The sequence below is a fragment of the Pseudonocardia sp. P-1 genome (genome assembly GCF_058111925.1).
On sequence record NZ_CM176614.1, the window covers coordinates 2943923 to 2998512 of the forward strand.

General features: G+C 72.9%; 56 protein-coding genes and 2 tRNA genes (2 of these 58 running past the window's edge). 26 read left to right on the plus strand and 32 right to left on the minus strand.

The annotated features are described in order from the left end of the window. Positions 1-214 carry the 3' portion of a TDT family transporter gene (locus AC0GKK_RS14385; RefSeq protein WP_405420355.1) on the plus strand. The gene continues 956 nt to the left of window position 1, outside the view, so only the last 214 of its 1170 coding nucleotides appear in the window; its start codon lies beyond the left edge, outside the window; it ends in the stop codon at positions 212-214. 127 nt (positions 215-341) lie between these two features. Here AC0GKK_RS14385 and AC0GKK_RS14390 read toward each other — a convergent pair whose 3' ends face one another. The 4 genes from AC0GKK_RS14390 to AC0GKK_RS14405 are packed head-to-tail and all read right to left on the minus strand — an operon-like array spanning position 342 to position 2354. After that, positions 342-677 carry a TSUP family transporter gene (locus AC0GKK_RS14390; protein WP_489881834.1) on the minus strand — a complete coding sequence of 112 codons (336 nt, stop codon included), beginning with the start codon at positions 675-677 and terminating at the stop codon, positions 342-344. Further along, positions 614-1210 carry a TSUP family transporter gene (locus AC0GKK_RS14395; RefSeq protein WP_489881835.1) on the minus strand — a complete coding sequence of 199 codons (597 nt, stop codon included), beginning with the start codon at positions 1208-1210 and terminating at the stop codon, positions 614-616. The genes AC0GKK_RS14390 and AC0GKK_RS14395 overlap by 64 nt, the downstream gene beginning before the upstream one ends. Continuing rightward, a complete protein-coding gene (locus tag AC0GKK_RS14400; RefSeq protein ID WP_489881836.1) occupies positions 1207-1548 on the minus strand; it encodes a rhodanese-like domain-containing protein in 342 nt (113 codons plus the stop codon). Before AC0GKK_RS14400 ends, AC0GKK_RS14395 begins: the two co-directional genes overlap by 4 nt. Continuing rightward, positions 1545-2354 (minus strand): GntR family transcriptional regulator, encoded by an 810-nt coding sequence (locus tag AC0GKK_RS14405; RefSeq protein ID WP_405420361.1) that lies wholly within the window; start codon positions 2352-2354, stop codon positions 1545-1547. The genes AC0GKK_RS14400 and AC0GKK_RS14405 overlap by 4 nt, the downstream gene beginning before the upstream one ends. Before the next feature lie 691 nt (positions 2355-3045). On the opposite strand from AC0GKK_RS14405, the gene AC0GKK_RS14410 reads away from it, so the two are divergent. Next, complete coding sequence (locus tag AC0GKK_RS14410) at positions 3046-4476, plus strand: MBL fold metallo-hydrolase (RefSeq protein ID WP_345650340.1); 1431 nt, start codon at positions 3046-3048, stop codon at positions 4474-4476. A gap of 61 nt (positions 4477-4537) precedes the next feature. On the opposite strand, the gene AC0GKK_RS14415 is transcribed toward AC0GKK_RS14410, so the two are convergent. Further along, positions 4538-5734, minus strand: a complete 1197-nt coding sequence (locus tag AC0GKK_RS14415; protein ID WP_405420364.1) for an NAD(P)/FAD-dependent oxidoreductase — start codon at positions 5732-5734, stop codon at positions 4538-4540. A gap of 194 nt (positions 5735-5928) precedes the next feature. Between AC0GKK_RS14415 and AC0GKK_RS14420 the strand changes: the two genes are divergently transcribed. Next, positions 5929-7299 (plus strand): MBL fold metallo-hydrolase, encoded by a 1371-nt coding sequence (locus AC0GKK_RS14420; protein WP_405420367.1) that lies wholly within the window; start codon positions 5929-5931, stop codon positions 7297-7299. Between the two features lie 9 nt (positions 7300-7308). Then, on the plus strand, positions 7309-7926 hold the full coding sequence (locus AC0GKK_RS14425; protein WP_405420369.1) for a class I SAM-dependent methyltransferase: 618 nt from the start codon (positions 7309-7311) through the stop codon (positions 7924-7926). Between the two features lie 6 nt (positions 7927-7932). Here AC0GKK_RS14425 and AC0GKK_RS14430 read toward each other — a convergent pair whose 3' ends face one another. Further along, positions 7933-9081 carry a cysteine--tRNA ligase gene (locus AC0GKK_RS14430; protein WP_405420371.1) on the minus strand — a complete coding sequence of 383 codons (1149 nt, stop codon included), beginning with the start codon at positions 9079-9081 and terminating at the stop codon, positions 7933-7935. A gap of 127 nt (positions 9082-9208) precedes the next feature. On the opposite strand from AC0GKK_RS14430, the gene AC0GKK_RS14435 reads away from it, so the two are divergent. After that, positions 9209-10270, plus strand: a complete 1062-nt coding sequence (locus tag AC0GKK_RS14435) for a YeiH family protein (protein ID WP_405420373.1) — start codon at positions 9209-9211, stop codon at positions 10268-10270. 6 nt (positions 10271-10276) lie between these two features. On the opposite strand, the gene AC0GKK_RS14440 is transcribed toward AC0GKK_RS14435, so the two are convergent. After that, positions 10277-10705 (minus strand): Rv1352/Rv1906c domain-containing protein, encoded by a 429-nt coding sequence (locus AC0GKK_RS14440; RefSeq protein ID WP_405420375.1) that lies wholly within the window; start codon positions 10703-10705, stop codon positions 10277-10279. Positions 10706-10812: 107 nt separating this feature from the next. Between AC0GKK_RS14440 and AC0GKK_RS14445 the strand changes: the two genes are divergently transcribed. The 7 genes from AC0GKK_RS14445 to AC0GKK_RS14475 all read left to right on the plus strand — a co-directional run bounded on the left by AC0GKK_RS14445 (position 10813) and on the right by AC0GKK_RS14475 (position 16356). After that, entirely contained in the window at positions 10813-11079 is a 267-nt protein-coding gene (locus AC0GKK_RS14445; RefSeq protein ID WP_062399401.1) for a metal-sensitive transcriptional regulator, read from the plus strand. 29 nt (positions 11080-11108) lie between these two features. After that, entirely contained in the window at positions 11109-11708 is a 600-nt protein-coding gene (locus tag AC0GKK_RS14450) for a rhodanese-like domain-containing protein (protein WP_489881837.1), read from the plus strand. A 72-nt stretch (positions 11709-11780) separates the two neighbouring features. Further along, positions 11781-12122 (plus strand): hypothetical protein, encoded by a 342-nt coding sequence (locus AC0GKK_RS14455; protein WP_482636294.1) that lies wholly within the window; start codon positions 11781-11783, stop codon positions 12120-12122. A gap of 190 nt (positions 12123-12312) precedes the next feature. Further along, on the plus strand, positions 12313-12936 hold the full coding sequence (locus tag AC0GKK_RS14460; protein WP_405420383.1) for a TetR/AcrR family transcriptional regulator: 624 nt from the start codon (positions 12313-12315) through the stop codon (positions 12934-12936). Positions 12937-13014: 78 nt separating this feature from the next. Further along, the gene (locus tag AC0GKK_RS14465; protein ID WP_489881838.1) at positions 13015-13854 is read left to right on the plus strand and encodes an SDR family NAD(P)-dependent oxidoreductase; all 840 of its coding nucleotides are present in this window, start codon (positions 13015-13017) and stop codon (positions 13852-13854) included. Positions 13855-13924: 70 nt separating this feature from the next. Beyond that, complete coding sequence (locus AC0GKK_RS14470) at positions 13925-15586, plus strand: flavin monoamine oxidase family protein (protein WP_489881839.1); 1662 nt, start codon at positions 13925-13927, stop codon at positions 15584-15586. Then, positions 15586-16356: a carbon-nitrogen hydrolase family protein gene (locus AC0GKK_RS14475; protein ID WP_482636291.1), complete on the plus strand. Its 771-nt coding sequence runs from the start codon at positions 15586-15588 to the stop codon at positions 16354-16356. The genes AC0GKK_RS14470 and AC0GKK_RS14475 overlap by 1 nt, the downstream gene beginning before the upstream one ends. Here the strand turns inward: AC0GKK_RS14475 and AC0GKK_RS14480 are convergent. Next, the gene (locus tag AC0GKK_RS14480; RefSeq protein WP_346102483.1) at positions 16347-16718 is read right to left on the minus strand and encodes a cupin domain-containing protein; all 372 of its coding nucleotides are present in this window, start codon (positions 16716-16718) and stop codon (positions 16347-16349) included. The two genes, AC0GKK_RS14475 and AC0GKK_RS14480, sit on opposite strands and share 10 nt — an antisense overlap. Positions 16719-16820: 102 nt before the next feature. Between AC0GKK_RS14480 and AC0GKK_RS14485 the strand changes: the two genes are divergently transcribed. After that, a complete protein-coding gene (locus AC0GKK_RS14485; protein ID WP_489881840.1) occupies positions 16821-17783 on the plus strand; it encodes a sugar-binding transcriptional regulator in 963 nt (320 codons plus the stop codon). 22 nt (positions 17784-17805) lie between these two features. Here the strand turns inward: AC0GKK_RS14485 and AC0GKK_RS14490 are convergent, their stop codons facing one another. Then, positions 17806-18252: a winged helix-turn-helix transcriptional regulator gene (locus tag AC0GKK_RS14490; protein ID WP_405420393.1), complete on the minus strand. Its 447-nt coding sequence runs from the start codon at positions 18250-18252 to the stop codon at positions 17806-17808. 102 nt (positions 18253-18354) lie between these two features. Between AC0GKK_RS14490 and AC0GKK_RS14495 the strand changes: the two genes are divergently transcribed. Further along, positions 18355-18747, plus strand: coding sequence for a tautomerase family protein (locus AC0GKK_RS14495; protein WP_251783185.1), 393 nt, complete (start codon positions 18355-18357; stop codon positions 18745-18747). A gap of 48 nt (positions 18748-18795) precedes the next feature. Here the strand turns inward: AC0GKK_RS14495 and AC0GKK_RS14500 are convergent, their stop codons facing one another. The 4 genes from AC0GKK_RS14500 to AC0GKK_RS14515 form a co-directional block, all read right to left on the minus strand. Next, positions 18796-20055 carry an acyl-CoA dehydrogenase family protein gene (locus AC0GKK_RS14500; protein ID WP_489881841.1) on the minus strand — a complete coding sequence of 420 codons (1260 nt, stop codon included), beginning with the start codon at positions 20053-20055 and terminating at the stop codon, positions 18796-18798. A 41-nt stretch (positions 20056-20096) separates the two neighbouring features. Continuing rightward, positions 20097-21170, minus strand: a complete 1074-nt coding sequence (locus AC0GKK_RS14505) for an AraC-like ligand-binding domain-containing protein (protein WP_489881842.1) — start codon at positions 21168-21170, stop codon at positions 20097-20099. A gap of 186 nt (positions 21171-21356) precedes the next feature. After that, the gene (locus tag AC0GKK_RS14510) at positions 21357-22781 is read right to left on the minus strand and encodes a serine/threonine-protein kinase (protein ID WP_489881843.1); all 1425 of its coding nucleotides are present in this window, start codon (positions 22779-22781) and stop codon (positions 21357-21359) included. 65 nt (positions 22782-22846) lie between these two features. Continuing rightward, on the minus strand, positions 22847-23707 hold the full coding sequence (locus tag AC0GKK_RS14515) for an endonuclease/exonuclease/phosphatase family protein (protein WP_405420403.1): 861 nt from the start codon (positions 23705-23707) through the stop codon (positions 22847-22849). A 144-nt stretch (positions 23708-23851) separates the two neighbouring features. Here AC0GKK_RS14515 and AC0GKK_RS14520 point away from each other — a divergent pair, with 144 nt between their 5' ends. The 6 genes from AC0GKK_RS14520 to AC0GKK_RS14545 all read left to right on the plus strand — a co-directional run bounded on the left by AC0GKK_RS14520 (position 23852) and on the right by AC0GKK_RS14545 (position 28062). Continuing rightward, complete coding sequence (locus AC0GKK_RS14520; RefSeq protein WP_062404020.1) at positions 23852-24028, plus strand: CsbD family protein; 177 nt, start codon at positions 23852-23854, stop codon at positions 24026-24028. 408 nt (positions 24029-24436) lie between these two features. Next, entirely contained in the window at positions 24437-24817 is a 381-nt protein-coding gene (locus AC0GKK_RS14525) for a hypothetical protein (RefSeq protein WP_489881844.1), read from the plus strand. Beyond that, positions 24814-25185 (plus strand): DUF6907 domain-containing protein, encoded by a 372-nt coding sequence (locus AC0GKK_RS14530; RefSeq protein ID WP_489881845.1) that lies wholly within the window; start codon positions 24814-24816, stop codon positions 25183-25185. Before AC0GKK_RS14525 ends, AC0GKK_RS14530 begins: the two co-directional genes overlap by 4 nt. After that, positions 25185-25355 carry a hypothetical protein gene (locus AC0GKK_RS14535; protein WP_489881846.1) on the plus strand — a complete coding sequence of 57 codons (171 nt, stop codon included), beginning with the start codon at positions 25185-25187 and terminating at the stop codon, positions 25353-25355. The genes AC0GKK_RS14530 and AC0GKK_RS14535 overlap by 1 nt, the downstream gene beginning before the upstream one ends. After that, positions 25352-25954, plus strand: coding sequence for a hypothetical protein (locus AC0GKK_RS14540; protein ID WP_489881847.1), 603 nt, complete (start codon positions 25352-25354; stop codon positions 25952-25954). Before AC0GKK_RS14535 ends, AC0GKK_RS14540 begins: the two co-directional genes overlap by 4 nt. Continuing rightward, positions 25951-28062, plus strand: a complete 2112-nt coding sequence (locus AC0GKK_RS14545) for a cell division protein FtsK (RefSeq protein WP_489881848.1) — start codon at positions 25951-25953, stop codon at positions 28060-28062. The genes AC0GKK_RS14540 and AC0GKK_RS14545 overlap by 4 nt, the downstream gene beginning before the upstream one ends. 455 nt (positions 28063-28517) lie before the next feature. On the opposite strand, the gene AC0GKK_RS14550 is transcribed toward AC0GKK_RS14545, so the two are convergent. From AC0GKK_RS14550 to AC0GKK_RS14590, 9 genes are all read right to left on the minus strand, one after another. Then, on the minus strand, positions 28518-28712 hold the full coding sequence (locus tag AC0GKK_RS14550) for a hypothetical protein (protein ID WP_489881849.1): 195 nt from the start codon (positions 28710-28712) through the stop codon (positions 28518-28520). Between the two features lie 541 nt (positions 28713-29253). Next, positions 29254-33750 (minus strand): hypothetical protein, encoded by a 4497-nt coding sequence (locus tag AC0GKK_RS14555; RefSeq protein WP_489881850.1) that lies wholly within the window; start codon positions 33748-33750, stop codon positions 29254-29256. Positions 33751-33978: 228 nt separating this feature from the next. Then, positions 33979-35172 carry a phage major capsid protein gene (locus AC0GKK_RS14560; RefSeq protein ID WP_489881851.1) on the minus strand — a complete coding sequence of 398 codons (1194 nt, stop codon included), beginning with the start codon at positions 35170-35172 and terminating at the stop codon, positions 33979-33981. Between the two features lie 234 nt (positions 35173-35406). Then, a complete protein-coding gene (locus AC0GKK_RS14565) occupies positions 35407-35676 on the minus strand; it encodes a hypothetical protein (RefSeq protein ID WP_489881852.1) in 270 nt (89 codons plus the stop codon). Continuing rightward, a complete protein-coding gene (locus AC0GKK_RS14570) occupies positions 35673-35957 on the minus strand; it encodes a hypothetical protein (RefSeq protein WP_489881853.1) in 285 nt (94 codons plus the stop codon). The genes AC0GKK_RS14565 and AC0GKK_RS14570 overlap by 4 nt, the downstream gene beginning before the upstream one ends. An 88-nt stretch (positions 35958-36045) precedes the next feature. Continuing rightward, positions 36046-37161 (minus strand): AAA family ATPase, encoded by a 1116-nt coding sequence (locus AC0GKK_RS14575; RefSeq protein ID WP_489881854.1) that lies wholly within the window; start codon positions 37159-37161, stop codon positions 36046-36048. Further along, positions 37158-37514: a hypothetical protein gene (locus AC0GKK_RS14580; protein WP_489881855.1), complete on the minus strand. Its 357-nt coding sequence runs from the start codon at positions 37512-37514 to the stop codon at positions 37158-37160. Before AC0GKK_RS14580 ends, AC0GKK_RS14575 begins: the two co-directional genes overlap by 4 nt. 310 nt (positions 37515-37824) lie before the next feature. Then, positions 37825-38298 (minus strand): HNH endonuclease, encoded by a 474-nt coding sequence (locus AC0GKK_RS14585; RefSeq protein ID WP_489881856.1) that lies wholly within the window; start codon positions 38296-38298, stop codon positions 37825-37827. Then, positions 38295-38531, minus strand: coding sequence for a helix-turn-helix domain-containing protein (locus tag AC0GKK_RS14590; RefSeq protein ID WP_489881857.1), 237 nt, complete (start codon positions 38529-38531; stop codon positions 38295-38297). Before AC0GKK_RS14590 ends, AC0GKK_RS14585 begins: the two co-directional genes overlap by 4 nt. A 110-nt stretch (positions 38532-38641) precedes the next feature. Between AC0GKK_RS14590 and AC0GKK_RS14595 the strand changes: the two genes are divergently transcribed. Next, positions 38642-39151 (plus strand): helix-turn-helix transcriptional regulator, encoded by a 510-nt coding sequence (locus AC0GKK_RS14595; RefSeq protein WP_489881858.1) that lies wholly within the window; start codon positions 38642-38644, stop codon positions 39149-39151. A 128-nt stretch (positions 39152-39279) separates the two neighbouring features. Further along, positions 39280-40428 (plus strand): tyrosine-type recombinase/integrase, encoded by a 1149-nt coding sequence (locus AC0GKK_RS14600; protein WP_489881859.1) that lies wholly within the window; start codon positions 39280-39282, stop codon positions 40426-40428. Positions 40429-40453: 25 nt separating this feature from the next. On the opposite strand, the gene AC0GKK_RS14605 is transcribed toward AC0GKK_RS14600, so the two are convergent. From AC0GKK_RS14605 to AC0GKK_RS14620, 4 genes are all read right to left on the minus strand, one after another. Next, positions 40454-40529 (minus strand) — tRNA-Arg (locus AC0GKK_RS14605). A 69-nt stretch (positions 40530-40598) separates the two neighbouring features. Then, positions 40599-40688: transfer RNA gene (locus tag AC0GKK_RS14610), tRNA-Ser, on the minus strand. Between the two features lie 99 nt (positions 40689-40787). Further along, positions 40788-42794 (minus strand): acetoacetate--CoA ligase, encoded by a 2007-nt coding sequence (locus AC0GKK_RS14615; RefSeq protein WP_489881860.1) that lies wholly within the window; start codon positions 42792-42794, stop codon positions 40788-40790. A 91-nt stretch (positions 42795-42885) separates the two neighbouring features. Then, positions 42886-43932 (minus strand): aldo/keto reductase, encoded by a 1047-nt coding sequence (locus tag AC0GKK_RS14620; RefSeq protein ID WP_489881861.1) that lies wholly within the window; start codon positions 43930-43932, stop codon positions 42886-42888. 89 nt (positions 43933-44021) lie between these two features. Here AC0GKK_RS14620 and AC0GKK_RS14625 point away from each other — a divergent pair, with 89 nt between their 5' ends. Beyond that, entirely contained in the window at positions 44022-44639 is a 618-nt protein-coding gene (locus tag AC0GKK_RS14625) for a TetR/AcrR family transcriptional regulator (protein WP_405420408.1), read from the plus strand. Here AC0GKK_RS14625 and AC0GKK_RS14630 read toward each other — a convergent pair. Beyond that, complete coding sequence (locus AC0GKK_RS14630; protein ID WP_208818646.1) at positions 44611-45312, minus strand: dienelactone hydrolase family protein; 702 nt, start codon at positions 45310-45312, stop codon at positions 44611-44613. The two genes, AC0GKK_RS14625 and AC0GKK_RS14630, sit on opposite strands and share 29 nt — an antisense overlap. Before the next feature lie 59 nt (positions 45313-45371). Between AC0GKK_RS14630 and hisC the strand changes: the two genes are divergently transcribed. Further along, positions 45372-46424: a histidinol-phosphate transaminase gene (hisC, locus tag AC0GKK_RS14635; RefSeq protein WP_482636267.1), complete on the plus strand. Its 1053-nt coding sequence runs from the start codon at positions 45372-45374 to the stop codon at positions 46422-46424. Positions 46425-46433: 9 nt separating this feature from the next. On the opposite strand, the gene AC0GKK_RS14640 is transcribed toward hisC, so the two are convergent. Beyond that, positions 46434-47108, minus strand: coding sequence for a response regulator transcription factor (locus tag AC0GKK_RS14640; RefSeq protein WP_218899298.1), 675 nt, complete (start codon positions 47106-47108; stop codon positions 46434-46436). Positions 47109-47652: 544 nt separating this feature from the next. Here AC0GKK_RS14640 and AC0GKK_RS14645 point away from each other — a divergent pair. Further along, the gene (locus AC0GKK_RS14645) at positions 47653-49230 is read left to right on the plus strand and encodes a glycoside hydrolase family 16 protein (protein WP_489881862.1); all 1578 of its coding nucleotides are present in this window, start codon (positions 47653-47655) and stop codon (positions 49228-49230) included. 68 nt (positions 49231-49298) lie between these two features. Here the strand turns inward: AC0GKK_RS14645 and AC0GKK_RS14650 are convergent, their stop codons facing one another. From AC0GKK_RS14650 to AC0GKK_RS14665, 4 genes are read right to left on the minus strand one after another with little or no spacing between them, the layout of a single operon-like run. Then, on the minus strand, positions 49299-51329 hold the full coding sequence (locus tag AC0GKK_RS14650) for a M3 family metallopeptidase (protein WP_489881863.1): 2031 nt from the start codon (positions 51327-51329) through the stop codon (positions 49299-49301). Positions 51330-51355: 26 nt separating this feature from the next. Continuing rightward, on the minus strand, positions 51356-51964 hold the full coding sequence (locus AC0GKK_RS14655) for a GNAT family N-acetyltransferase (RefSeq protein WP_489881864.1): 609 nt from the start codon (positions 51962-51964) through the stop codon (positions 51356-51358). Further along, the gene (locus AC0GKK_RS14660) at positions 51961-52440 is read right to left on the minus strand and encodes an SRPBCC family protein (RefSeq protein WP_251783200.1); all 480 of its coding nucleotides are present in this window, start codon (positions 52438-52440) and stop codon (positions 51961-51963) included. The genes AC0GKK_RS14655 and AC0GKK_RS14660 overlap by 4 nt, the downstream gene beginning before the upstream one ends. Next, positions 52433-53935: a GMC family oxidoreductase gene (locus tag AC0GKK_RS14665; RefSeq protein WP_489881865.1), complete on the minus strand. Its 1503-nt coding sequence runs from the start codon at positions 53933-53935 to the stop codon at positions 52433-52435. Before AC0GKK_RS14665 ends, AC0GKK_RS14660 begins: the two co-directional genes overlap by 8 nt. 10 nt (positions 53936-53945) lie before the next feature. Here AC0GKK_RS14665 and AC0GKK_RS14670 point away from each other — a divergent pair, with 10 nt between their 5' ends. Beyond that, positions 53946-54590: the 5' portion of a M18 family aminopeptidase gene (locus tag AC0GKK_RS14670; protein ID WP_224403906.1), read on the plus strand. The gene runs 621 nt beyond the window's last position; the window shows 645 of its 1266 coding nt (coding positions 1-645); its start codon is at positions 53946-53948; its stop codon lies off the right edge, out of view.

Genomic DNA, 54590 nt, shown 5'->3' on the forward strand with positions numbered 1-54590 from the left:
GTTGCCGTTCGCGCTGACCTGGTGGAGCTTCACCTTCCCGCTCGGCACCTGCGTGACCGGGACGAACCTGCTCGCGGCCCGGCTGGGGACACCGGCGTTCGCCGTGGTGGCGGTGGCGCTCTACGGACTGCTCGTCGTGGCGTGGGCCGTGGTCGCGGCCCGGACGGCGCACGGTGCACTGGTCCGCGGGCACCTGCTCGCCCCCGCGTCCTGACCAGAGCCACCCTTCCCGCCCCGCCCCGGCTGCTCCCAGGGGAACCCTCGGGGCTTCTAGGGCAACGAGAGTTCCCCTGGGAGCACCCGGAGGGCCGGAGAGCCGCAACGGCGCGGTCCCGGGGCGGTCAGAGGGCGAGCAGGCTCTGCACCCCGACGAACAGCCCGACGACGACGAGCAGCCCGGCGAACGTCCGGTTGAGCGCCGCGCCCGACATCCGGTCGGCGACGAGCTTGCCGCCGAGCGCGCCGAGCACCGCGACCGCGGCGAACGGCCCGATGACCGCCCAGTCCAGGTCGAGGTGCCCGATCCGGGCACCCATCGAGCTGATCGAGTTGAAGGTGAGCACGAGCAGCGAGGTGCCGATCGCCGCGGGCATCGACAGGCCCATGAGCATGGTCAGGGCCGGGACGACGAGGAACCCGCCGCCGACCCCGAGGAACCCGGCCAGGAACCCGACCACCGAGCCGGCCGCGACAATCCTGCCGATGCGGCGGGCCACCGACCGGCGCGCGGGGGCCGCGAGGACGGCGGTCGCGCCGACCGTCCCCGGGCCCCGGCGGTGCGGGGTGCCGGCTCCGCCCCGGCCGCGGCGCCGGTCTCCGCGACCGCCGCACCGTCGGCCTGCTGCCCCGACGACCCGCCCTTGACCAGCATCAGCACGGCGATGGCGAGGGTGAGGGCCGCGAAGGACAGCAGCAGGACGGGCTGGGGCACAGCACGGTTGAGCAGCGACCCCGCCCAGGCGGTGGGCACGCCGACGATCCCGAACCCGACACCGGTCCGCCAGTCGATGGTGCGACCGCGCAGCCGGGCCAGGACGCCGGCGGCGGAGATGATGCCGACGATGACGATGCTGCCGGTGGTCGCCGTGCGGGCGTCCTGGCCGAGCGCGTAGACCAGCGCGGGCACGGCGAGCACGCCACCGCCCCCACCGAGGGTCCCGATGACGAGTCCGACCACCAGACCCAGCGCTCCGGCCAGGACGCCGGTCATGCGACGGTCCCGGGTCCGCCGTCGTCGTCGACGAACGGGAGGCCGGCCTCGGACCAGGCCGTCATGCCACCGGCCATGTTCCGGACGTCGATCCCGGCGTCGGCCAGCGCCGCCGCGGCCCGGCCGGACCGGTTCCCGGAACGGCAGACGGCCACGACCATCCGGTCCTGGTCGAACGTCATCGGGTCCAGCTCCCCGAGCGGGGTGTGCACGGCGCCCTCGATGTGCCCGGCGCTCCACTCCGCGGACTCGCGGACGTCGAGCAGCAGGGCCCCGCCGGCGGCGAGCTCCCGGGCGTCCACCGGGTCGGTCTGCGGGATCTGGTCGGGCGTGGTCATCGTCGTGGGTCCTTCCGGTCGGGGGAGCCGAGCAGGTCGAGCTGGTAGCCGTCCTTGGCGGAGAAGTCCGCGCGCAGGACGAAGCGGTCGCCGCGGACGAGGGTCTGGCGCCACTCCACCGGGCGCCCCTTGGCACAGCCGAGGCGCCGGATCGAGAACGCGGCGGTGGACGGGCTGCCGCCCAGCAGCCGGTGCTCGGCGGAAGTGGGCAGGATGGGCTGGATGGTCTCCTCGCCGCCGGTGAGGACGACCCCGCAGAGCTCGGCGTAGCGCTCGTAGAGCGCACCGGTGGTGAAGTCGGCCTTCAGCAGCGGGGCGGCGAGGTCGAGCGGGAGCCACACCCGGTCCAGGGCGAGCGGGTCGCCGCCGGCGAACCGCAGGCGTTCCAGGTGGACCAGCGGTGTGGACTCCTCCAGCCCGAGCCGGGCCGCGACGACGCCGTCGGCGCGGGTGTCCAGCGCCCGCACCACGCTCTGCTGTTCCAGGCCCATCGCGCGCACCGACGCATTGAGGCTGTAGAGCGCACCGAGCCGCTGGGCGATCTCGACCGGCTCGGCCTGGCGCGACGGGCGTCCGCGCGTCCCGACGACACGGCCCTCGTCGCGCAGTACCTTGACCGCCTGCCGGACGGTGTGCCGGCTGACGCCGTACTCCTCCACCAGCGCCAGCTCGCCGGGGAACCCGTCGGTGAACGCGTCGAGATCGAGGCGGCGCCGCAGGTCGTCGAGCAGCTGTTCCCAGAGCAGACGGCCGGGCTCGCGCCGGATCACGGCGGGGCCGGGGGCATCGGTCTCGGTGTCGGACACTCCTTGAATGTACGGTCATTTAGCGTCGGTGAGCAAGTCCCCCCGGAGTGCCACGGACCACGCCGGAGTCATGGTCCAACCCACGGGCGGGCGCCGGCTCGGACGGGAGACGGGCGGGGACGGGTCGCAGCCGGGGGCGGGACGGCGTCCGGGCCGGAGCACCGGCCCGGAGAAACGTCAGAACGGCACGCCGGACCCGTGCGCGGCCCGCACGGCCACGGCCACCCGGCCGAGCAGGCCGGATCGGGCGCCACCCCCGGACGGCCGCCGGTGCCGCCGTCGCCCGGGGTGTCCACGGGCGGGGGCGCGTCCGCCGCGGACGGGCGGGCGGCGGCCGGCTCGGCGGCGGAGGCGGCCGGGGAGTCGGACGGGTGGGGACGGACGGACGTGCGCACGGTCGCTCCGGTGATCCGGTGGGTCGGGACGGACGGGAGCGACTCCGGTACTACCGGGCCGCTCGGACTCCCGGGCGACAGTGACGGTCGTCGACCGACAGCTGGTCGGTGGCGATCAGGCACACGACGAAGCCGCGATCGACCGACGGAGCTGCGGGACACACGGGGATCACGACACCACGCGGCCCCCCATCGCGCAACAGCCCGACCGGTCGCATGTGACCCGCCGCCCCTCGACGGCGGACCGCGATGAATGTACGGTCATTTGTACAGCGTCACATCCCCAGGAGGGCATCATGGGAGCGGACCCCGTCGAGGCCGGTGCGTGGCAGCGCAGCGGTGACCTCGTCTTCCGGCAGTACTACCTGGGCTGTCTGTCCCAGGCGTCCTACCTGATCGGCGACCGGGCCACCGGCCGCGCCGTCGTCGTCGACCCACAGCGGGACGTCGCGCTCTACCTGGCCGACGCCGAGGCCGAGGGCCTCCGCATCGAGCGGGTGCTCGAGACCCACGTGCACGCGGACTTCCTCTCCGGGCACCTGGAGCTGGCGACCGCGACCCGCTCCCCCATCTCCTACGGCGACGCCGCGCAGGTCGAGTTCCCGGTGGAACCGCTCGCCGACGGGCAGATCCTGTCCCTGGGCTCGGTGAGCCTGGAGGTCCTGCACACCCCCGGCCACACGCCGGAGTCGATCTGCCTGGTCGTGCGCGACCAGCCCGGCGCCGCGCCCTGGGGCGTACTGACCGGCGACACGCTGTTCATCGGAGACGTCGGTCGTCCCGACCTGCTCGGCGGGGCCGGCTGGTCCGCCGAGGAGCTCGGCCGCGCCCTCTATCGCTCCACCCGCCGCCGGCTGCTCACCCTGCCGGACGGGACCCGGGTCTTCCCGGCCCACGGCGCCGGGTCGGCCTGTGGGAAGAACCTGTCGACCGAGACCTCCAGCACCATCGGCGAGCAGCGCCGTACCAACTACGCGCTGGCGCCGATGGACGAGAACGCCTTCGTCGCCGCCGTCACCGAGGGCCAGTCGGTGGCGCCGATGTACTTCGCGCACGCCTCGCAGCGCAACCGCGAGTCCCGGCCGGTGCTCGACGAGACCTCGCGTGTCCCCGCGCTGTCGTTGCTGCAGGTCGACGAGCTGGTCCGCGACGGGGCCGTGCTGCTCGACACCCGCGATCCGCAGGACTTCGCCGCCGCACACCTCCCGCGCTCGGTCAACGTGGGCCTCGGCGGCCGGTTCGCCGAGATGGCCGGTCAGGTCGTGCCGGCCGACGCCGACCTCGTCCTGGTCGGCGACCCCGGCACGGCGGTCGAGGCGCGCAACCGGCTCGCCCGGATCGGTTTCGACCGGGTGCGGGGTGAGCTCGACGGCGGGGTGTCCGCCGCACCGCCGGAGCGCCTGCGCTCGGCCGGCCGGGTGACCGCCACCGAGCTGGCCGCCCTGCCGGACGGGACGCAGGTCGTCGACGTCCGCGGCCCGGGCGAGGTCGCCGGGTCCGGGCTCGTCCCGGGAGCCGTGCCGATCCCGCTGCCCGCCCTCGTCTCGCGGCTCGGCGAGCTCGACCCGGCCACCCCGACCGTCGTCTACTGCGCGGGCGGCTACCGCTCCTCGATCGCGGCGTCGGTGCTGCGTGCCCGGGGCTTCGCCACCGTCGACGACCTGCTCGGCGGGTTCGGTGCCTGGGCCGACGGCTCCCGGCCGGTCGCGACACCGGCCACCACCTGATCCGCCCGCCGACGACGGCGCCCCGGCCGGGATCCGGCCGGGGCGTCGTCGGTGCGGGGACTCAGGCGAGACCGCGGAGCATCGCGTTCCAGTACATCGCGGGGAGGCCGTAGCGCTTGAGCAGCCACATGTCCCTCCGCTCCTTGATGGTGTCGATCCCGGGGATCGACGGCGTCGGCGTCATCGTGTAGTCGAACTCGGCGAGCAACATGTGGTGCCGCGAGGTCGTCAGCGGGCAGGACGCGTAGCCGCCGTAGCTCGCCGACGGCGTGCGCCCCGCCATGACGTCGCGCAGGTTCCGGGCGACCACCGGTGCCTGCTTGCGGATGGCCGCACCGGTCTTCGAGTTCGGCGAGGACCCGGCGTCGCCGAGGGCGAACACGTTCGGGTACCGCGTGTGCTGCAGGGTGTGCTTGTCGATCTCGACATAGCCCGCCGGATTGTTCGGGTCGGCCAGCGCGCTCTTCTTCACCCAGTCCGGCGCGCTCTGCGGCGGGACGGCGTGCAGCACGTCGTAGGACAGGGTCGAGGTCGTGTCGCCCGCCGCGTGGTCGACGACGGTGATCTCCTTCGCGCCGGCATTCACCGAGGTCATCTCGCTCTGGAAGTGGACCTGGATGCCGTAGCGGGCGGCGACGCCCTCGAGCACCTTCGCGAACTCCGGTACGCCGAACATGCCCGGCGTCGGCAGCACCAGGTGCACGTCGATGTCGCGCAGCACGCCCTGCTCCCGCCAGTGGTCGGCGGCGAGGTAGGCGATCTTCTGCGGCGCTCCCGCACACTTGATCGGGCCACCGGGCATGGTGAACACCGCGGTGCCCTTCCGCAGCTCCCGGATGAACTTCCAGGTCGCGGGCGCGAGCTGGTACTCGTAGTTGCTCGACACCCCGTCGCGCCCCAGGGCGTCGGACAGGCCGGTGACCTTGGCCCAGTCCAGCTGGATCCCCGGGCACATCACCAGGTACTCGTACTCCACGCTCGACCCGTCGTCGAGCTCGACCGAGCGGGCGTCCGGGTCCACCGAGACCGCGCCCCTGCGGATCCACGTCACGCCCTTGGGCATGACCGAGGCCTGCGGGCGCGCGCTCTGCTCCACCGGCGCCCGGCCGCCGCCGACGAGCGTCCACAGCGGCTGGTAGTAGTGCGTCACCGCGGGGTCGACGACGGCGACGTCGCGCTCCCCCGCCCGGCGCAACCGGGCCGCGACGCTGATGCCCGCGCTGCCGCCGCCCACGATGACGATCCGGTGTCCCGGCATGTTCGTCGCCTCCTCAAATGTACGTACATAGAGGCTATCGGGCGCATTGCCTGGGCACAATGGTCCGGATTCGGCCCGTCAGACCCCTCGATCGACCCCTTCTTGCGATCCAGCTCACAGCTAGGCTTTGGAATGTACGATCATTTGATCGGGTTGCGGCAGGTGCCCCGAAGTCAGTGCCGAGAGGACCGGACATGATCACCGTTCTGACCGTCGAGACGCCCGGCCTGGGAGACCGCAGCTACCTGGCGCACGACGGCGAGGTCGCCCTCGTCGTCGATCCCCAGCGCGACCACGACCGGATCCGCGCCGCCGCCGACGAGGCGGGCGTCCGGATCACCCACGTGTTCGAGTCCCACATCCACAACGACTACGTCACCGGTGGTGTCCAGCTGGCCCGCGCGACCGGCGCGCTGTACCTGCTCAACGCCGACGACCCGGTCTCCTTCGAACGCGTCGGCGTCCGCGACGGTCAGGTCGTCGAGGTCGGCACGATGCACGTCCGGGTCCTGCACACCCCGGGACACACCCACACCCACCTGTCGTTCGCCGTCTCCGACGGCTCCGTGCCCGGCGCCGAGCCGGTGGTCGTCTTCACCGGCGGATCACTCCTGTACGGCTCCACCGGCCGTCCCGACCTGCTGGGACCCGACCACACCGACACGCTCGCCCACGCCCAGTGGCGCTCCGCCCGGCGGCTCGCCGCGGAGCTGCCCGACGCCACCGAGATCTTCCCGACCCACGGCTTCGGCAGCTTCTGCTCCGCCACCCAGGCCACCGGCACCGCGAGCACCATCGGGGCGGAGAAGGCGGCCAACCCCGCGCTGACCCGTGAGCAGGACGAGTGGGTCCGCGAGCTGCTGGCCGGGCTCGACGCGTTCCCCGCGTACTACGCGCACATGGGACCCGCCAACGCCGCCGGGCCGGACGAGATCGACCTGTCCGCTCCGGCCGAGGCCGACCCGGCCGAGCTGCGGCGGCGCATCGACGCGGGCGAGTGGGTCGTCGACCTGCGTACCGGGACCGCGTTCGCGGCCGGGCACGTCGCCGGGACGGTCAACATCGGGCTCGGCGGCCAGTTCGTGACCTATCTCGGCTGGCTCATGCCGTGGGGGACACCGGTGACACTGCTCGGGGAGACCGCGGCGGACGTCGCCGAGGCGCAGCGCGAGCTCGTCCGGATCGGGATCGACCGGCCGGCCGCGGCCGCGACCGGCAAGCCCGAGGAGTGGGCCGGCGACGCGCCGCTGCACAGCTTCCGCCAGGCCACGTTCGCCGATCTCGCCGCCGAGTACGACCGTGGCGCGCGCCCGTCGGTCCTCGACGTCCGCCGGAACCCCGAGCGGGCCGGCGGGTGGGTGCGCGGCTCGGTCGGGATCCCGGTCCACGAGGTCCTCGACCGGCTCGACGAGGTCCCGGCCGGGCCGGTCTGGGTGCACTGCGCCGGTGGCTACCGGGCCGCCGTCGTGGCCGGGCTGCTCGACGCCCGCGGGATCGAGGTCGTGGCGATCGACGACGTGTTCGGCAACGCCGCGGCGGCGGGCCTGCCGGTCGTCGCCGGGTAGCGTGCCGCCGTGTCCACCGGTGAGCACCGCATCTTCGCCGCGCTGTACGACCGCGTCCTCGATCCCGTCGAGCGCCGGGTTCTCGGCCCGCGCCGGGCGGCGTTGGTCGGCGACCTGACCGGCCGCGTCCTCGACGTCGGCGCGGGCACCGGCGCCAACCTGCCGTACTACCGCGCCGCCGACGAGGTGATCGCCCTCGAACCGGACCCGGCCATGCGCCGCAGGCTCGACGACCGCGCCGCGGCCTGCGCCGTCCCGCTGACCGTGAGCGGGGCGGGCGCCGACGCACTGCCCGCCGCCGACGGCTCGGTCGACGCGGTGGTGTTCACCCTCGTGCTCTGCACCGTCCCCGACCCGGCGCAGGCACTGGCCGAGGCGCACCGGGTGCTGCGCCCGGGCGGGCGGCTGGTGGCGATCGAGCACGTCGTCGGGCACGGCCGGCCCGCGACCTGGCGACGGCGGCTGGCCCCGGTGTGGGAGCGGATGGCGGCAGGCTGCCGGCTCGACCGTGACACCGAGGCCGCGGTCACCGCCGCAGGGTTCGTGCCCGGCACCGTCGAGCGGTTCCCGGCCGCGCCGTCGTGGGGACCGATCGGCGCCATGGTGGCGCTGACCGCGACCCGCTGACCGAGGTCACTGCAGGGCGAGGGTCCGGATGACCGTGCGCGCCGCCTCGCCGCCCGACTCCAGCGCCGTCGCCACCGCGCGGGGGATGTCGAGGTCGTCGAGCAGCGCGTCGCGCACCGCGTCCACCGCGGCGGCCGAGCCGGGCTTGCGCCCGGCCGCGACGTAGAGCTCCTCCAGCCGCCCGGTCGCGAGCGCGAGGTCCTCGGGCCGGTACTCCCACGGCTGCGCCCACGGCCGGTCCAGCAGGAACAGGCGCACCGCGGCCCCCGGGGTGCCGGCGAGCAGGTCCTGCACCAGCACGAGGTTGCCGGTGGACTTGGCCATCTTGGCGCCGTCGACGGACACGATCCCGGCCTGGAACCCGCGCCGGGCGAACAGGCCCGCGCCGGTCGCGGCCGCGGCCATCGCCGACTGGTACGCGTGGTGCGGGAACGCCAGGTCGGCGCCGCCCGCGAGCACGTCGACGACACCGCCGAGGGTCGCCAGGGCCATCGCGGCGCACTCGGCGTGCCAGCCCGGGCGTCCCGGCCCCCAGGGGCTCGGCCACGCCGGGTGGTCGCCGGCGGCGGGCTTCCACAGCGGCACGTCGAACGGGTCGTCCCGGTGCGGGTCACCGGGGTCGTCGCCGTACTCGGCGGACAGGGCCAGCGCGGTGTCACGGTCCAGGCCCGCCGCCTCCGGGACGCCGGCGCCGCGGAAGTACACCGCGCCGTCGCGCTCGTAGGCGGCGCCGGTGGCCAGCAGCGCCGCGGCCAGCGCGATCACGTGCTTCACGTGGTGGCGCGCGTGCGGGGCGTGGTCGGGTGCGACGACCTGCAGGTCGGCCATGGTGCGGTCGAACCAGAACTCCTGGCGCAGGCCGAACTCGTCGTAGTCGACCCGGCGCTCGGCCGCGGTACGGGTGAGGACGTCGTCGACGTCGGTCACGTTGCGGGTCACCCGGGTCGGGGTGCCGGTCGACCGCACGACCCGGGTCAGCACGTCCGCCCAGACGAACGTCGCGGCGTGGCCCAGGTGGGTGACGTCGTACGGAGTGATCCCGCACACGTACACCCGCGCGGGCGCCGACAACGGCAGCGGCGCTCCTGCCAGCGCGAATGCGGCCCCTCCGCCCTCGTCGCCCCCGGCCGTGCCGTCCGCCTCGAACTGGTCCATACCGGCCATCCTCACCGATTCCACGACGCCCGGGGAAGGGCACCCCCGGCCGGCCGTCGACATCACGATCACGAGAGGGCTACCGTTCCACGAGGTAATGTCCGTACATTAACGGAAGGTACGCACCATGGCGCCCACCGCCGATCGTGCCCCCTCGACCACCGGCACCCCCACAGCCACCGTCACCGACCGGGTCCGCGACCGCCTGCCTGGACTCGCCGTCGCGCTGGTCGTCGCCGCCGTCGCCACGGCGGCCGGGATCGAGGTGCCCGTGATCGGCGGACCGGTCTTCGGGATCGTGCTCGGGGTACTCGTCGCGACCGCGCTCAGGCCCGGCGACCGGCTCCGGCCCGGCCTGGCCTTCGCCTCCCGCCCGGTCCTCCAGACCTCGATCGTGGTGCTCGGCCTGACGCTGTCCCTGACCCAGATCGCGCACGTGGGACTGACCTCGCTGCCGGTCATGCTCGGCACGCTCGCCGTGGCCCTCGCCGGCGCCTGGGGACTCGGACGACTGCTCGGGGTGCGGGGCGACGCCCAGCTCCTCATCGGCGTCGGTACCGCGATCTGCGGGGCGTCCGCCATCGCGGCGACCCAGGCCGTGATCCGGGCGAAGGAGTCGCAGGTCGCCTACGCCATCGGCACGATCTTCACCTTCAACGTGGTCGCCGTGCTGGTTTTCCCCCAGCTCGGCCACCTGATGGGCCTGGCGCCGCACGCGTTCGGCCTCTGGGCGGGCACGGCGATCAACGACACGTCCTCGGTCGTCGCCGCCGGATACGCCTTCGGCGGTGACGCCGGGCCCTACTCGGTCATCGTGAAGCTGACCCGGACACTGATGCTGGTCCCGATCGTCCTCGTGCTCGCGACCCGGGTCGCCCGGCGGGAGGCCGCGGCGGCCGGCGAGCGGACGCGTTCGCTCCCGTGGCGCAAGCTCGTCCCGACCTTCCTGATCGGGTTCGTCGTCGCCTCCGCGCTGACCAGCGCCGGACTGGTGCCCGAGGCCTGGCACCCGGCGATCACCACGCTCGGCACGTTCCTGATCACGACAGCGCTGGCCGGGATCGGACTCTCGATGCGCCTGTCCGACGTCCGTCGCGCCGGTCCGCGTCCGCTGCTGCTCGGCGCGGGTCTGTGGATCCTGGTCGGCGCGAGCAGCCTGGCGCTGCAGTCACTCACCGGCACTCTCTGACCGGCTTCAGCCCGCCGTCCAGACGCAGCTGCCGGTGAAGACCACGGACTCGCCGTCGGCGATCCGGGCCGCACCGGGTCCGTGCAGGACGGCGCGGGCGATCTCGACCCCGTCCGGTGCGCTCCGGACGTAGCCGCAGCCGGTTCCCGCGAGCGGACCGACGGTCGTCCAGGTGCCGGGCACGACGTCGAAGCCGGACCGGTACACGCCCTCGGCGACCTCGCCCGACGGGGCCGGCGACGTCGCCTCGTGGGTGGCGGTCGCCTGGGCCGAGTCGTCGGACACGGTGAACGAGCGGGCGAGCAGCAGCGGGACGACCAGCGCCAGGAAAAGCCACGGCCACAGAACGGTGCGCTCCCCCGACGCCTCGCGCTCCGCGTAGTACCGCTCGTACGGTCCGCCCCGGTCCATCCCACCCGCTTCCGTCGTACTCACTCTGCAGATCGAAGTACGCGGACCGGTGTTACACCCGTCTCGGGAGGCGCAGCGCATATACCCCCTGGGGTACAGTCGGGGGAACATCGAAGGAGAGGCGGTGCGTCGTGGAGGTACGCCCCACGGAACTCACCGACGTCGTCGCCCGGCTGCGCCGGGTCGAGGGCCAGATCGCCGGGGTGATCCGGATGATCGAGGACGGCCGCGAGTGCCGTGACGTCGTGACCCAGCTGTCCGCGGCGTCCAAGGCCCTGGACCGCGCCGGATTCAAGATCATCTCGACCGGCCTGCGCCACTGCCTGACCGAGAACGCCGACGGCGAGCGCGAGGTCGACGTCGCCCAGCTCGAGAAGCTGTTCCTCTCCCTCGCCTGAGTTCCCGTCCCACCTTCCCGAGGAATCCCGTGACCGCACAGCCCGCCACCCGCACCGTGACCCCCGCCGCCCTGCGCGAGTGGTCCGAGCCGCTGGTCGTCGACGTGCGCAGCGCCGCCGAGTTCGAGGCGCAGCACATCCGCGGCTCGTACCACGTCCCGCTGAACACCCTCGCCGAGCACGCGGCCGAGCTCGCCCGCCATCTCGACGACCCGTCGTCGCCGCTGGTGCTGGTCTGCCAGTCGGGTGTGCGCGCCGAGCAGGGCCGCAGGCACCTCGCCACCGTCGGGCTGGACCGCGCCCACGTGCTCGACGGCGGGGTGGCCGCCTGGATCGCCGCGGGCCACGAGGTCGTACGCGGCCGCACCGCATGGGCCCTGGAGCGCCAGGTCCGGCTCGTCGCCGGGTCCCTGGTGCTGACCGGGATCCTCGGCGGCCGTCTCGTCACACCGAAGCTGCGACTGCTCGCGGGCGGCATCGGCGCCGGACTCACCTTCTCTGCGCTGAGCAACACCTGCGCTATGGGGTCGGCGCTGGCGCGGCTGCCGTTCAACCGCGACGTCACCGAGCCCGCGGCCGAGGCCGTCGTCGAGCAGGTCCGGCGCCGGGAGCCCGGCCCCGTCCGCTGATCCGTCCCGGACGGCCGGGACGGATCAGATCGCCGGGTTCGCCGACATGCCCGAGCCGAGGACGGCGACAGCATGTCCGGCATCACCCACGGCACCCCCATGAGCAGCCACGCCTCGCCGAGCCCCTACCGCCGGGCCCGCCGCGCGAACGCCGCCTGCTCGGCCGCGGAGGCCGCCGGCAGCGACCCCGGGACCGGTACGTCGTCGATCGTCGACACCCCCTCGGGTGACGAACCCCAGGGTCGGGTGGAGCAGCGTGTACAGACATCGGCGGGGGCTACCCTGCCCCGCATGGTCTCCCCCGCGGACGGACCGCGTCCGCACCGGCCCCGTCGCACGCAGGGCGAACGCCGAGCCAGCAGTCGGGTGATCATCCTCGCCGCCGCCCTCGATGAGCTGTTCGCGAACGGCTAGGTGTAGTGCCCATGACCGTGCAGCGCCGCGCCGGGGGTCACGGCGAGCCCGGGAGACAGAGCACGCGGACTGTTTGTCGGAGCGTCGCGCGCAAGGCCGGTCGTACACAGCAGGTTCACCCGGTCGGAACAGACGTGGCGCCGTACCGGGGAAGCCCGGGGGTGCGATCCGCCCGTGCTGGAATGGCGGGATGAGCACCGGCCGGACCTACGCGGGCGCGTCCGCGTCGGACCGCGCCGAGGACCGTCGCCGCCGGCTGCTCGACGCGGGACTGCAGGTGCTCGGGACCGACGGCTACCGGGCGGCGACCGTGCGCCGGATCTGCCGGGAGGCACGCGTCGCCGACCGGTACTTCTACGAGTGCTTCGACGGCACCGAGGCGCTGCTGCTCGCCGTCTACGCCGAGTGCACCGCCCGCCTCCGGGACGCGGTGCCTCCCGCACTGGCCGCGGCGCCCGGCACCGACCCGCTCACGCTGGCCCGGGCCGGCCTCGACGCGTTCCTGCGCGTGGTGGAGGACGACCCGCGGCTCGCCCGGGTGGTCTGGTTCGAGGTGCTCGGCGTGAGCCCCGAGGTCGAGCGGACCTCGCTGGAGACCATGTCCGGCTTCGGGCGGCTGCTCCTGGCGCTCACCGCGGACCACGCCGCCCCCTCCCCCGCCGACGCCACCGCCACCCGGCTGCGCGCCGACGCCGTCATCGGCGGGATCAGCCACGTCGTCATGACCTGGACGGTGAGCGGGTTCGACCCGCCCCGCGACCGGGTCACGGACGCGCTCGCCCTCTTCCTCGTGGGCGGTACCGGCCTGGGATGACGCCGGTCACCCCGCTATGTGGAATCACGCGTCATCAGATTAGGGTCGCCCACCACACCCGCTCGTGAGGAGCCGACGATGAAGTCCTTCACCGGTCGTACCGCCGCGATCACCGGAGCCGGATCCGGCATCGGGCGCGCGCTGGCCCTGCGCCTCGCCGGCGACGGCTGCCACCTCGCCCTGGCCGACCGGGACGCCGCGGGCCTCGACGAGACCGCCGCGCTCGCCGGGCCGCAGGTACGGGTCACCACCGCCGAGCTCGACGTCGCCGACGAGAAGGCCGTCTACGGCTGGGCCGACGCCGTCGTCGCCGACCACGGTGCCGTCCACATGATCGTCAACAACGCCGGCGTCGCGCTGTCGGGCACCACCGGGGCACTGTCCCTGGAGGACTACCGCTGGATCATGGACATCAACTTCTGGGGTGTGGTCCACGGGACCAAGGCGTTCCTGCCGCACATGGAGACCGCGGGCGCCGGCCACGTGGTCAATCTGTCGAGCATCTTCGGCGTCGCCGCGCAGCCCCTGATGAGCGGCTACAACGCGAGCAAGTACGCGGTCCGCGGGTTCACCGAGTCGCTGCGCCAGGACCTCGAGCTCACCGGGTCCCCGGTGTCCGCGACCTGCGTGCACCCCGGCGGGATCCGCACCAACATCGCGAAGGCCGCCCGGGTCGACGACAGCGTCGCCGCCGCCACCGGCCGCCCGGCCGCCGACGCCACCGCCGAGTTCGAGCGGATGCTCACCACCACCCCGGACCGGGCCGCGAAGACCATCCTGGACGGCGTGCGGCGCAACCAGCGCCGTGTCCTCATCGGACCGGACGCGTGGGCCATCGACTCGATGGTGCGGCTGCTGCCGACCACCTACCAGCGGATCGTCACCGGCGTCGTGCGCTCGCGGCGCGGAAAGGGCTGATCCGGGGCGGAGTCCTCGATAGGGTCGCGGGGCCGGGTGATCCCCGGCACACGACCCGAGGAGCCCACCCATGAGCCCCGAGCAGCCACCCGTCACCGCGTTCGGCCCGGACTTCCCCTTCCCCTACGACGACTGGCTGACCCACCCGGCCGGGCTCGGCCAGGTCCCACCGGACCGGCTGGGGACCGAGGTCGTGGTCGTCGGGGCCGGGATCGCCGGGCTCGTCGCCGCCTACGAGCTGATGCGCATCGGGCTGCGGCCGGTCGTGTACGAGTCCTCCCACCTGGGCGGACGGCTGCGCTCGCAGCCCTTCGAGGGTGCCGACGGGATCGTCGCCGAGCTGGGCGGGATGCGCTTCCCCCGCTCCTCGACGGCGTTCCACCACTACGTCGACCTGCTCGGGCTGCCCACCGCGCCGTTCCCGAACCCGCTGACGGAGGCGGCCGGCAGCACGGTGATCGACCTGCACGGGCGGACGTACTACGGCCGGACCCTGGCCGACCTGCCCCCGTTCTTCACCGAGGTCGCCGACGCCTGGGCGAGCGCGCTGGAGGAGGGCGCGGGCTTCACCGACCTGCAGCAGGCGATCCGCGAGCGCGACGTCGGGCGCATCCGGGCGCTCTGGGCGGAGCTCGTCGAGGTCTGGGACGACCGCACCTTCTACGACTTCGTGTCCACCTCGAAGGCGTTCTCCGACCTGTCCTTCGCCCACCGCGAGGCGTTCGGGCAGGTCGGCTTCGGGACCGGCGGCTGGGACTCGGACTTCCCGAACTCGATGCTGGAGATCCTGCGGGTGGTGCTGACCGGCTGCGACGAGGACCAGCTGCTCGTCGTCGGCGGGGTGGAGCAGGTGCCGCAGGGGCTGTGGACGCGCACCCCCGACGACCCGGTGCACTGGCCCGCCGGAACCAGCCTGTCGTCGCTGCACGGGGGCGGGACCCGGCCGGGTGTCGCGCGGCGGCACCGCCTCGACGCGGACACGATCCGTGTCACCGACGTCTACGGCGGCACCCGCGACGTGCCCGCGGTGCTCACCACCTGCCAGAGCTGGCTGCTGTCCACCCAGATCGACACCGACGAGTCGCTGTTCGGCCAGGAGGTGTGGATGGCCCTGGACCGCACCCGCTACATGCAGTCGACCAAGACGTTCGTGATGGTGGACCGGCCGTTCTGGCGCGACGTCGACCCGGCGACCGGGCGCGAGGTCATGTCCACCACGCTGACCGACCGGCTCACCCGCAGCACGTACCTGTTCGACAACGGGCCGGACCGGCCCGGGGTGATCTGCCTGTCGTACTCGTGGATGAGCGACTCGCTGAAGATGCTGCCGTACCCGGTCGAGAAGCGGGTCGAGCTGGCGCTGGGCGCGCTGCGCAAGATCTACCCGACCGTCGACGTCGGGGCGCACGTCATCGGCGACCCGATCACCGTGACCTGGGAGTCCGACCCGCACAGCCTCGGTGCGTTCAAGGGCGCCCTGCCCGGGCACTACCGCTACAACCGGCGGATGTACTGCCACTTCGTGCAGGACGACCTGCCCGCCGCCGAACGCGGGATCTTCATGGCGGGCGACGACGTGTCGTGGACCCCGGCCTGGGCGGAGGGCGCGGTGCAGACCGCGCTGAACGCGGTCTGGGGGATCGTCGCGCACCTGGGCGGGTCCACCCCGCCGGACAACCCCGGTCCCGGGGACCGGTTCGCCGAGCTCGCGCCGCCCGCGCTGCCGGACTGATGCGCGTCGCGCTGCTGCAGACCGTCTCCCGGCCGCACGACGTGGCCGGGAACCTCGCCCGGCTCGCCGAGGCGTGCGCCGCCGCGGACGCGGACCTGCTCGTCACCCCGGAGATGTTCCTGACCGGCTACGACATCGGCGCCGATGCGGTCGCCGCGCTCGCCGAACCGGCCGACGGGCCGTCGGCGGACGCCGTCGCCGCGATCGCCAGGACGTCGGGGACGGCGGTGCTCTACGGCTACCCGGAGCGCCACGGCGGACGGGTCGCCAACGCCGTCGCACTGGTCGGGCCGGACGGGACCCGGCTCGCCGGGTACCGCAAGACGCACCTGTTCGGCGCGCTCGACCGGGCCTGCTTCACCGCCTCGGACACCCCGCCCGCCGTCGCGACCTGGAACGGCTGGGGGCTGGGCCTGCTGGTCTGCTACGACGTCGAGTTCCCCGAGACCGTCCGCGCGCTGGCGCTGGCCGGCGCCGACGCGGTGCTGGTCCCGACCGCGAACATGCTCCCCTACGACCACGTGCCCCGGGTGCTCGTCCCGGCCAGGGCGTGGGAGAGCCAGGTGTACGTGGCCTACGCCAACTGGTGCGGCACCGAGGGGTCGCTGACCTACGGCGGGCTGTCCTGCGTCGCCGGGCCGGACGGCGCCGTGGTGCGGGCGGGCCGCGACCCGGAGCTGCTGGTGGCCGAGCTCGACCGGTCCGCGCTGGCGGTGTCGCGGCGGGCGAACCCCTACCTGGCCGACCGCCGTCCCGACCTCTACGGCTGAGGGGCCGGCCGGGGACCCGCCAGCAGGATCCACTCCAGGCACCCGCCGGGCCCGGGGGCGAGCACCTCGACCCGGTGGGCGTGCCCGCCCGCCACGTGCACGACCTCGTCCGCAGCGAGCTCCACCGACGGCCCGCCGGCCTCGACGCCCACCCGGGCCCGGCCGGCGAGGACGACGAGCAGCCGGTCGCATGGCGCGGCCGGGGCGTGCCACGCCCCGGCACCGGGGGCGAGCGCGAACCGTTCCAGGGCGAGATCGCCGTAGCCGTCGTCGCGGCCGACGAGCAGCTGGCGCGCCACCGGGGCCGGTTCCGGCGCCGGGTGGTGCGCGGCTGCCGGGGTCGTGCCGATCGTCGCGGTCATGGCCTGCCTCCACTCATCTGAGCGGTCCCAACACCGTCGAGTACACGGCCGCGGGCACGGAAGGTCAACATCACCGGCCGATGCGCACGCTACGGTGCTCAGATGAGCGGTGACGACGCACCGGCCTGGGGCCCGGCCCGCCGGGTGCTCGCGGCCGAGGTGGCCGAGCAGGTACTGCTGCACGGGCGGTCCCGGATCGCGGTCGGCACCGAACTGGGGCTCAGCCGGTTCCAGGTGGCCCGGCTGCTGGACGCGGCCCGCGAGCGGGGACTGGTCCGGGTCGACATCGACCCGGGCGCGGACGTCGACGCGCGGCGCTCGTCCGCCGTCCGCGACGCCCACGGGCTGCGCCGCGCCCTGGTCGCCCGGGACGACGGCGGGGTGCCCGCGCTCGCCGCCGCGCTGCTCGCCGAGACCGTCGGCACCGGCGACGTCCTGGGCCTGGCCTGGTCCCGGACGGTCAACGACGTCGTCGGGCTCCTCCCCCGGCTCGCGCGCTGCACGGTCGTGCAGCTGTGCGGCGCCTACTCGCTGCCGTGGCGGCGCGACGGCTCGGCCACCGCGGTGTTCCGGGCCGCCGCGCTGTGCGGCGGCGACGCCTACCCGGTCTACGCGCCCCTGCTGCTGCCCGACGCCGACACCGCCCGCGCGGTGCGGGCCCAGCCGGGCGTCGCCGACGCGCTGGCCCGCTGCGCCGCACTAAACACCGCCGTCGTCGGGATCGGGGCGTGGCGGGCCGGGCACTCCACCGTGCACGACGTGCTGACCGCCCCCGAACGACGGCGGCTGGCCGCGGGCGGCGCGGTCGGCGAGGTCGTCGGGCTGCTGGTCGACCGCGCCGGCCGGGTCCTCGACAGCGGACCGGCGCACCAGCTCGTCGCCGCCGGGGAGGCGGACCTGCGCGCCGCGGGCGACGTGATCGCCCTGGTCAGGGATCCGGAGCGGGCCGACGCCACCCGCGCCGTGCTGCGCTCGGGCCTGGTCCACACCCTGGTCTGCGACGCGGCGACGGCCGACACCCTGCTCGCCCCGGGCGATGGGCGGCACCCGCCGGGCGGCGCCTGAGGTACCGGCCCCGCCGTGGTGCTCACCAGGCGTCGGGCTCGACCTCGGCGGTCATGTCCCGCCACGCCACCGGCTCGGCGCAGTGCGTGCAGGTGAGCCGGGGCTCGGCGGGGTGGCCGCAGCCGCGGTGCACCAGCCGGACCGGCGGGACGTCGACGGCGTACCGGTCGCCCCAGTTCATCAGCGCCACCAGCACCGGGTAGAGGTCGGCGCCCTTGGGCGTGAGCCGGTACTCGTGCCGGACCGGGCGCTCCTGGTAGGGCACGCGGTCGAGCACGCCCTCCTCCACCAGCACGCGCAGCCGGTCGTTGAGGACGTTGCTGCCGAGGCCGAGCTTGTCGCGGAAGTGGTCGTAGCGGCGCTCGCCGCGGAAGCACTCGCGCAGGATCATCATCGTCCACCGCTCGCCGAGGACCGCCCAGGTGCGGGCCACCGAGCAGTACGCGGCACCGAGCTCGTCGTGCTTCACGGCGCCCGATACTAGGACACGTTTCGAGTCCTACGAGCTTGCAGACCCACAGGTGCCCCGTTAACGTCGAACTCGATTCGAGTCCCACCACGGAGGTCGACGATGCCCTACTACCGTTTCACCGTGCCCACCGGGAACGCGACGCTGGCCCGCCGCGCCGAGGTCGCCGCGGCGGTGACGAGGGTCCACGGCGAGGTCACCGGTGCCCCCGCCCGCTACGTGCACTGCACCTTCACCGAGGTCCCGCCCGGCAGCGTCTTCGTGGCCGGGGAGCCGGTGGAGGGCCCGCGGATGGTCGGGCTGATCCGCGAGGGCCGCTCCCCCGAGGTCCGGGCCCGGCTGCTGCACGGGATCGCCGACGCGTGGTGCGCGGTCACCGGGGACGCGAAGTCCGACGTGGCGATCTTCCTGCACGAGGTGCCGGGCGCCAACGTGCTGGAGGACGGCGAGATCCTGCCCGAGGCCGCCGACGACCCGGTCGCCGCGCACGCCTGAGCCCGGGAGCGGGCCGGCCCCCTCGGGACGGGGGCCGGCCCGGGGCGGTCAGGTCCCGGTGGCGAGCCGGTTCTCGGCCGAGGCGAGCGGGTCGTAGCTCGGCTCCATCAGCATCTCGTGCAGGTGCCGCCGCCGGACGCCCATGTTGCCGCCGTCGTAGACGGGGAAGCAGAGGACGTCCTGCATGATCCCCGCGATCGGCGTCTCGGTCGTGTAGGCATCCACCCCGACCAGGCGCATCGCGTCGTAGACGACGTCGACCGACCGCTCCGAGGCGTAGATCTTCGTGATGTTCGCGAGCTCACGGTCCTTGCCGCCGGTCCGGTCGAAGTGGTCGGCCGCCTTCCAGGCCAGGTACCGGGTCGCCTCGATGCGGATCTTGATGTCGGCGAGCATGTACCCGGCGTTCTGGTACTCGATGACCGGGTGCGGGCCCGACCGGTTGTCGGTCCGGGCGAACTCGTAGGCGTAGTCGAAGGCTGCCCGCATCCGCCCGACGCAGGCCGCGCCGATCGGCGCACAGGTCCAGGTGAACGCGCTCTTCACGATCTCCATGCCGTCGCCGGGGCCCCCGATCATGTTCGAGAGCGGGACGCGGACGTCGCGGAACTCGACGCGCGGCGAGTTCGCGGCGCGGTGGCCGATGGTGTCGAGCATCCCGGTGATCTCCACGCCGGGCGTGCCCCGCTCGACCATGACGACCGCGAGCGACTCCTGCGGCGGCAGTGCCGGGTCCGTACGGCAGACGACCGCGATGAGGTCGGCGCCCTGGCCGTCGAAGCCCGAGGCGTTGGTGGTGTAGTGCTTGGACCCGTTGAGGACGATCTCGTCGCCCTCGATCCGGGCGAAGGTCTGCACCCCGACCTTCGGGTCCGGCGAGTCGTAGTTCGCGCCGCCGGTGACCTCGGTGTAGGCGATCGCGGCGAGCTTCGGCTCCGAACCGCAGAAGGCCGGCAGCCAGCGCTGCTTCTGCTCCTCGGTGCCGAAGTGGACGACCGGGTACAGCCCGAGGCCGGTGCCGAGGATCGCCGTGGGGGTGTTGACGTCGACGCGGGCCAGTTCCTCGACGGCCAGCACGAACTGCAGCGAGCTGAACCGGCCGCCGCCGTACTCGGCCGGGATGAGCGCCTTCACGAACCCGGCCTCGGCCATCTGCCGGTAGAACGGCTCGATGGCGTAGAACCGCTCGGCGGGCTGCGGGTGCGGTGCGATCGCCGCCTCGACGCCGGTCAGGACGGTGTCGGCGAACTGCCGGGCCTGCTCGCGCAGGGCCAGCTGCTCGGCGTCGAGGGAGAAGTCCAGTGTCATCGTCGGATACCTTCCGGTCGGGCCCCGACCGGACCGTGGGGTCAGGGACGCGACGCGATGGTCGTCGTCGCACCCCGTCCCGGGATCGAACCGGTGTGCACGGCGGCCGGTACCGGCGTGCACGGTCCGTCCGGGCCGCGGTCGCCGTACTCCGACGGCAGGCAGCCGTGGTGGGCACGGAAGACCCGGTTGAGGTGGGACAGGTCCGCGAAGCCCCAGCGGGCGGCGAGCTCGGTGAGGGTGCCGGTCCGCGCCGGACCGGTGAGCTCGCGGGTGCACCCGTCGAGGCGGAGCGCCATGACGGTGCGGGAGAAGCTGCGGTCGGTGCCCTCGTAGAGCTGGTGCACCTTGCGGACGGAGATGCCGAAGCGGGCCGCGACCGCGCCGGCCGAGGTGTCTCCGGTCCGCAGGTGGGCCGCCAGGTAGCGGTTGACCGCGGCCCGCAGGCCCGCGTCGAGCTCCGCGCGCCCGGGGTCGCGCAGCTCGTCGGTGCCGCCGGCCGCGGCGGCGAGCAGCGTGGTGAAGGCGGTGTCGGCGGCGTCCGCGCCGGCCGGGTCGAGCGCGTCGAGGCCGTTCCAGGTGGACAGCATGGTGGAGGCGACGATGCGGGCCATTCCGGGCGCGGCGCCGTCGTGGGTCGTCGCGGTGGCGCCGTCGAGGTCGGCCACCAGCGGCAGCAGCCGGGCGCGCGGCACCCGGAACGAGACGCAGCGCCATTCCTCGCTCCGGTCGTCGGCGACGAAGTCCAGCGCGTACTCGCGGGTGGTGTCGAACAACGCGAAGCCGCCCGGTCCGACGACACAGCGGCGCCCGGCCTGGGTCCCCACGCAGTGGCCGCTGATCTGCAGGTTCACGAACACGTGGTCGGTGACGGTGCGCCGCACCTCGGCCGCGCCGTGGGTGATGAGCTGCGTCGCCGACGACACCTCGGCGCAGTTGGTGGCGGTGAGCCTGCTGGAGCGCACCCAGCTGCGGATCTCGCGCGCGTGGGCCCGGCCGGTCCGCCGCGCGCCGGGCAGCTCCGCGGCGAGCGGGGTGAACGCCTCGCAGATCACCTCGCGCCAGTAGCTGAACTGCTCACCGGCCGGGCGGTCCTCAGTGGTCCAGTAGCGCACTCGGGGCCTCCTCGACAGCTCGCATCGGCTCCGCCGGCGTCGGCGCCGTGAGCCAGGACACTATCCCGCAGCCGCCTCGGAACCCAGGTCCCGTCGGGGGTGCGCGGGGTGAGCGCGGAGCATGACCGCTCCGGGGCACATCGGTGTTTCCGCCGGTGAACTCCGGGTCACGACCCGGCTCGCGGGTCAGCAGGGCCGCGGACCCGCCGATCCGACCGGGCCGGTGACCGGGCGCAGGTAGGCGTCGCCGCCGGCCCGGGCCAGCGCCGCGCAGGCGTCGCCTCGGTCGGCGAACGGTCCCAGGTAGGAGACGTAGATCGGGTTGCCCGCGTCGGTCCGGGACCGGAAGGGGACGCAGCTGCCGTCGGCGAGCAGGTAGTTCGCGCCGGGGTGGGCGCGCAGGTGCTCGGACACGTCCTCGCGGTAGCGCGCGGGGTCGACGGCCGCGCCGACGACGACCAGGTCCGCCGGCGCCGCGCAGGACACCGGTGCGAGCGAGCGGCCGAGGCCCAGGTCGGCGGCGGGCAGGGTGGTCGTGGCCTCGGCGGGCTGCACCGGTCCGGTCGTCGCCGTGGCACCCTGCCCGGCGGGCGGCGCGCCGGACGGAACGGTCAGCAGCGCCCAGGTCGCGCCGAGCGCGACCACCGCCCCCGCAAGGCAGGCGCCGACCAGGACCGGCAACCGCCGCCCGCCGCCACGGGGCGCGAGATCGGTCCCGGGGAGGACGGGGGCGGTCGCCCGGAGGGTCGGGTCCGACACGGGACGGTCCCCGGCGAGGGCGTCGACCGCGGCCGCGAGTGCACCGGCCGTCGGGAACCGGTCGGCGGGGTCCTTCGCCATCCCGCGGGCGACGACGTCGTCCCAGCCGGGGGCGAGGCCGGGCCGGCGCCCGGTCACCCGGGGCGGCGGGGCCATCAGGTGCGCGGTGAGCACGGCGGCCGGGTCCGCCTCCGGGAACGGCGTGCGTCCGGTCAGCATCTCGACGAGCACGCAGGTCAGGGAGTAGACGTCGGCACGCCCGTCGACCGGCGTGCGGCCCGCGAGCCGCTCCGGGGCGAGGTAGGCGAGCGTGCCGACGGTGGCGCCGGTCTCGGTGAGCGCGGTGTCCGGGTCCGGGCCGACCGCGCGGGCGATGCCGAAGTCGGTGAGCGCGGTGAAGTCGTCCCGGTCCTCGACGACGAGCAGGTTCGCCGGTTTGACGTCCCGGTGCACCAGGCCCGCCGCGTGCGCGGCGTCGAGGGCGTGCGCGGCCTGGCGGACGATCCGGGCGGCCCGGCGGGGCTCCAGCGGCGCGCGCCGGGCGAGGACACGAGCCAGGTCCTCGCCGTCGACCAGGCGCATCGAGAGGTAGAGCCGGCCGTCGACCTCACCGAACCCGTGGACCGGCACGACGTGCGGGTCGCGCAGCTCGAACGCGGCGCGGGCCTCCCGCCGGAACCGTTCCACGACGACCGGGTCCCCGGCGAGACGGGCGGGCAGCACCTTCAGCGCGACCTCGCCGCCGTGGCGGCGGTCGTGGGCCCGCAGCACGACCCCCATCCCCCCGGCCCCGAGCCGTCCCCGGATCTCGAAGTCGCCCAGCACCGCACCGACGGCCAGGTCCTCGTCCATGACCCCACCCCTCCCGCGTCGTGTGACCGTTCTACCGGCCGGCGGGGTCCCGTCGATCCGCAGCGCTACGCAGATCCGGCCTCGGGGCGCACCGCGACCAGCAGCGCCGGATGGTCGGTGGTGCCGCCCAGGTCGATCACCCGGGTCCGTGCCGCGGCAGCCGCGGGGATGACGACGACGTGCTGGACCCCGTCGTCGGCGGCCGGTGCCGACCCCGGGGGCAGACAGGACCGCAGGTCGGGGTCGTCGGCCGCCCCCAGGTTGAGGTCGGCCCCCACGACGACCGGTCCGGCGTCGGCGCGGGACCGCAGGCCCGCGACGACGGTGTCGAACAGGTACCCGCACTGGGCACGGGTGACGGCGCGGTCGGTGTAGGCCAGGTGCGAGGTGCAGACCCCGAGCCGGCCACCCGTGGTCGTCGTGTCCAGGCAGAGCCAGGCACGCTCCTCGGGGTCACGCGGGTCCTGCGCCGGGTGGATCCCGGCACTCGCGACGCTCGACGGGGCACGCGAGACCACGCCGATGCCGTACTCGTCACCGTTCGCGCAGCGGTACGGCGCGCCGGTGTCGCGCTCGCGGGCAGGCTGGAACGCCGAGGACGTCGACGACCCCGGCGCGGCCCCGGCGAGCGCCCGCTCGATCCGCTCGACGCCCGCGCGGCACACCTCGTTGAGGGTGACCGCGTCCGGCACCTCGGTCCGCACGAGATCGGCCGCGGCCTCGACGGCTCGCCCGGTGTAGCAACCGGCGATCCCGCTGTCGCACAGGTTCATCTGGACGACCGTCACCTCCGGGGTGTCCGGCGGGCCGGGCGACGCGGGAGCCGCGGCCCCGGGCGCGCAGGCGACCAGGAGCGGGAGCGCACCGGCGACGCCCGCCATCCGCAGGCGACGGGACCACGCAGCGGGGGAACGGCGGCCGGGCACTCCTGCATGATCCGCCTGAACCGGACGAACCGCACACGGACCCGCAGTTTCCCGCGCCCGCGGCGTGGTATCCGGTCCCACGCCGTGCGCGACACCCCCGCGGTGGCGCAGGACAGCGGTGACGACCGAGCCGAGGAGGCACCCATGGGAGCGGACGACAAGGTCGACAACAAGACCGAGGAACTCGCCGGCAAGGCCAAGGAGACCGTCGGCAAGGTCACCGACGACAAGGAGCTCGAGGCCCAGGGCCAGGGTGACCAGGCGAAGAGCAACCTGAAGCAGGCCGGCGAGAAGGTCAAGGACGCGTTCACGAAGGACTGACCCGGCTCCCGCCGGCACGACGCCTCGGCCCCGGTCACGACGTGGCCGGGGCCGAGAGTCGTGAGTGCGAGTCGGCCGATCCGGACACGAGAACGGCCCCGACCATAGGTGCTGGTCGGGGCCGGATCCTGATGTGTGCGCCCGAAGGGATTCGAACCCCTAACCTTCTGATCCGTAGATATGACAAGTCCGTCCGGGCGCGTAAGCGCCAGGCATTCCCTCGCAGGTCAGGGCCGGTCTACGGTCGTTTCTGGTTTGCCCGCGTCCAGGCGTGTTGGTCGCAGTCTGCGACCACGTGGAGACCACGCGGGCCTCCTCCTCGGCTGATCAATCTCAGCCTCAACAGACGCCCCCGGGCGGCGCGCTAACGCCGGCCCCGGGGACTTGAACAGCCCGAGGAGCTGTCCCGTGAAGACCGTACTGAACGACACCCCTGTTCCCGCCCATGACCACGCCGCGTGGTGCCGAGCCCACACCGACGGCGGTAGGTGGGACCAGTACTGCGCCACCGAGCCTGCGCTGCTGGAACCGGCCGCCGGCGCCGCGTGTGACCCGATGACCACCTACCTGTTCCTGCACCAGCCGATGAGCCGCGACCACCACGGCACCGAGTGGGTGGTGGACGCCCCTCAGATCGTCGTCGGGGTCGCCGAGACCCTGACCGAGGCGGGTGACCGGCCGGTGTTCGCCGAGTCCGTCCTGACCCCTGCCGAGGCAAGGCAGGCCGCTGCGGAGCTGCTGAACCTCGCCGATCTCGCCGAGACGGCCACGGGGCGGTGCGCGCGATGAGCATCCCCATCTTCGACCCGGCCGACGTCGCGCTGCTGGCCGCCGAACTGCGTTGCCCTTCCTGGTGCATCGCCGACCCGAACCACGGGATCACCGTCGACGACATCCAGACGGCCGGCGGGATCTACCGGCACCACCGTGGCGTGGAGATCCTGGCGGTCGAGCGCCCGAAGTTCTCTCAGCATCCGGTCACGGTGCAGGTGGAGCAGTACGTCGACTTGGATCCGGCCGATGGGATCACGGTCGACGAGCCGGTGGTGTGCGTCCGCGGGGCCGGCGGGGCTGAGCCCGGTCTGACCGTCGCGGAGGCTGCCGCGTTGGCCCGGGCGGTCACCGTGGCCGTGACGGCGCTGGGCGGTGAGGTGTGATGCCGCGCCGCGCGTGGTTCCTGGCCGTCCTCGCTTACCTCGTGTCCGTGCTGGCCGTGGTGCAGGTGCAAACGGCGTCGATGCTGATCCTGCTGGCCGGGGCCGCGGTCATGGCCGTGGGCGCCTACGCGGTGACTCGCCGGGAGCGGATCGTGGGTGGTCGGCGGTGAAGCGGATCGTGCAGACCGTCCTGGTGCTGGCTGCGATCGGCTGCGCTCTGGTCCTCTCGGGTACCGCGACGGTGGCGCTGGCCGCGGCGGTGGACGTGCCCGGGTGGGCGCACCCCGCCGCGGTGGGCATCGTGGAGGTCGTCGCGGTGACGGGTACGTGGTTGTGGGTGACCGAGCCGCGGTTGCGGTGGGAGGCCGCGACGGCGGTGGTGCTGGCGTCGGCGGTGTCCGGGTATGCCGGGGTGCACGCCTACGGCGCGTTCGGGTTGGTGGGTCCGGTCGGTGCGATCGTGACGACCCACCTCGTCGCGAGGGCGTGGATCGTGCCGGCAACCACCGGGCAGGGGCCGGTGGTCGACGAGGGTGCGGACACTGTCCGCACCCCTCACCCGGATGGAGTCCGGACTGTTCCGGAGCTGGACCAGGCAGAGCCCGGTGCAGATGACGACCGGCGTCAGCCGCCGGTCGTGGACCGGGCCGAGGCGTTGATCGCAGACGGTGCGGGCAGGCGCCGGTTGGCGAAGGAACTCGACATAACCGAGCACCAGGCGCGGGAGCTGCTCGCCGGGCGCCGCAACGGTCAGGTGGTGGGGTCGTGAGCGACGACATCGAGCTGGTGCCCGTCGACCAGGGCCCGGAACCGAAGACCATCTACGGCACCGCTCTGACCGTCCGCGACACCGAACGCCGCCCGATCGTTCCCGCCTACCTGCGGAACCGGGACGAGGCCCGTCAGCTCGCCCGGTGGCTCGCCCGGTTCGGCGCCCACGTCACCCTCTACCACCTGACCCGGTCCCCGAAGTACGCGCTACGCCTGGCGTGGTGGGCGCCGCGCGGACTGATGCTGCTGCTGTTCCACGCCGGACAGTGGGTGTTCGACGCCGAGGCCGCCCCCCTGCGGGCGAACGCCGTCACCCGCGGCGAAATCCACGAGTACATGACCCTGTCCAAGCAGCGGAACCGGCGGGTGAAGCAACGGGCCATCATCACCGGTGCCGTGGTGTCGGCGCTGGTCACCGTCATGGTGCTGCTGTGGTGGGCGGGTTCTCCCGCCACGGTCGAAGTACCGGGCGCGGGTGGGCGCCCGGTACAGGTGCTGCAGCCCGCACCCGTGTGGATCGGGTGGGCACAGACGGTGCTGCTCGTCGGGATCGTCGCCGCCCTCGGCCGGTACGGGCGCCCGCGGGACAAGCGGGTCACCGACCCCGCCACCGTCACCCCGTCCGCCCCGCCCCGCCTCACACCGGACGTGGTCACCCGGGCGCTGCAGGCCCTCGGGATCTCGGCCATGAGCACCGGGCCGAAGGCGCAGGCACCCGCGTTCGTCGCCCCCATCACCCGCGACGGACCCGGGTGGCGGGCCGATGTGGACCTGCCCCACGGCGTCACCGTCGCCGACGTCATGGAACGACGCGACCGGCTCGCCTCCGGTCTGCGGCGGCCGTTGTCGTCGGTGTGGCCCGAAGCCGCCGCCGAGCAGCACGCCGGCCGCCTGATCCTGTGGGTCGGAGACCAGCCACTGAACAAGGTCAAGGCCGCCGCGTGGCCGCTCGCTCGCGCTGGGGGCGTGCAGATCGTGGGCGGGGTGTTCCCGTTCGGCACCGACCAGCGGCAGCGGACCGTGAAGGTCAGCCTCGAGGAGACCAACGCGCTCATCGGTGCCCTGCCCGGCGGAGGGAAGACCGCCGCGGTCCGAGTCCTGGCGCTGGCGGCAGCGCTGGACGTGCACTGCGAACTCCGCATTGGCGAGCACAAGGGCTCCGGTGACCTGGAGGCGTTGGAGCTGGTCGCGTACCGGTACTCCTCCGGTGTCGACGACGAAGCGCTCGCCGAGACCCTCGCCTCGCTCCGGGAACTGCTCGAGGAGGTCGGCCGCCGCGCGAAGGTCGTGTCGAAGCTGCCCCGCAACCTGGTCCCCGACAAGAAGGTCACCCCGGAGTTGGCAGCGAAGAAGGGGTCCGGGCTGCACCCGATCGTGCAGGTCATCGACGAGGCCCAGGAGCTGTTCACCCACCCCGACATGGGCAAGGAAGCCGGGGAGCTCGCCGAGCGGATCATCAAACGCGGCCGGGCGTTCGCCGTGTACCTGGTCATCGCCACCCAGCGGCCGGACGCCAAGTCCGTCCCGACCGGGGTGTCCGGCAACGTCGGGCTGAGGTTCTGCCTGCGGGTCACCGGACAGATCGAGAACGACCTGGTCCTCGGCACCAGCGCCTACAAGAACGGTGTCCGGGCGACGACGTTCACCCCGTCGGATCGCGGGATCGGCTACTTGGTCGGTGCTGGTGACGAGCCGCAGGTAGTCCGGACGTTCTACCTCGACGGCCCGGCGGCGCAGAAGGTCGCCGAGAGGGCCCGGGCGGCGCGGGAGGCGGCGGGCACGATCACCGGTTACGCGGCCGGGCACCGGGAGGAGACCTTGACCCCGGCGGCGCAGCTGCTCGACGACCTGGCCGTCATCTTCGCGACCATCACCGACAAGCGAGTGTGGTCGGAGACGGTCCTGGCGAAGCTCGCCGAGTACGCCCCGTCCCGGTACGCGGACTGGACCCCGGAGACCCTCGCCGCCGCGCTCAAGCCGCTCGGGATCTCCACCGGGCAGGTGTGGGGCAAGACCTCCGCCGGGGATGGCGCGAACCGTCGCGGGGTGACCCGCGCGGACGTACTCGCCGCGATCGAGAACACCCACCGCAAGATCACCGCCTAGCGGCACGGCCCGCTAGACCTAGCACCCCCGCTAGCGACCGATCATGGTCCTGACCTGGGAACTAGCGTCTAGCGGGCCGCCGCCGGGTCCACCCGAAGCTGCCCTGGAGGCGTCGTGGAACCCCTGCTCCTGCTCGTGCTAGCCATGTCGATCGTCTACCTCGGGGCGTGCGCGTTCTGGCCGTTCGCGGCCTGCCGACGCTGCTCCGGAACCGCCAAACTCCGGTCCCCGACGGGGAAGGCGTGGCGCCCGTGCCCGCGCTGCGGGGGTACCGGAAGACGGGTGAGGGTCGGCCGGCGCGTCTACGAGGCTCTGAGCGGCCCCTGAGTGCGCGCGAGAGGCGAACAGAGCCGCCAGGGCAGCGTCCTGGTCCGCGGTGAGCGGCGGGGCGACGGCAGCTATTCGTCCCGCCGCCGCTACGGCGTCCTCACCGGACACGATGACCAACTCAACGGTCAGGAGATCAACTCGGCAAGGTGTTCCGAGCCGACCTCGAACTTCACGACCGGCGCATCGTCGTAGAGCTTGATCCAAAGCCGACTCCACGTGGATCCGTCATCGCGGACGTAGTGCGAAACCCGGGCCAGTCGCCCTCGGACCACCCACTTGCTGTCCGGACTCCGGACGTTGATCAGCTTGCCCAGCTCCACCGAAGTCAGATCCCCAACCACCACAACCGTCCGTCGCCGACGAGAAGCCGAGCGTTACGACGCCTGGGCGGGATGCTTCGGAACGTACTCCCCGACGTGATCGGCGCAGTAAAAGCGCCTTGAGCCCGCCGGAACCGGCACACCACACCGCCGGCACACCCGCGACGACACCCGATGCGGCAGAGCATCCCGACAGGAATCGCAGCGCAACCGAGCACGACCGCGGCCCGGCCGCTGCACCAGCTCCACGCCACATCCCAAGCAACCAGCCACGTTAGCCTCCTGACCTGCGATTTTGCGGTGTCCCCCCGTGCCCCGGGGAGAGATTCAAAGTTTCACTGCGGGGTCCCCTGGGGGCGGTTTGGCGTGATCTTGACCCCCCTCCTGACCTGCGGAAACGCAGCCGCGCTCCGCGTTTCCGCAGGTCAGAGGCATGTTGCCTGGGCGCCCAGGCGAGTAGGGGGGTCGCGATCACGTCATCGGCCGGTGAGGCGGACCCCGCAGTCGAAGTCTCGTCTCTCCCCACTGTCGAGAGCTGGGGTCATCGGGGTGCTCCGAACAGGCCGAGGCTGCTCTGGGTACGGCAGAGGCGGGCGACCTCGGCTGCTGTGTCGCGTGGTGTGCCGCCGGCTGCGATGTGCTGGTTGAGGATCAGGTCGCCTCGTGCGTGCGCGTTGAGCGCTGCGGTCTGGGCGGTGATGGCTGCGGTGAGTGCGGTGGTCTGTGCTCCGATGGCTGCGACGATCGACGCTGCCTGGCTGGTGGCGGCAACGGTGGCGCCGGTGCTGGCTGCTGCTGCGGTGGTGGAGGTGCGGGACACCTGCCGCACCTGCGGCGGCTGCTGCACGACCTGCTTCAGCTGCGGCGCGGACGCACGGCGGATGTAGTCCTCGAGGAACCGTTTCCCGTTGGCGTAGCTGTAGCCGGCCCGCTTCATCTCGTTGAACAGGGCGTCGTTGTACTGGCCGACGTAGGCGGGGGCGCCCTTCCATGTCCAGTCCTCGAACATCTGCCCGCGGGCGTTCATCCGGCCGAGGATCGCGCGGGCAGCGGACAGCATCCCGCCGTTCGCCATCCCGATCGCATTGAGCGGAACGATCGCCTGACCCATCTCCTGTGCGGTGCGCCGCAGGATCGACATCGACCTGCGCGACCGGTTCACCGGGATGAACGCCTCGTCGCCGCGCATCCGATCCCCGATCAGACGTGGCTGGCGGGCAGGGACGACTTCTGCCCGTGCCGGCGACATGGGCCGGAAACCGCCCTGCGCGTACGCGGCGGGGGCGGCGTATCCACCCATCGCCCGGGTAGTGAGCCCGGCACCTGGCCGGAATGGGCGGTCGTTGTAGCGGACGTTGACGGTGTGGGTCGAGCTCGTGGGACGCTGCAGTGCGGCGATCGCGTTGCGCGCGGCGGCGTCGTTCGCGTTGACGGTGATCGTGCCGGTGGAACCGTCGGCGTAACGAACGGTGTAGCTGATCTTCCCGGTGGCGGGGTTGTTGTTCGCGTCCAACGTCATCGTCGCGATCGTGCGGTTACCGATCGCGGCAGTGGTGCTGATCTTCCCGGTCGCCGGGTCGCTGTTGGCGAGGTACGTCATCGTCGCCGACGAGCCGTTACCTATCCCGACTGTCGTCTGGATAGTGCCCTGTGCGGGGCTGCCATCGGCCTTGAACAGCATCGTGGCGGTCGCCGAGTTCCCGGCGGCGACGGTTTCGGCGAGGCGGGCTCGGGCCTCGTCGGTGTTCGCGAAGATCCGGAAGGTCCCGTCCGGGAGCTGTTCGACCTGGAAGCCCATGTCGGTGAGCTTCGCTTTGGCCTCGTCGGTGAGGGCCTGGACCTTTACGTCCTTACCTGCGGGGACAGCAGCGATCTGCGCATTGAGCGTGACGAGTTCGGCAGCGACACCGGTCGCGTTGGTGCGGATCTGCGTCTCGACCGCGGACGGGATGAGACCAAGCTGGTTGGCGAGCTCGGCTGCCTGCGGCGCGGCCATGCCGGCTGCGGTCGCGGAGTCGATGAACTGCTGACGAAGGGCAGCCATCTTGTCGCGGGCTTGGATCGCGCCCTGCTCGACACCGGATACCGCGGTGGTGGATCGGCCGACGTCGAGCGCCATCGTGGTGGCGCTGGCGCCGACTTGCTGGAGGCCGGCGGCCATCTCCGTCGTGGCTGGGGTTCCGGCGGCGAGCGCCGCGAACACCCGGAGTCCTTCGTTGCCGAGCGCCTTGAGCCCGTCGGTGAACCCGGCGGTGGCTTCTCGGACCTGATCCGCCTGGGTCTTCGCCTCGGCGTACCGACCGATCGCCTCTCCGAGGCGGGAGGCGACCTCACCGGAGGCTCCACCGGTGCGAATGAGGGTGTCGACCAGCTCGGAGTTGGCGCGCTCGTTCTCCGTGATCCCAGCCGCGGAGTATCGGGCGGCGTCTCGCAGCCGGTTCTGGGCGTCGACGTTGCCGTTCGCTGCGGCGACGACGTCCTGCAGCGACACCCCCCACGACTGGACCTGCGCGGCGTTCTCTCGCCAGGCTGGGGACTGCTCGATCGCCTTCTGGGTGACCTGGTTGAGCTGTTCGGCGAGCTGCTGCTGCGCGGGGATCGAGCCGGTGGTGGCATCCACCCACGTCTGAGACGAGATCCCCAGCTGGTCCAGCGCGGTCGCGAGTGACGTGGTTCCGTCGGCGAGCTTGACCTGCGTGAGCTCTTGGGCCTTGATCTCGCGGGTGGCTGCGGTGGCGGCGCCGGTGACCTTGTCGAAGCTGCCTGCGAGCTCGTCGACCTTGGCCTTGTTGGCCTCGGCGGCGCGGGCTGCTTCGGCGTTGCGGTCGGCCCAGATCTGCAGCGCGATGCCGGCGGCGGCGAGCCCGATACCGAGGACACCGCCGGCGCCGAGGGACCGGCCCAACGTGCTGATCGCACCCAGGGCGCCACCACCGGAGGCCTGCCGACCCATCTGGCCGATCGCGTCGCCGAAGGCGCGGACACGTCCGGCGATGGCCTGGACCCCGTCGACGACCTTGGCTGCGGCCCAGAACGCGCCGAACGCGATCGCTGCGGAGGTGAGGACGGGGGCGAGCGCGGCGACGACGTCGAGGAGACCGGAGATCAGCGGGGCGAGCCCGGACAGCGACGAGATGAGCGGGGCGACTTGCTGCGCGATCGCGGAGAACGCTGCCCCGGCGGACTGCAGGACCCCGGCGTCGGCGAGCGCCCGCACGACGTCACCGACGGCCTGGACGAGCGCTTCGATCCCGGGCAGCGCGGCCTGAACCCCTGCCTGGATGTCGCGGAACAGGCTGACCAGCGCAGACTGCCCCTGCGCGCTGTTGGTCAGCTCCGACATCTTCGCGGTGACCTGGTCGAGCGTGGACAGGAAGTCCGCGCCGGAGTCGCGGGAGGCCTTGAAGACGCCGCCGAGGGTGGAGCCGACGTTCCCGGCGATCGAACCGAGCTGGCCGAGGGCGTCGACACCGCCGCGGATCCAGTCCTCCAGCTCACCGGTGGCGCGGGCCTGGGAGATGAAGTCGGCGAACCGCTGTGCTGCGTCCCCGGCGCCGGCGGAGAGGTCCTTGAGGACGGATGCGCCGACGGTGCCGAGGTCGACGAACACCGAGGTCAGCGGCGCCATCGTCTGCGCGGTGAGGTTTTCGACGGTGTTGGCGAGGTCGTCGAACATCGTGCGGACCGAGTCGACGGTGGATGCTTGCTCGAGGAACGCCGCCGCGCGGGTCGCACCGAAGTTGAAGCCCTCTGCGACCTGGGCCATGGCGTCGGACAGGACCGGCAGGTAGGTGGTGCCGAGCCGGTCGATTTCGTCGGCGAATCCCTCGAAGAGTTCGGATTGGACCCGGTTGGCGAGGGTGTCCCAGATCGGCCCCAGGTCGCGGAGGGCCTGGGCGGCTTGGCGTGCGGGTGGGGCGAGTTTCGCCAGCGCCTCGGCGGCCTTCTCGCCGTCCGCTGAGACGGCGTCGCCGAAGTTGTTGAACCCGACGGCGAGGGTGCCGATGGCGGCTGCTGCGGCGCCTCCGGCGGCGGGGACGAGCAGGAGTGCACCGGATGCGGTGACTGCGGCGGCGCCGAGCGCGGCGATCTGTGGGGCTGCGGCGACGATTGCCGCCGGCAACGCCAGACTCGACATCGCTCGCCCGAGCGCGGCGAACTGGATCACCGAGTCGGCGAGGGACTTGTCGACGTCGACCTTGACTCGGGCGGTGCGGCCGTCGAGGGCGTCGACCTCGGCATCCACCACCTTGAGCGCGGCGATCGCTGCGGCGGCGTCGGTCTGGACGCGGATGTCCGGGGAGGACGCGGCGAGCCGATCCAGCTCGCCCTTGATCTCGCGGATGCGGGTTTCGGCTGTGGCGGCGTCGATGTCGACGCCGATCTCGGCGGACTGCAGGGCCTGCAGCTCGACGCGGAGCCGCGCGATGTCGCGGTCAGCATCCGAGGAATCGGCGGTGATCTCAAGTTCGGGGAGCGTCTTGACCGCGGCGTCGAGGCGGCGGCGGAGATCGGTGGCGAACGCCCCGACCTGCTTCTCGGCGCCCTTGGTGTCGACGTCGAGCTTGATCGCGTCCAGCTTCACCGAAGATAAGGCTTTGACCGCGGCGAGGGTGTCGGCCTTGACCTTGATGTCGACGGACTCGGAGTTGAGCCGGGCGAGGCGCGCGGTCAGTTCGCGGAGCCTGGCCTCAGCGGCGCCGGCGTCGATGTCGACGCCGATTTCCTTGTCGCGGAGCTCCTTCAGGTCCTTCTTGACCTGCGCGATCTCCCGGTCCGCGTCTGAGGAGTCCGCGGTGATCTCGACGTCGGGGAGGTTCTTGACCGCCGTGTCGATCTTCTTGCGGAGGTTCTTCGCGAACCGTTCGATCTTCTCTTCGGCGCGCTTGGTGTCGACGTCGACCTTCGGCTCGACCTTCTTACGGCCGAGCTCGTCCAGCTCATCGGACAGGTCCTCGACCTTGTCCGCGACCTTCGCGAAAACCCGCGATGCCTGGTCACGGGCGAGGATGTCGAAGGTCAGCGCCTCCTGAGACATCTGGTACTCGATTTCCCCGAGAGAAGTGCGGACCGCCTCGCGCCTCTCGGTTCACGAGGCGTGTCTTCGCGCGAGGGCCGAGCCGAGCCCACCTGAACAGAAAACTCGGCTCGGTCCCTCACGCACCCCGGGAACCGGAAGAATCCCGGGGCTTGGCGGTGCTTCTGTGCCCACGAGCACCGCCGACCGGTCTACGGCGCACGATCAACACCGCAGACCGGAGCCTCATCAGAGATTGCTGGTAGCGACCTCGCAGAACGCGGACGGCCGCAGGACGGCGTTGCCGTACCGGCCCTCCAGCCGCATCTGAGCCTGGTTCTTCTTGAACAGGTCACCGGAAGTGTCGACGTCGAGCTGGGAGTCCTCGCGGACGACCAGCTGCAGCCGGGACCAGTCACCGAGGATCGCGGTCCCGGCCGGCACTGCAACCGAACGCACGATCGGCAGGCTCCACACCGGGGCGGACTGGCCGAGCTGCTGCGACGGGCCCTGGAAGTAGTGCCGGGCATTGTCGTCGGTGAGCAGGTCGAGGGTCTCGACATCGGTGGGGTGAATGGCCCACGCGGTGGGGACCTCGCCGGCGACCTCGAGAGTGGTCGCGGCCTTCCGCAGCGTCTCGAGCAGCGAGTTCGACCAGGCCTGGACAGCGACACCGGAGGTTTGCAGCAGCCCGCGCATGTTCTCGCCGGTGCCGTCGCCGGACAGGACCTGCTCCTCGACGGCCCGCTTGAGTCCCTCCTCCATCTCGGAGACGAGAAACTCCTCGAGTTCGACGATGTCGGCGAGCAGACGCAGCGGGATCGGCTCGGACAGGTGCGCGATGACCCGGACGCGGTCCTCGACCTCACCGAAGCTGTACACCGAGACCGGCTTGGTCGCGTTGTCGGCGACGGGGGCCGCGTTGTGGGTGCGGGCGGTCTGCTTCAGGTAGCCGAAGACGTTCCCCTCGGCGAGGGGGCGGCGGTTGACGAGCAGGTCGAGCAGCCGGGTCGGGTAGTCGGGGAGCCGGTCGATGCCGGGCTGCAGGACGGAGCCGACCTCGTACTGGCCGGAGACGACGGCCTTGCGTCCTTGGGCCGAGTTGACGGCGGCGACGTGGGTCGCGGTGGACTTCGCCCACTCGCCGTCGCGGGCCTTCCCGCGGATCGACCACTCGGGCGGCGCCTCGGAAGCGCCCGCGGTGAGGCTGCGGATGGTGTCGCGGACGGCCTGGTCGCCGTTGACCTGTCGGGTCTTCGCCTCGGTGAGCTTGGCCTGCTCGATCCCGGCCTTCGCTGACTTGGCGCGGGCGATGAGGTCGTTGACCTGGTCGCGCTCAGCGGTGGTGTAGTCGCGCTTCTCGCGCTCCACCCGGTCGGTGATGGCGCGGGCGCTTTCGAGGTGCGACTTCATGGCCGCAGTGAAATCAGCCTTCGTAGGCATGGTGTGGTCCTTCGCGATGTCAGCAGGGACCGCGGGGCGGCACGGCGCTGGCTCGGCTGCCGACATGGGAATCGGGGGCCGGCGGGCGGCTGCATCGTTCGCCTGGCGGGGATTTCTCGGGCTGACGGACCGGGGATTGGCGAGGCGGGCCATCAGGTCGGCGGGCCTCGCGGATCAAATCCGGCTGGTCAAAATTGATCGGCCTTGAAGTTGTTGCGGTGAAGCGTAGCGGATTCAGTCGGACATGTCCGACTGTCCGGTTGCTCGGCTGCCGAGCAACTCCCCGTTCTCGTAGAGGTCGAGGCGGCCGGTCCCGTCGTCGAAGATTCGGTGGCGGCCGACCTCGGTGCTGCTGACGAAGAAGTTCCCTCGGTCCGAGTGGAGGACGATTCCGTCTTCGCAGCGGCGGCCCGATATGACGGTGCCGAGGATCCCGTCGGGGAGGTGCTTCCGGGAAAGGTCGACGGCGTGCCAGAGCTCGTATGCGTTCGCTTCGTCGCTCATGCCGGATCGGCGATGGTTTCGACGCGGCGGACGATCTCGCGGCCGTCCTGCCATGCCGTCAGCTCGACCTGGCCGGGGCCGACGACGCGCGCCCGGGTGACGAACGCGTCCCCGGTCTCGGCGTCGACCTCGAGGGCGAAACGGTGATCGTCGTCGGTGATGACGACGCGGCCGCCGTGGATGAGGTTCGGGCTGCCGGCGGGTTCGTCCTGGGGGACGTGCGCGGCGATGGCCTCGACGCAGCCGAGCGCCTCGGCCTGGGAGCAGGCGATCAGGTACACGATCAGTCCTTGTCTGGCTTGTAACACGATGCGCGTTCTACAAGCCTCTGAGCTGGGAAAATAACACTCGTAACGGATGTAACTGGGTCTACTGGTCGTCGGGATCCGTAACGAGCTGTAGGGGTGTTACACCCGTTACGTTGTTACGTTTGGCGCGGTAGGTGCCGTGGCCGACGCGTTCGATCCGGCCGGCGTCGGAGAGGCGCTTGAGGTACATGCCGACCTGGTCGTCGGGGATGCCGGATTTCTCGGTGATGGCCTTGCGGCGCATCGTCTCGCCGGTCCCGGTGAGGAGGTCGATGATCTCGCCGCTACGGTCGCCGACGCCGGCCTTGACCTGCCGGGCGGCAGCCGCCTCGCGGGCTCGGTCGAGCGACCCGCCCACGAGGTGCCAGAGGCCGCGGTCGGACTTCTGAACGAGATACTCGGCCTCCCAGACGTCGCGGCCGGTGACCTTGAGGACGCCCTCCTCGTCGCTGCGCTGACGGGACAAGACGACCGTCGTGTCGGCTGCGCCGGTGATGCCTGCGGTGCCGCTGACACCGTCGACGAAGTCCTCTGCCGCCATCTTGCGGGTGTGATGGACGCAGATGATCGAGCTGCCGGGGATGGCGTCCGCGAGCTGCTTGAACCGGCCGATCGCCCGGTAGTCTCGCTCGTAGGCGGACTCGCCGGAGTGAGCTTTGGGCATCACCTTCGCGAGAGTGTCGATCAGGACGACCGGCTTCTCGTGGGAGGCGCGTTCCATCCATTCGGCCACAGTTTCGAGGCCCATGTTCGGCTCGATCTCAAGCTGCATTTCTAGGTCGTCCGGGATCGGTTCGCCATCCCTGAGTAGCGACCGGGCGCGGGACTGGAGCCGCCGCCATCCGTCCTCCAGCGCCAAATAGAGGACCGGTCGGGCAGGGCCGGGGTCGAGGCACTCGAAAGCCGCAGTGCCCGACGACACGGACAGCCCGACGTGCAGCGACAGCCACGACTTGCCGACCTTCGGCGGGCCTGCCAGGACGGTAAGCCCCTCGGGGAAGATGCCGGGGATGGCGTATCGGAGCTCCGGGAACTCCTGCCGGTCGAGCCACGTCCCGGTGCGGAGACCCGCGAGCAGCGACGGTCCCGGTGATTCCACGACGGCGCTGGCTGCGTAGGGGTCGGGGTAGGTCTTCTGGGACGGGTCGACGACACGCGGGGAGCGGGTGTTGTTCATCGGGTCCTGTCGCCTCCTTCGCCCCATCCGGGCGGGCCGTCGGCGCCGTATTTGACCCACAGCTCCGGAACGCCGGTCGGCGGGTATCGCCACTTCATGAGCTGGCTGGGCGCAGCGATCGCGCCGTGAGCGTGATAGGCGCAGTCGTAGGGGTCGTCCAGCTGCTTGCCTGCGCGGAGCGTGGCGACCTCGACGCCGCTCAGGGCGGCGATCAGGTGGGGGTCGCCCGGCAGGAACATGGACAAGGCGGCGGCCAGGTCGACTGCGTTGAAGGTGTCGCGCAGCCGGGCCTGTAGCTCCCGGGGGGTCTCGCGGCTCCACTGTCGCTGGCGGGGGAAGTCGATGACGCTCACGCCGCTTCCCCCAGTCGCCGGCTCGCGGGTTGCTGTAGCGCGATCTTGTAGGGCCGTCCACACGAGCCGGTGCGGGTCGCCCCGTCAGCGTTCGCCGCGGCGGTGGCGCGGTGGATGTGCAGGTGGCGACACCACGGGCAGCGCCGGACCAAGACGCAGCCGAGGGTCCGCCGGCCACGGGGGGGATGCCATTCGCCAACCGCGACCGGAAGGCGGGTCGGCGCGCTACTGTGCTCCGAGGCTGTGGAGGCCGTGAGTAAGGGGCTGGCGCTGGTCGGGGCGGTGACCCGGCCAGCGCCGCTCTGCGTGGTCATGCGGCGGTCCCCCAGCCAGTCGGGACGATGGTCGGATCGGCGTGCTTCCTGAGGTTGCAGCGGGCACAGCTGACGACGAGGTTCGCGACTGTGTCGTGACCACCGAGGGAGCGGGGCAAGACGTGGTCGAGGTGCAGTCGCCCGGGGCCCTTCTTGCGACGGTGCACTCGGCGCGAGCAGTACCGGCACGTCATTCCGTCCCGGTCTAGAACCGCGTCCACCACCGGACGCGGGATGGAGGGTCGGCGGCGGCCAGTCATCTTGATCAGCCACCCATCTACGTGGGTGCCGATGGCCTCGTGCTCGAGGGCATCGCAGGTCGTGCAGTACTTGCACGCCCATGGCTTGTTCGCGAGATCGTGTATCTCGATGTTGTGGCCGCACCCGGCGCAGTACGAGTAGCTGCCCGACCCGAACACCTGCCGTGGAAGTCGTCGGGGCAGGTCGTGGGGAAGAGTCCGGACGCTCATGCTGCGTCGCCTCCGACCTCGTCCGCGCCGATCCCCAGGACTCGCCGGAGCTCGGCGGTGGGGACACGCAGCCGCCGGCCGAGACGCAGGACTGGGACGCCGAGCTCGCCGCGCTTGGCCAGCTCGTAGGCGGTGACTCGGTGGATGCCGAAGCACTTCGCCACGGTCTCGATCCCGACCGTCGGCCCGGCATCGGCGAGTACCTCGTCTGCAGATCGTGCAGTGGTCGCCATGACCTCTCCGTAACTCTCAGAGTGAACCGTACCTTTACAGGATTACACCGGATCGGACTGGCTTGTAAAGGGGCGGACGAAGTGTCATCCTCTGCGATGACAGCTCGGAGGTGGCGTTGAAGATCGAAGAAGTGATCGGCTACTGGATCACACAGGCTCGGGAGGACACCGGCCTCAAACAGGCCCAGATCGGCGAGCAGCTAGCCGAGCACCTCGGCAAGCCATGGTCACGACAAGCCGTCTGGGCGGCGGAGAAGGGGTACCGGTCGTTCACCGCGGCGGAACTAGTCGCGTTGGCGAAGATCCTCGGCGGAACCGTCGAGTCCCTGCTCGAGCCGCCGCCGGGCGTGGACACCGTCGAGCTAGGGACAGGGACAGCGCTGGACGCTCGCCACCTTCGCGCCACAGCAGCCACGAACTCCGACCTGGCCGGTTTAGCTGATGCCGTGCAACGGATGCGGGACGCATTCCCGGGGATCCAGGAGGACGTCGACCGGCTGGACACCCTGATCCGAGAGGTCGCACGGGAGACCTGGACCGCGGTCCGTGGTCGCGGCATCGATGTCGTTGAGGAGCAGGGCCGCAAACTGGTCTCTCCGGACCGTCGGGCCGAACCATGAGCCGCGGCCAGGTTCGCCGCTACTGCTCGTGCCGCGGCGAGGACGGTAAGCAGCTCGGGGCGCGGTGCCCGCAGCTCGATCGCGATGGGAAGCACGGCGCGTGGTCGTTCAAGGTTGACCTGCCGCGGGTGAACGGCCGCCGCAAAGAGGTGCACCGACGTGGGTTCCGCACCAAGAAGCTCGCCGAGGCCGCGCTGCAGGACGTCGTCGCCCGCCACGACGGCGGGATCGCGTTCGACGACCGCGAGTCGACCGGTGACCGGCTTCTGGCGTGGCTGCCGGTGAAGCAGCAGACGCTCAAGCCGAGCTCAGCGCACATGTACGGCGAGTACGTCAGGAAGCAGCTCGTCCCCCGGCTCGGGAGTGTTCGGCTCGAGCGTCTGCGTCACGAGCATGTGCAGCAGCTCGTCGACGACCTGGTCCTCGAGGGGAAGGGTGCGACGACGGTGCGGCGGATCGTGGCGACGTTGTCGTCGGCGATGACCGACGCGGTGAAGCAGCGCCGGCTGCAGCACAACCCGTGCGAACACGTGACGCTGCCGAAGGTCGACAAGGCCGAGCGGAAGGTCTGGACCGTCGCGGAGGCGGTGCAGTTCCTCGACTACGTCACGAGGAAGCAGGATCCGCTCGCCGAGCTGTTCGAGACCATCATCGGCACCGGGCTGCGCCGCGGGGAGGTCCTCGCGCTGCGCTGGCCCTTCATCGACGTCGAGGCCCGCAGCCTGTGGATCGACCCGAAGCGCGGCAACCTGTCGGGGGCGTCGGGCAGGCTGGCGTTCACCGCGCCCAAGACGACCGGCTCGTCGGCCGGCGTCGGTCTCTCCGGGCGCGTCGTGGCCGCGCTGACCCGGCAGGCCGAGCGGCAGGCCGCGCTACGGCAGGCATGGGGATCGGCCTACGAGGACGACCAGCTCGTGTTCTGCCGGGAGAACGGGTCGCCGCTGCGGCCGGAGTACGTGCTGCGCCGGTTCCACGAGCTCACCGAGGAGGCGAAGTTGCCGAAGGTCACAGTCCACGACCTCCGGCACCTGGCCGCCACGATCATGCTGACGTCCGGGGTGCCGCTGCCGGTGGCGTCCAAGATGCTGCGCCACTCGAAGGTCGGGATCACGAGCGACCTCTACGGGCACCTGACCCGGGAGGCGTCGCACGCCGCCGCGGACGGGCTCGCGGCCGTGCTGGACGCTGCGGCGGCTGAGAAAGCAGCAGAAGCCCGGATCAACGATGCGACCACAGTGCGACCACTGGCACATCTACCCGAGCTTCTGAGGCGGTGACCATGACTATTCGCCCTGGTCATCGTGGTGCGCCCGAAGGGATTCGAACCCCTAACCTTCTGATCCGTAGTCAGATGCTCTATCCGTTGAGCTACGGGCGCGTTGCTGTCTCCAGCGTAGCAATCTTCAGTTGTCGGCCGGCGACCGGTGTACCCACCGCCGTGCCGGTGCGGAGGCTCCGGGATTTGAACCCGGGATGGGGGGTTACCCCAAACCGCATTAGCAGTGCGGCGCCATAGACCAGACTAGGCGAAGCCTCCCCGGTGCCTGACGGCCACCAGCGAGCGCAACACTACACGGGCGTTCCGGCCGTCCGGAACCGGGGTCCCCGTGGCCGGAGGACCCCGATCCGGCGCAGGTCAGGACCCTGCGAGGGCCACGAACGGGGTCAGCGCGTCGGGATTCTGGAGGGCGCCGGCCGACACCGCCTTCTCCGGTGCGGTGCCGGAGAGGATCTTCTTCACCGGCACCTCGCACTTCTTGCCGTTCAGGGTGCGCGGCACCGCGTCGACGACGACGAACCGGTCCGGCACGTGCCGCGGCGAGAGCTCCTTGCGCAGCAGCGAGCGCAGGGTCGGCTCGACGTCGTCGAGCGCGACACCCTCGTCGAGGACGAGGAAGCAGAGCAGGGCCCCCTCCTCGCGCTCGCCGAGCGCGGTCGTGTCGATCACCAGGGAGTCCGCGACCCCGTCGACGTTCTCGACGACGGCGTAGAAGTCGGCGGTGCCCATCCGGACCCCACCGCGGTTGAGCGTGGAGTCCGAGCGGCCGTAGATGACGTAGGAGCCGCGCGGGGTGCGGCGGACCCAGTCGCCGTGCCGCCAGTTGCCGGGGAAGTCCTCGTAGTAGGACTCGCGCAGGCGGGTGCCGTCCGGGTCGTTCCAGAACATGACCGGCATCGACGGGGTCGGCGTGGTGATGATCAGCTCGCCGACGTCGTCGAGCAGGTCGGTGCCGTCCTCGGCCCAGGACCGGACGTCGGCGCCGAGCGCCGCGCAGGAGAGCTCGCCCAGCCACACCGGCACCGTGGGGGCGCTGGTGAGGAAGGCCGCACAGACGTCGGTGCCGCCGGAGACCGAGCAGATCTGGATGTGCGACCCGGCGGCCTCGCCGATCCAGCGGAACCCGTCGACCGACAGCGGCGCGCCGGTGGAGCCGAGCGCGCGCATCGCGGAGAGGTCGTGGTCGTCGCCGGGGCGCAGGCCGGCCTTCATGCAGGACTGCACGTAGGGCGCGGAGACCCCGAACAGCGACACCCGGTGCCGCGCGGCGAGCGCCCACAGCGCGCCGAGGTCGGGGTGGCCGGGGCTGCCGTCGAACATCACGATGGTCGCGCCCACGAGTAGGCCGCCGACCAGGAAGTTCCACATCATCCAGCCGGTGGTGGTGAACCAGGAGAACCGCTCCCCCGGCCCGAGCCCGTGCTGGAGACGCATCGCCTTGAGGTGCTCCACGACGATGCCGCCGTGGCCGTGCACGATGCCCTTGGGCAGGCCGGTGGTGCCCGAGGAGTAGAGCACCCACAGGGGGTGGTCGAACGGGACGGGTGTGAACTCCAGCGGGCCGGGCTCGGCGGTGAACCCGGCCCAGGTCGTCGTGCCGTCGAGGGTCGCGTCGGGGTCGAGGTAGGGCACGAGGACGGTCGCACGCAGCGTCGGCAGCTGTCGCTGCAGGTCGGCGACCTTGTCGCGGATGTCGAAGCCCTTGCCGTTGTAGCGGTACCCGTCGACGGCGACGAGCACGGCGGGCTCGATCTGGGCGAAACGGTCGTGCACGGCGCGGGCGCCGAAGTCCGGCGAGCAGGACGACCAGATCGCGCCGAGGCTCGCCGCCGCCAGGAACGCGACCAGGGTCTCGACGGAGTTCGGGGCGAGCGCGACGACCCGGTCCCCCTGTCCGACGCCGGCCCGGACGAGCCCGGCGCGGGCGCGGGCGACCTGGTCGCGCAGCTCGGCGTGGGTGACGGTGCGCTCCAGGCCGTCCTCGCGGACGAACTCGACGGCGATGTCGTCGTCGGCGCGGCCCGGGCCGGGGGTCAGGGCGTGCTCGGCGTAGTTGAGGGTCGCGCCCGGGAACCACTGCGCGCCGGGCATGTCACGGGAGCCGAGTGTGGCCGTGGGGCGGTCGTGGAACAGCACGCCCGAGTACTCGGCGACCGCCGACCAGAAGCCCTCCAGGTCGGTCACCGACCAGGTGTGCAGCTGCGCGTAGTCGGTGACGTCGGACAGCGGGGCGCCCCGCTCGTCACGCGCCCAGGTCGCGAACCGGACGATCTCGGTGTCCGCCACCCGGTCCGGGTCCGGGCTCCACAGGAGCTCGGGGGTGTCCGGATCGGTGACGGTCTGCGGCGACGACACGGGCGGCATGCCCCGAGCATCCCCGACGGCCCCGGCCGCGCACCAGTGGCCGGACCCCACTCCGGCCCGCCGCGACAGGGTGCCCGTCACAGGGGGACGGTCAGGCCGGGGCGCCGACGAGCGGCGGCGCGAGCCGGGCGAAGGCCTCCTGCCGCTCGTACGGGAAGTACGGGTACGGCGCAGGACGGTGCGACGCCGCGTCCAGCCGGGCGACCTGGTCGTCGTCCAGGCGCCAGCCGACCGCGCCGAGGTTGTCCACCAGCTGCGCCAGGTCGCGGGCGCCGACGATGACCGAGCTGACGGTCGGGCGGGTCGCGAGCCAGTTCAGCGCGATCTGCGGCACCGTGCGGCCGGTCTCGGCGGCGATCGCGTCGAGCACGTCGACGACGTCGAACAGCAGGTCGTCGGGGACGGGTGGGCCCGCCTCGGCGGTGGTGTGCAGCCGGCTGCCCGCGGGCAGCGGGGCGCCCCGCCGGACCCGGCCGGTGAGCCGTCCCCAGCCCAGCGGGCTCCAGACCAGGGCGCCGACGCCCTCCTCGTGGCCCAGCGGCATGAGGTCCCACTCGTAGTCGCGGCCGACCAGCGAGTAGTACACCTGGTGCGCGACGGGCCGCGGCCACCCGTGCCGGTCGGCCAGGTCCAGGGTCCGCACCAGCCGTCGCCCGGGGTGGTTGGAGACGCCGGTGTAGCGCACCTTGCCCGACCGGACGAGCACGTCCAGCGTCGCGAGCACCTCCTCGGGCGGGGTGCCCGCGTCGTAGGCGTGCAGCTGGAACAGGTCGATCCGGTCGGTGCCGAGCCGGCGCAGGGCGTCCTCGACGGCGCGGACCAGGTGGAGGCGCCCGGTGCCCGCGTCGTTCGGGCCGGGGCCGGTCGGCAGGCCGGCCTTGGTCGAGATCAGGACCTCGTCGCGGCGCTGCCGCAGCGCCGCTCCGAGGACCTCCTCCGACCCGCCGTCGGAGTAGACGTCGGCGGTGTCGAACAGGGTCACCCCCGCGTCGAGGCACCGGTCCACCATCCGGCGCGCTCCGGCGACGTCGACCGACCCCCACGCGCCGAACAGCTCGCCGCGCCCGGCGAACGTGCCCGCGCCGAAGCTCAGGACCGGGACCTGCAACCCGCTGCGACCCAACCGTCGGTACTCCATGCCCGTCCTCCTCTAAAGGAACTGTGGTTCCGTTAGAACGTAGCACGCCAAACGGGACTCCGGTTCCGTCACGGGTTAGGGTGGGCGCCGTGGTACCGGAGATGAGCAGGCCGGGCGGCCGGACCGCGCGGGTCCGGTCCGCCGTGCTGGCCGCGGCGGGCGACGCCCTGATCGAGCTCGGGCTGCCGGGCCTGGACCTCGCCGAACTCGCGCGCCGGGCGGGTGTCGGCAAGACGACGGTCTACCGCCGCTGGGGCAGCGTGCCCGCGGTGCTGGAGGACCTGGTCACCGACATGATCGAGACCTCCGCCCCGCGCGCCGACACCGGCTCGCTCGACGGCGACCTGCTCGCCAACGCCGAGCTGGTCCGATCCACACTGGCCGACCCGCGACAGGGGCCGCTGCTCACCGCGCTGGTCTGCGCCGCCGTCGACGACGCCGGGACCGCACGCGCGCTGCGCGGCTTCTACGACGCCCGGACCGCCGTCTGGGAGCCGTGCGTCACCGACGCCGTGGCCCGCGGCGAGCTACCGGCGGGCACCGACCCGGCCGGCGTCGTCCGCGCGGTCTCCGCCCCGCTCTACCACCAGCTCCTCACCCGCGGGACGCGTCCGGACACCGCGGACGCCCACCGTGCGGCCGCGGCGACCGCGGCCGCCGCGCGCGCCGGGGTCTTCGTCAGCGCAGGTGCGCGTCGAACCAGTTGAGGACCCGCTGCCAGGCCTCGGCGGCCGAGTCCGGGTCGTCGTCGAAGCGGTAGCCGGTGCTCGGGTAGATCACGACGTCGGTCGCCTTCCCGGAGGACGCCGCGGCGTCGCGCAGGCGGGCGACGGCGTCGGTGTCGGACGCCTCCGAGTAGATGCCCAGCCAGGGGCAGGTCAGCTCGGGTGCGGTCTCGACCAGGGCGGGCAGGCTGGACCACGGGGACGACTCGATCCCGCCACCCGCGACCGTGATCGCCGCGCCGAGGGTGCGGTTGGCCGCGACGTGCAGCGCCACCGTGCCCCCGAGGTCGAACCCGAGCACGCCCATCCGGTCGGCCTCGATGCCGACGTCGCCCAGCCAGCCGAACGCGGTGTCGCAGTCGTCCATGACCTGGCGCGGCTCGAGGCTGCCGACGTGCTCGGCGACCGCGGCCTCGGAGCCGTCGGCGAGGTCGCCGCCCGCGCCGGCGTCGCGGTAGAGGTGCGGGGCGACGGCGAGCCAGCCGTCCGCGGCGAGGCCGGTGACGAGCAGCCGGATGGAGTCGGTGACCCCCCGGGCCTCCTGCAGGACGACGACACCGCCGCGGACCGGACCGTCGGGTTCGGCCACGGTCAGGCGCAGCTCGCCCCCGTCGGTCAGCGGCACGCCCTCGGTCCGGACAGCGGTCGTCGTCATGACGTCACTCAACCAGAGCACGGGCCCGGGTTCGACCCCCGGCGGATACCGTTGCCGTCATGACGCTGATCCGTCCCGATCTGGATACCCTGCCCGCCTACGTGCCGGGTCGCACCGTCCCCGGGGCGATCAAGCTCGCGAGCAACGAGGTCGCCGCGCCGCCCGCTCCCGCGGTGCTGGAGGCCATCGCCCGCGCCGCCGCAGGTGGCAACCGGTATCCGGACCTCGGCGTCGTCGAGCTGACCGGACGCATCGCGGACCTGTACGCCCTGGAGCCCGAGCGGGTCGCGGTCGGCTGCGGGTCGGTGACGCTGTGCCAGCAGCTCGTGCAGATCGGCTGCCTGGGCCCCGGTGACGAGGTGCTGTTCGCCTGGCGCTCGTTCGAGGCGTACCCGATCGTGACCCGGATCGGCGGGGCGGAGATCCGCACCGTGCCGCTGGACGCCGACTTCCGGCACGACCTCGTCGCGATGGCCGCCGCGGTCACCGAGCGGACCCGGGTGGTGTTCGTGTGCAGCCCGAACAACCCGACCGGCCCGGCCGTGCACCGCGACGAGTTCGCCCGCTTCCTGGACGCCGTGCCGTCGGACGTGCTGGTGGTGCTCGACGAGGCCTACGCCGAGTACGTCACCGACCCCGACGCCGTCAGCGGCCGGCCGCTGCTCGACGCCCACCCGAACCTGGTCGTGCTGCGCACCTTCTCCAAGGCCTACCGGCTGGCGGGACTGCGGGTCGGCTACGCCCTGACCTCCGAGGAGGTCGCGACCGCGCTGCGCAAGGTGGCGCCGCCGTTCGGGGTCAGCTCGGTCGCCCAGGCGGGTGCCGTCGCCGCGCTGGAGCACCGGGAGGAGATCCTCGCCGACTGCGCCGCCGTCGTCGCGGAGCGGGACCGGGTGGCCGCCGGGCTGCGCGGGTCCGGGTTCACCGTGCCGGAGACCCAGGCGAACTTCGTGTGGCTGCCGCTCGGGGACCGGGCCGCGGCGTTCGCGACGCACTGCGGCGAGCGGAAGGTGATCGTGCGCCCGTTCGCCACCGACGGGGTGCGGGTCACCGTGTCCACGCCGGAGGAGAACGACCTGCTGCTCGACGTCGCGTCGTCCTTCGGATCCTGAGAGCCCGGCTCAGCCGTCCAGCTGGTAGCCCAGCCCCCGAATGGTCCTGATCCGCTCGGGACCGATCTTGCGCCGCAGGTAGGACACGTAGACCTGCACCAGGTTGGCCGACACCGGTTCGGTCCAGGCGCGGCGGCCCAGGTCGTCGAGCGCGACCGGCTCGCCGGCCTGCTCGGCCAGCGCGAGCAGCAGCGCGTACTCGGTCGGGGACAGCGCGACCCGGCGGCCGTCGACGAACACCTGGCCGGCATCGACGTCGACGGACAGGCCGCCGTGCCCGAGCACCGTCGGCGCGGGCAGCCCCGCGGCGGCACGCAGCCGGAGCCGGATCCGGGACGCGAGCTCGTCCGGGACGAACGGCCGGATCAGGAAGTCGTCGCGGTCGCCGCGCAGCATGCCGATCACCCCGGCCCGCCGTTCGCGCGGCACGACGGTGATCACCGGGGTCGGCGGGGACTCGGACTGCACGGCTCCGAGCAGCACCGACGGCTCCGGGCCCGGCAGCTCCATGTCGAGCACGAGCAGGTCGGCGCCGCGGGAGCGCAGGGTGTCCAGCAACTCGATGCCGTCGGCGACGACGACGAGGTCCACGCCTTCGGCGGCGAGGTCCTGGCGCAGCCCGCGGCCGAGCGAGGCGGTGCCGGCCGACGGCGGCAGGGCCAGCAGCACGCTGAGCGCGCGCATCTCGGCACGGGGCGCGGGGATCGGGAGGGACGGCGAGACGGGGGGAGCGTGATCGTTCACAGATCCTGCGGAGGTCGGGGAGCGGGGAGCTCGTGAGGTCGTGCGGGGAGCACCGGGGAGGCACGGTCACTGTTCCTCGACCGGCAGCCCGTCACAATCGGCTAACGGTGCGACGTACCGTGACCGCTTAGTCTGAACGGGTGACTCTGAGAGTCCCGTTGCTCTGTTCGGCCCAGCACTACTGCCGAAATGGCGGGATCTTGCTCTTCGGCGCTCTCTGTCGACCTGTCGGCGCGAAGACGCAACCACCCTTCTCAGCGAGGGTGTTCACACTCGGTCACTCTACCTAGAGTCCCTCCTCATGCGACGGAAGAGTTCCGCTGCGGCTGATCAGGTCGACCCCCGCGACCTGATCGCGCGACTCGCCGCCGAGCACAGCTCCCCCTCTGTGCCGTCTCCCCGGGGCAGGCATGCCGTGTCCTCCGCCCCGGCGGACGACACGGCCCGATCCGCCGTACCCGCGGCCACCCTGCTCGAGGACCGGGTGAGCGCCTCCGGGCGGCACCGCGTCCTCGACGCCGGGTACGACGACGCCGACCCCGACGACACCGGTGCCGCCGTCACGGCGGACTCCCCCACCGGTGCCACGACGGCGGACGCCGGGCGGATCACCTGGGCCGACACGGCCGACCCCGGCCCGTGGGCGCCGGGCGGCCACGCGACCGGCAGCGGCTCCCGCGCCGTCACCGGCACCGGGGCGCACGCCGCCGCGGGGGACACCGCGGCCGCCGGGGACGAGACCGTCGCCGGGGGCACCGCGGTGACCGGGACGGGCGCGCACGCCGCGCCCACCACCCGGACCCCGGGCCGTCGCGCGCGGCGGTCCGCGCCGTCGTCGGCGGCCGGACTGTCCGGTGTGGAGCTGTTCGGCGGGTCGTCGGGGACCGGGGAGCCCGCGTCCCCGCAGGCCGAGGTGCCCGCACCGCGCACCGAGGTCACCGGCGGGGCCATCGCCGGCCTGCACGAACCCGAGGTGTCGGGGACGGGCTCGGTCGTCGCGATCGACCGGTCACGACCCGTCCGCTCCCGTGTCCGCCGGTTCGCCCCGCTGGGCGTCGGCGCCGCCGCGGTGCTCGCCGCGACGATGGTGCTGACACTGCTGCAGCCCGGCACCGAGGACCCGTCGCTGTCCGCGGCGATGGTGAACGACTCCTCGCGCCGGTCGGCGTCGGACACCGCGTTGTCCGCCGGCCCGGTGCTGGCCAACGGGGGCGGCTCCGCACTCGGCGATGCCGCGCAGGGCGCGTCCGGCCAGATCGGCCAGGCCCTGGCCGCGCAGGAGGCCGCCGAGCGGCGCGCCGAACAGCGCCGCCGCGAGGCTGCCGAGCGGGCACGGGCCGCCGCGAACTCCGGTGGTTCCGGGAGCTCCGGGAACTCGGGCGGAGCCCCCGCCGCCGGTCCGGTCGGTGGCGCCGTCCAGGTCGCCGGCGACGGCATCCAGGCCGCGCTGAAGATGGGCTGGCAGGCCATCGGCGGCGACGAGTTCCTCGGCAACACCCTCGGCAGCAACTGGTCGCCCTACAACGGCGAGGGCCACGACGGCCAGGGCCGCCGCACCTCCGACGCGATCTCGGTGGAGAACGGCAACCTCGTCATCCGCGGCGACTCGCAGGGCAACACCGGCGGCATGGCCTGGGGCACCTCCCAGAAGTACGGCAAGTGGGAGATGCGCGCCCAGTTCCCCAAGGGCGACAAGCAGTACCACCCGGTGCTGCTGCTGTGGCCGAGCGAGGTGTCCTGGCCGGAGGGCGGCGAGATCGACTTCGCCGAGACCACCAGCGCCAGCGACGACGTGTCCTTCTTCCTGCACTACGGCAGCTCGAACTCGCAGAAGGACGCCAAGAAGCAGCTCGACATCACCCAGTGGCACAACTACGCCGTGGAGTGGACCCCGGACGCGATCGTCGGCTACGTCGACGGCGTCGAGTGGTTCCGCTCCGAGGACCCGAACACGTTCCCCCCGGGTCCGATGCACGCCACGATCCAGCTCGACTACTTCCCCGACGGCGGCTCGCCGGAGCCGTCGGAGATGCGGGTCGCCTGGATGCGTCAGTACAAGTAGCACTCCGCACCACGACCGCCCGCCGCCCGGCGCTCCCCACCGGACGGCGGGCGGTCGTGTGTGCCGGGTCAGCCGGCCAGACCGCGCCGCGCCAGCAGCGGCGCGATCTCCGGGTCGCGGCCGCGGAACGCGCGGTAGGCCTCCATCGCGTCGACGGCGCCGCCGCGGGACAGCACCTCGCGGCGGAACCGGTCGCCGTTCTCCCGGCGCAGGCCGCCGTGCTCGCCGAACCAGGCGACGGTGTCGGCGTCGAGCACCTCGGCCCAGATGTAGGAGTAGTACGCCGCCGCGTACCCGCTGCCGCCGAACACGTGGTTGAAGTAGGTGCTGCGGTAGCGCGGCGGGACCAGCGGGTGCGCGACCCCGGCCGCCTCCAGCGCCTGCTGCTCGAACGCGAGCACGTCGGTGATCCCGGCGGCCTCGTCCGGGGACAGCCGGTGCCACGCCTGGTCCAGCAGCGACGCGGCCAGGTACTCCGTCGTCGCGAAGCCCTCGCCGTACCCGCGGGCGGCCTGCGACGCGGCCAGCAGCTCGTCGGGCAGCGGCTCGCCGGTCACGTGGTGGCGGGCGAACGAGGTGAGGACCTGCGGGTCCTCCAGCCACATCTCGTTGACCTGGCTGGGGAACTCGACGAAGTCGCGCGGCACCGACGTCCCGGCGAACGTCGGGTACTCCACCTCGGAGAACAGCCCGTGCAGGGCGTGCCCGAACTCGTGGAACAGGGTGCGGACCTCGTCGAGGGTGAGCAGCGCGGGCTCCCCGGCCGGGGGCTTGTTCAGGTTCAGCGTGTTCAGCACGACAGGCCGCGTCCCCAGCAGCGACGACTGGTCGACCAGCGAGTTCATCCATGCCCCGCCGCGCTTCGACGGCCGCGCCCACAGGTCGGCGCCGAACAGCCCGAGCGGCTCGCCGTCGCTGTCACGGACCTCCCACCAGCGCATGTCCGGGTGGTAGGCGGGCAGGTCGGTGCGCTCGGTGAAGGTGATCCCGTACAGCCCGGACGCGGCGCGGAACACGCCGTCGGTGATCACCCGGTCGAGCTCCAGGTACGGGCGCAGCGCGGCGTCGTCGACGGCGTAGCGCTCGCGGCGCATCCGCTCCGCCTCGAACGCCCAGTCCCACGGCTCCAGGTCGCCCTCGACACCGCCGGCCAGCTCCGCTGCCTCCCGGTCGGCGTTGGCGACGGCGGCGGGGACCAGCGACTCCAGCATCGCGACGGCGGCCTCCGCCGTCCCCGCGGTCGCGTCGTCGATCACGTACGACGCGTGGTCGGGGTACCCGAGCAGCGCGGCCCGCTCGGCGCGCAGCCGCACGATCGCGAGGACGGTGTCACGGGTGTCGTGCTCGCCGCCCTGACCGCGCCCGGTGGACGCACGGAACAGCTCCTCGCGCAGCGACCGGTCGGTGAGCACCGCCAGTGCGGGCTGCGCGGTCGGCAGGACCAGGGTGATCAGCCAGCCGTCGTCGTGACCGCGTTCGGCCGCGGCGGTCGCGGCGGCGGCGACCGCGTCGTCGGACAGGCCACCGAGCCGGTCGCGGTCGGTGACGTGCACGGCCGCGGCGTTCGCCCCGGCCCGCAGCGCCGCACCGAACCGGGTGGTCAGCCCGGACAGCTCGGCGTTCAGCTCCCGCAGCCGGACCTGCTCCTCGGGGCCGAGCCGGGCCCCGGCGCGCACCATGTCGCGGTGGTGGCGCTCGAGCAGCCGCAGCGACTCGGCATCGAGACCGAGGTCGTGGCGACGGGCGTGCAGCGCGTCGATCCGGGCGAACAGGCCCGGATCCAGCGCGATCGCGTCAGCGTGGGCGGCGAGCATCGGCGCGACCTGCGCCTCGATCTCACGCACCGCGGGTGAGGAGTCCGCCGAGACGCGCGTGTAGAACAGCCGCGCCACCCGGTCCAGTGTGGCACCGGAGCGCTCCAGGGCGACGACGGTGTCGTCGAAGGTCGGCCCGCCCTCCCGCGCGACGATCGCCGCCACCTCGGCGCGCTGCTCGGCCGTCCCGGCCTCGAACGCGGGCAGGTAGTGCTCGTCGGTGATCCGGGAGGTGTCGGGCAGCCCCCACGGCAGCGCGCTCGGGGCGAGGAACGGGTTGCTCATGGGCCCGACCCTACGGCCGGGGACCGTCAGGAACCGGCCAGTTCACGGCGCATCGCGAGCCGCGGCCACACGTCGAGACCGCGCGCGGCCTCGTGCTCCCGGATCGCGCGCAGCCCCGGGCCGGGCGCGATCAGCTCACGGAAGCCGAGCCGCACCCAGTACGGGCCGTTCCACGGCACGTCCCGGTAGGTGGTGAGGGTCAGCGCGGGCAGGCCGCGGTCCCGGGCCCAGCCCGCGAGGTGCTCGACCAGGCCCTCCCCGATCCGCCGTCCGCGTTGCGACGGCAGCACCGACACCTGCTCGACGTGCGCACAGCCGTCGACGAGGTCGGCGATCAGGTACCCGACGAGCCCGGTGCCGGCGCTCCTCTCGGCACTGATGCTCGTTCCGCCTGCGCTCCTCTCGGCACCGATGCTCGTTCCGCCTGCGCTCCTCTCGGCACCGATGCTCGTTCCGCCTGCGCTCCTCTCGGCCACCCACGCCCGCCCCGCCACCACGTACGCGGCCAGTACCGCGGCCGGTGGCGGCTCCTCGTCGGCGACGACGTCGAGCCCGATCTCCCGGAACGTCTCCCCCGCGGCGCGCTCGATCTCACGCAGGGCGGGGACGTCGGCGACGCGGGCGGGACGGATCACACCGCGGGATCCTCCACCACCGCACGGATGCGTTCCAGGGTCGTTCGCATCCCCTCGCGATTGGTGCGCCCGCGGGCCCACCCCAGCAGCGTCCAGTAGAGCCGGGTGGCGGCCGAGGGCTCCAGCCGGAAGGACTCGGTGACGTCGGTGCCCGCGGTGCCGTCCGGCGCGGGGGCCGGGGTGAACCGGTAGTGCCAGTGGTTGATCCGCCGGCCGCCGGGCAGGAGCACGACGAAGCCGAACTCGCGGCCCGGCTCGCAGGCGGTGATCTCGCACTCCGACCAGTAGGTCGGGCCGCGTCCGTTGCGGACGACCTTGCCGCGGAACCGGACACCGACGGCCGGTCCGGTCGCGCCGCCCAGCCACTGCGCGTCGACGGTCTCGGGTGAGAACCGGCCGGTGTTGCGGATGTCGGAGACCAGCTCCCAGATCCGCTCGGCCGGCGCCGCCATGTGGACGGTGACCTCGTCATGCACGGTGTTCCCCCTCGATGCCGCACACCAGGTCGGCGGCGCGCTCCCCGATCATGATCGCGGTCGCGGCCGGTCCGCGCCGCGGCGCGCGGGGCAGGACCGAGGTGTCCGCCACCCGGAGCCCGGCCAGGCCGTGCACCCGCAGGCCGGCGTCGACGACGGCGTCCGGCCCGGAGCCCATCGCGGCGCTGCCCGACAGGTGCACCGAGGTCGTCAGGTGGTCGCGGATCCAGCCGTCGAGCCGGGTGTCGTTGCCGAGCTCCCAGCCGGCGGGGCCACCGTCGTCGGGGCCCGCGCGGTCCCAGCCCGCGGCGCGCAGGATTTCCGCGGCGATCCGCACCGCGGCCCGCATCCGGTGCCGGTCGGAGGTGGTGCGCAGGTAGCGGAAGTCCAGCCGGGGCGGGTCGTCGTGGTCCGGGGAGGTGATGGCGAGCATCCCGAGGCTGTCCGGGCGCTGCACCGCGCACATCAGATGCGCGGGACCGCCGGGTGCGAACGGGTGCGCGAACAGCAGGATCTCCAGGTCACCGGCCGGGTCGATCCCGGAGTCGAGGTTGAGCGCGGCCTGCGCGGCGACGGCGTCGGCGGGCGGGTCCGGCAGCCCGCTGCGCAGCGGGAGGAACACCGCGGGGTGGTCCGACCAGCCACGCCCGACCCCGGGCAGCTCGTGCGCCACCGCGACGCCCGCGGCCCGCAGGGTGTCCTCCGGCCCGATCCCGGAGCGCTGCAGCAGCGCCGGGGTGCCGACCGCGCCCGCCGTCACGACGGTCTCGGCCGCGTGCAGGGTGCGACCACCGACGCGCACGCCGGTGACCCGGTCGCCGTCGAGCACCAGGGTCTCGACCGGGGTCCCCCCGAACACGGTCAGCGCGTCCTTCCACTCCGCGTTCCCCCACGGCGGCGGCAGGTAGGCGGTGGCGGCGCTGACCCGGCGCCCGTCGACGGCGTTGGTCGGGATCGGACCCGCTCCGGGTGGGCCACCGGCGTTCTTGTCCGGCTCCTCGGGGTGGCCGAGCGCGAGGCAGGCGGCCAGGAACGGGTCGGTCGTCGCGGCCCGCAGCCGGCCCGAGGGCCGTGAGATGCGCAGCGGACCGGCGTCGCCGTGCCGGTCGGAGGTGCAGAAGTCGAGGTCGCGCTCCAGCCGCCGGTAGTACGGCAGGACGTCGTCGTAGGACCACCCCGGGACGCCCCAGTCCGCGAAGTCCGCCGGGACGGCGCGCACGAAGTAGCCGCCGTTGATCGCGCCGGAGCCGCCCAGCACGCGTCCGCGCGGCACGGTGCACTCCCGGCCCTGGCACAGCGTCGCCCGGTAGGCCCAGTTCAGGACGTGGCCGGGGGCGGTCGCGGCGAGCGAGGCGATCGGCGTCGAGTCCGGTGGGACGACGACGGCGCCCGCCTCGACCAGCGCCGTGCGCACACCGCGCCCGGCCAGCCGGCCCGCGAGGGTGCACCCCGCGGACCCCGCGCCCACCACCACCACGTCGAAGCTGTCGGTCATTGCTGCCAGGATGCCCCACGTGACCGACGCTGCACGTGACCTCGCCTCGTTCCTCACCGCGAGCCCGTCGCCGTACCACGCGGTGGCCGAGGCGGTGCGCCGGTTGTCCGCGGCGGGCTTCACCGAGCAGCGCGAGGACGAGCCGTGGGCGGACGGGCCGGGCGGGCGCTACCTGGTCCGCGACGGCACGATCCTGGCCTGGTGGCAGCCCGCGTCCGGGCCGGGCGCCCCGCTGCGGATCTTCGCCGCGCACACCGACTCCCCCGGGTTCAAGGTCAAGCCGAACCCCGACGTCGGTGTGGCCGGGTGGCGCCAGGTCGGGGTGGAGGTCTACGGCGGCGCGCTGTGGAACTCCTGGCTGGACCGTGACCTCGGCCTCGCCGGGCGCCTCGCGCTCTACGACGGCCGGGTCGTCCCGGTCCGTGTGGACCGGCCGCTGCTGCGCATCCCGCAGTTGGCGATCCACCTCGACCGCGGCGTGAACCAGGGCCTGACCCTGGACCCGCAGCGGCACCTGCTCCCGATCTGGGGGCTCGGCGACCCGGACGGCGGCGACCTGGTGGAGTTCCTCGCCGTGCGCGTCGGCGAGGACCCCGAGGACGTCGCGGCGCACGACCTGTTCACCTACGACCTGACGCCGCCGGCCACCCTCGGC

Coding starts and splice junctions, on each gene's coding strand:
- AC0GKK_RS14555 (WP_489881850.1), bottom strand. CDS start 33,750: ATGTCTCAGGAGGCGCTGACCTTCGACATCCTCGCCCGTGACCAGGCA.
- AC0GKK_RS14650 (WP_489881863.1), bottom strand. CDS start 51,329: ATGAGCAACCCGTTCCTCGCCCCGAGCGCGCTGCCGTGGGGGCTGCCC.
- AC0GKK_RS14495 (WP_251783185.1), top strand. CDS start 18,355: ATGCCCTACTACCGTTTCACCGTGCCCACCGGGAACGCGACGCTGGCC.
- AC0GKK_RS14630 (WP_208818646.1), bottom strand. CDS start 45,312: ATGACGACGACCGCTGTCCGGACCGAGGGCGTGCCGCTGACCGACGGG.
- AC0GKK_RS14475 (WP_482636291.1), top strand. CDS start 15,586: ATGCGCGTCGCGCTGCTGCAGACCGTCTCCCGGCCGCACGACGTGGCC.
- AC0GKK_RS14465 (WP_489881838.1), top strand. CDS start 13,015: ATGAAGTCCTTCACCGGTCGTACCGCCGCGATCACCGGAGCCGGATCC.
- AC0GKK_RS14590 (WP_489881857.1), bottom strand. CDS start 38,531: ATGGCGACCACTGCACGATCTGCAGACGAGGTACTCGCCGATGCCGGG.
- AC0GKK_RS14410 (WP_345650340.1), top strand. CDS start 3,046: ATGGGAGCGGACCCCGTCGAGGCCGGTGCGTGGCAGCGCAGCGGTGAC.
- AC0GKK_RS14585 (WP_489881856.1), bottom strand. CDS start 38,298: ATGAGCGTCCGGACTCTTCCCCACGACCTGCCCCGACGACTTCCACGG.
- AC0GKK_RS14470 (WP_489881839.1), top strand. CDS start 13,925: ATGAGCCCCGAGCAGCCACCCGTCACCGCGTTCGGCCCGGACTTCCCC.
- AC0GKK_RS14415 (WP_405420364.1), bottom strand. CDS start 5,734: ATGCCGGGACACCGGATCGTCATCGTGGGCGGCGGCAGCGCGGGCATC.
- AC0GKK_RS14520 (WP_062404020.1), top strand. CDS start 23,852: ATGGGAGCGGACGACAAGGTCGACAACAAGACCGAGGAACTCGCCGGC.
- AC0GKK_RS14535 (WP_489881846.1), top strand. CDS start 25,185: ATGCCGCGCCGCGCGTGGTTCCTGGCCGTCCTCGCTTACCTCGTGTCC.
- AC0GKK_RS14455 (WP_482636294.1), top strand. CDS start 11,781: ATGTCCGGCATCACCCACGGCACCCCCATGAGCAGCCACGCCTCGCCG.
- AC0GKK_RS14395 (WP_489881835.1), bottom strand. CDS start 1,210: ATGACCGGCGTCCTGGCCGGAGCGCTGGGTCTGGTGGTCGGACTCGTC.
- AC0GKK_RS14420 (WP_405420367.1), top strand. CDS start 5,929: ATGATCACCGTTCTGACCGTCGAGACGCCCGGCCTGGGAGACCGCAGC.
- AC0GKK_RS14665 (WP_489881865.1), bottom strand. CDS start 53,935: ATGACCGACAGCTTCGACGTGGTGGTGGTGGGCGCGGGGTCCGCGGGG.
- AC0GKK_RS14560 (WP_489881851.1), bottom strand. CDS start 35,172: ATGCCTACGAAGGCTGATTTCACTGCGGCCATGAAGTCGCACCTCGAA.
- AC0GKK_RS14530 (WP_489881845.1), top strand. CDS start 24,814: ATGAGCATCCCCATCTTCGACCCGGCCGACGTCGCGCTGCTGGCCGCC.
- AC0GKK_RS14430 (WP_405420371.1), bottom strand. CDS start 9,081: ATGGACCAGTTCGAGGCGGACGGCACGGCCGGGGGCGACGAGGGCGGA.
- AC0GKK_RS14620 (WP_489881861.1), bottom strand. CDS start 43,932: ATGGAGTACCGACGGTTGGGTCGCAGCGGGTTGCAGGTCCCGGTCCTG.
- AC0GKK_RS14640 (WP_218899298.1), bottom strand. CDS start 47,108: ATGCGCGCGCTCAGCGTGCTGCTGGCCCTGCCGCCGTCGGCCGGCACC.
- AC0GKK_RS14510 (WP_489881843.1), bottom strand. CDS start 22,781: ATGGACGAGGACCTGGCCGTCGGTGCGGTGCTGGGCGACTTCGAGATC.
- AC0GKK_RS14480 (WP_346102483.1), bottom strand. CDS start 16,718: ATGACCGCGACGATCGGCACGACCCCGGCAGCCGCGCACCACCCGGCG.
- hisC (WP_482636267.1), top strand. CDS start 45,372: ATGACGCTGATCCGTCCCGATCTGGATACCCTGCCCGCCTACGTGCCG.
- AC0GKK_RS14615 (WP_489881860.1), bottom strand. CDS start 42,794: ATGCCGCCCGTGTCGTCGCCGCAGACCGTCACCGATCCGGACACCCCC.
- AC0GKK_RS14460 (WP_405420383.1), top strand. CDS start 12,313: ATGAGCACCGGCCGGACCTACGCGGGCGCGTCCGCGTCGGACCGCGCC.
- AC0GKK_RS14400 (WP_489881836.1), bottom strand. CDS start 1,548: ATGACCACGCCCGACCAGATCCCGCAGACCGACCCGGTGGACGCCCGG.
- AC0GKK_RS14575 (WP_489881854.1), bottom strand. CDS start 37,161: ATGAACAACACCCGCTCCCCGCGTGTCGTCGACCCGTCCCAGAAGACC.
- AC0GKK_RS14500 (WP_489881841.1), bottom strand. CDS start 20,055: ATGACACTGGACTTCTCCCTCGACGCCGAGCAGCTGGCCCTGCGCGAG.
- AC0GKK_RS14435 (WP_405420373.1), top strand. CDS start 9,209: ATGGCGCCCACCGCCGATCGTGCCCCCTCGACCACCGGCACCCCCACA.
- AC0GKK_RS14565 (WP_489881852.1), bottom strand. CDS start 35,676: ATGAGCGACGAAGCGAACGCATACGAGCTCTGGCACGCCGTCGACCTT.
- AC0GKK_RS14485 (WP_489881840.1), top strand. CDS start 16,821: ATGAGCGGTGACGACGCACCGGCCTGGGGCCCGGCCCGCCGGGTGCTC.